This is a genomic window from Brytella acorum (genome assembly GCF_029309905.1).
Classification (GTDB): Bacteria; Pseudomonadota; Alphaproteobacteria; order Acetobacterales; family Acetobacteraceae; genus Brytella; species Brytella acorum.
Genome location: NZ_JARBJP010000001.1, coordinates 345,307 through 402,977, shown reverse-complemented (window position 1 = coordinate 402,977; position 57,671 = coordinate 345,307). Strand labels below are relative to the sequence as shown.

The 57,671-nt window shown below is 62.3% G+C and carries 46 protein-coding genes (2 of these 46 only partly in view); 15 read left to right on the top strand and 31 right to left on the bottom strand.

Annotated features, from left to right (window positions below; all coding sequences use genetic code 11):
• Window positions 1-536 carry the 5' portion of a hypothetical protein gene (locus PWM43_RS01750; protein WP_394356019.1) on the bottom strand. Its footprint begins 19 nt before the window's first position, so 536 of the gene's 555 nt are visible here — the first part of the coding sequence; its start codon is at window positions 534-536; the stop codon falls past the left edge of the window.
• A 283-nt stretch (window positions 537-819) separates the two neighbouring features.
• On the opposite strand from PWM43_RS01750, the gene PWM43_RS01745 reads away from it, so the two are divergent.
• The 4 genes from PWM43_RS01745 (at window position 820) to PWM43_RS01730 (ending at window position 5,238) form a co-directional block, all read left to right on the top strand.
• A complete protein-coding gene (locus tag PWM43_RS01745; RefSeq protein WP_289841153.1) occupies window positions 820-1,365 on the top strand; it encodes a hypothetical protein in 546 nt (181 codons plus the stop codon).
• A gap of 111 nt (window positions 1,366-1,476) precedes the next feature.
• Window positions 1,477-3,513: a DNA topoisomerase IV subunit B gene (parE, locus tag PWM43_RS01740; protein ID WP_289840839.1), complete on the top strand. Its 2,037-nt coding sequence runs from the start codon at window positions 1,477-1,479 to the stop codon at window positions 3,511-3,513.
• Complete coding sequence (locus tag PWM43_RS01735) at window positions 3,513-4,421, top strand: EamA family transporter (protein WP_289840838.1); 909 nt, start codon at window positions 3,513-3,515, stop codon at window positions 4,419-4,421. Before parE ends, PWM43_RS01735 begins: the two co-directional genes overlap by 1 nt.
• Before the next feature lie 130 nt (window positions 4,422-4,551).
• Complete coding sequence (locus PWM43_RS01730) at window positions 4,552-5,238, top strand: YfdX family protein (protein WP_289840837.1); 687 nt, start codon at window positions 4,552-4,554, stop codon at window positions 5,236-5,238.
• A gap of 82 nt (window positions 5,239-5,320) precedes the next feature.
• On the opposite strand, the gene mutL is transcribed toward PWM43_RS01730, so the two are convergent.
• From mutL to PWM43_RS01700, 6 genes are all read right to left on the bottom strand, one after another.
• Complete coding sequence (mutL, locus tag PWM43_RS01725) at window positions 5,321-7,138, bottom strand: DNA mismatch repair endonuclease MutL (protein WP_289840836.1); 1,818 nt, start codon at window positions 7,136-7,138, stop codon at window positions 5,321-5,323.
• Window positions 7,139-7,150: 12 nt separating this feature from the next.
• Window positions 7,151-7,702, bottom strand: coding sequence for a DUF3035 domain-containing protein (locus PWM43_RS01720; RefSeq protein WP_289840835.1), 552 nt, complete (start codon window positions 7,700-7,702; stop codon window positions 7,151-7,153).
• Window positions 7,703-7,752: 50 nt separating this feature from the next.
• Entirely contained in the window at window positions 7,753-8,253 is a 501-nt protein-coding gene (gene lspA / locus PWM43_RS01715; protein WP_289840834.1) for a signal peptidase II, read from the bottom strand.
• Window positions 8,253-11,168 carry an isoleucine--tRNA ligase gene (gene ileS, locus PWM43_RS01710; protein ID WP_289840833.1) on the bottom strand — a complete coding sequence of 972 codons (2,916 nt, stop codon included), beginning with the start codon at window positions 11,166-11,168 and terminating at the stop codon, window positions 8,253-8,255. The genes lspA and ileS overlap by 1 nt, the downstream gene beginning before the upstream one ends.
• A gap of 135 nt (window positions 11,169-11,303) precedes the next feature.
• Entirely contained in the window at window positions 11,304-11,474 is a 171-nt protein-coding gene (locus PWM43_RS01705; protein ID WP_289840832.1) for a hypothetical protein, read from the bottom strand.
• Window positions 11,475-11,586: 112 nt separating this feature from the next.
• Window positions 11,587-12,402, bottom strand: coding sequence for a deaminated glutathione amidase (locus PWM43_RS01700; protein WP_289840831.1), 816 nt, complete (start codon window positions 12,400-12,402; stop codon window positions 11,587-11,589).
• 168 nt (window positions 12,403-12,570) lie between these two features.
• Here PWM43_RS01700 and PWM43_RS01695 point away from each other — a divergent pair, with 168 nt between their 5' ends.
• From PWM43_RS01695 to PWM43_RS01680, 4 genes are all read left to right on the top strand, one after another.
• The gene (locus PWM43_RS01695; RefSeq protein WP_289840830.1) at window positions 12,571-12,852 is read left to right on the top strand and encodes a DUF3175 domain-containing protein; all 282 of its coding nucleotides are present in this window, start codon (window positions 12,571-12,573) and stop codon (window positions 12,850-12,852) included.
• A gap of 192 nt (window positions 12,853-13,044) precedes the next feature.
• Window positions 13,045-13,863, top strand: coding sequence for a DeoR/GlpR family DNA-binding transcription regulator (locus PWM43_RS01690; protein ID WP_289840829.1), 819 nt, complete (start codon window positions 13,045-13,047; stop codon window positions 13,861-13,863).
• A 98-nt stretch (window positions 13,864-13,961) separates the two neighbouring features.
• Window positions 13,962-16,034: a prolyl oligopeptidase family serine peptidase gene (locus tag PWM43_RS01685; protein ID WP_289840828.1), complete on the top strand. Its 2,073-nt coding sequence runs from the start codon at window positions 13,962-13,964 to the stop codon at window positions 16,032-16,034.
• Complete coding sequence (locus tag PWM43_RS01680) at window positions 16,031-17,629, top strand: serine hydrolase (RefSeq protein WP_289840827.1); 1,599 nt, start codon at window positions 16,031-16,033, stop codon at window positions 17,627-17,629. Before PWM43_RS01685 ends, PWM43_RS01680 begins: the two co-directional genes overlap by 4 nt.
• 40 nt (window positions 17,630-17,669) lie before the next feature.
• Here the strand turns inward: PWM43_RS01680 and PWM43_RS01675 are convergent, their stop codons facing one another.
• The 8 genes from PWM43_RS01675 to PWM43_RS01640 all read right to left on the bottom strand — a co-directional run bounded on the left by PWM43_RS01675 (window position 17,670) and on the right by PWM43_RS01640 (window position 25,077).
• Window positions 17,670-18,422 (bottom strand): AIM24 family protein, encoded by a 753-nt coding sequence (locus PWM43_RS01675; protein ID WP_289840826.1) that lies wholly within the window; start codon window positions 18,420-18,422, stop codon window positions 17,670-17,672.
• A 63-nt stretch (window positions 18,423-18,485) separates the two neighbouring features.
• Window positions 18,486-19,493 (bottom strand): hypothetical protein, encoded by a 1,008-nt coding sequence (locus tag PWM43_RS01670; RefSeq protein WP_289840825.1) that lies wholly within the window; start codon window positions 19,491-19,493, stop codon window positions 18,486-18,488.
• Window positions 19,494-19,501: 8 nt separating this feature from the next.
• The gene (locus PWM43_RS01665; RefSeq protein ID WP_289840824.1) at window positions 19,502-20,815 is read right to left on the bottom strand and encodes a DEAD/DEAH box helicase; all 1,314 of its coding nucleotides are present in this window, start codon (window positions 20,813-20,815) and stop codon (window positions 19,502-19,504) included.
• Between the two features lie 374 nt (window positions 20,816-21,189).
• Complete coding sequence (locus PWM43_RS01660) at window positions 21,190-21,798, bottom strand: nitroreductase family protein (RefSeq protein WP_289840823.1); 609 nt, start codon at window positions 21,796-21,798, stop codon at window positions 21,190-21,192.
• The gene (locus PWM43_RS01655; protein WP_289840822.1) at window positions 21,795-22,706 is read right to left on the bottom strand and encodes a BadF/BadG/BcrA/BcrD ATPase family protein; all 912 of its coding nucleotides are present in this window, start codon (window positions 22,704-22,706) and stop codon (window positions 21,795-21,797) included. Before PWM43_RS01655 ends, PWM43_RS01660 begins: the two co-directional genes overlap by 4 nt.
• Complete coding sequence (gene metW, locus PWM43_RS01650) at window positions 22,703-23,302, bottom strand: methionine biosynthesis protein MetW (RefSeq protein ID WP_289840821.1); 600 nt, start codon at window positions 23,300-23,302, stop codon at window positions 22,703-22,705. The genes PWM43_RS01655 and metW overlap by 4 nt, the downstream gene beginning before the upstream one ends.
• Window positions 23,302-24,492, bottom strand: a complete 1,191-nt coding sequence (gene metX, locus PWM43_RS01645) for a homoserine O-acetyltransferase MetX (protein ID WP_289841152.1) — start codon at window positions 24,490-24,492, stop codon at window positions 23,302-23,304. The genes metW and metX overlap by 1 nt, the downstream gene beginning before the upstream one ends.
• Before the next feature lie 324 nt (window positions 24,493-24,816).
• The gene (locus tag PWM43_RS01640; RefSeq protein ID WP_289840820.1) at window positions 24,817-25,077 is read right to left on the bottom strand and encodes a helix-turn-helix domain-containing protein; all 261 of its coding nucleotides are present in this window, start codon (window positions 25,075-25,077) and stop codon (window positions 24,817-24,819) included.
• A 799-nt stretch (window positions 25,078-25,876) separates the two neighbouring features.
• Between PWM43_RS01640 and PWM43_RS01635 the strand changes: the two genes are divergently transcribed.
• Window positions 25,877-29,644 (top strand): glycoside hydrolase family 99-like domain-containing protein, encoded by a 3,768-nt coding sequence (locus PWM43_RS01635; protein WP_289840819.1) that lies wholly within the window; start codon window positions 25,877-25,879, stop codon window positions 29,642-29,644.
• A gap of 134 nt (window positions 29,645-29,778) precedes the next feature.
• On the opposite strand, the gene PWM43_RS01630 is transcribed toward PWM43_RS01635, so the two are convergent.
• The 3 genes from PWM43_RS01630 to PWM43_RS01620 all read right to left on the bottom strand — a co-directional run bounded on the left by PWM43_RS01630 (window position 29,779) and on the right by PWM43_RS01620 (window position 34,073).
• Window positions 29,779-32,352: an HWE histidine kinase domain-containing protein gene (locus PWM43_RS01630; RefSeq protein ID WP_289840818.1), complete on the bottom strand. Its 2,574-nt coding sequence runs from the start codon at window positions 32,350-32,352 to the stop codon at window positions 29,779-29,781.
• Window positions 32,349-32,918, bottom strand: a complete 570-nt coding sequence (locus PWM43_RS01625; protein WP_289840817.1) for a biliverdin-producing heme oxygenase — start codon at window positions 32,916-32,918, stop codon at window positions 32,349-32,351. Before PWM43_RS01625 ends, PWM43_RS01630 begins: the two co-directional genes overlap by 4 nt.
• Window positions 32,919-33,143: 225 nt before the next feature.
• Window positions 33,144-34,073 (bottom strand): class I fructose-bisphosphate aldolase, encoded by a 930-nt coding sequence (locus tag PWM43_RS01620; protein ID WP_289840816.1) that lies wholly within the window; start codon window positions 34,071-34,073, stop codon window positions 33,144-33,146.
• 358 nt (window positions 34,074-34,431) lie between these two features.
• On the opposite strand from PWM43_RS01620, the gene PWM43_RS01615 reads away from it, so the two are divergent.
• Window positions 34,432-35,622 carry a mechanosensitive ion channel family protein gene (locus tag PWM43_RS01615; RefSeq protein WP_289840815.1) on the top strand — a complete coding sequence of 397 codons (1,191 nt, stop codon included), beginning with the start codon at window positions 34,432-34,434 and terminating at the stop codon, window positions 35,620-35,622.
• Between the two features lie 77 nt (window positions 35,623-35,699).
• Here PWM43_RS01615 and PWM43_RS01610 read toward each other — a convergent pair whose 3' ends face one another.
• From PWM43_RS01610 to PWM43_RS01595, 4 genes are all read right to left on the bottom strand, one after another.
• Window positions 35,700-36,650: an efflux RND transporter periplasmic adaptor subunit gene (locus PWM43_RS01610; protein WP_289841151.1), complete on the bottom strand. Its 951-nt coding sequence runs from the start codon at window positions 36,648-36,650 to the stop codon at window positions 35,700-35,702.
• A gap of 15 nt (window positions 36,651-36,665) precedes the next feature.
• Entirely contained in the window at window positions 36,666-36,860 is a 195-nt protein-coding gene (locus PWM43_RS01605) for a DUF1656 domain-containing protein (RefSeq protein ID WP_289840814.1), read from the bottom strand.
• Complete coding sequence (locus tag PWM43_RS01600; protein ID WP_289840813.1) at window positions 36,857-38,917, bottom strand: FUSC family protein; 2,061 nt, start codon at window positions 38,915-38,917, stop codon at window positions 36,857-36,859. The genes PWM43_RS01605 and PWM43_RS01600 overlap by 4 nt, the downstream gene beginning before the upstream one ends.
• Window positions 38,918-39,074: 157 nt before the next feature.
• Window positions 39,075-40,826: a Na+/H+ antiporter gene (locus tag PWM43_RS01595; RefSeq protein ID WP_289840812.1), complete on the bottom strand. Its 1,752-nt coding sequence runs from the start codon at window positions 40,824-40,826 to the stop codon at window positions 39,075-39,077.
• Between the two features lie 15 nt (window positions 40,827-40,841).
• Between PWM43_RS01595 and PWM43_RS01590 the strand changes: the two genes are divergently transcribed.
• The 4 genes from PWM43_RS01590 (at window position 40,842) to PWM43_RS01575 (ending at window position 47,887) form a co-directional block, all read left to right on the top strand.
• Window positions 40,842-42,152: a metallophosphoesterase family protein gene (locus PWM43_RS01590; RefSeq protein ID WP_289840811.1), complete on the top strand. Its 1,311-nt coding sequence runs from the start codon at window positions 40,842-40,844 to the stop codon at window positions 42,150-42,152.
• Window positions 42,149-45,586 (top strand): YhaN family protein, encoded by a 3,438-nt coding sequence (locus PWM43_RS01585; protein WP_289840810.1) that lies wholly within the window; start codon window positions 42,149-42,151, stop codon window positions 45,584-45,586. Before PWM43_RS01590 ends, PWM43_RS01585 begins: the two co-directional genes overlap by 4 nt.
• A gap of 187 nt (window positions 45,587-45,773) precedes the next feature.
• Window positions 45,774-46,805 (top strand): retropepsin-like aspartic protease, encoded by a 1,032-nt coding sequence (locus PWM43_RS01580; RefSeq protein ID WP_289840809.1) that lies wholly within the window; start codon window positions 45,774-45,776, stop codon window positions 46,803-46,805.
• 248 nt (window positions 46,806-47,053) lie between these two features.
• Entirely contained in the window at window positions 47,054-47,887 is an 834-nt protein-coding gene (locus PWM43_RS01575) for a helix-turn-helix domain-containing protein (protein ID WP_289840808.1), read from the top strand.
• Between the two features lie 118 nt (window positions 47,888-48,005).
• On the opposite strand, the gene htpG is transcribed toward PWM43_RS01575, so the two are convergent.
• Window positions 48,006-49,871, bottom strand: coding sequence for a molecular chaperone HtpG (htpG, locus tag PWM43_RS01570; RefSeq protein ID WP_289840807.1), 1,866 nt, complete (start codon window positions 49,869-49,871; stop codon window positions 48,006-48,008).
• Between the two features lie 69 nt (window positions 49,872-49,940).
• Here htpG and PWM43_RS01565 point away from each other — a divergent pair, with 69 nt between their 5' ends.
• Window positions 49,941-50,732, top strand: a complete 792-nt coding sequence (locus PWM43_RS01565; protein ID WP_289840806.1) for an acid phosphatase — start codon at window positions 49,941-49,943, stop codon at window positions 50,730-50,732.
• A 7-nt stretch (window positions 50,733-50,739) separates the two neighbouring features.
• On the opposite strand, the gene PWM43_RS01560 is transcribed toward PWM43_RS01565, so the two are convergent.
• The 8 genes from PWM43_RS01560 to rodA all read right to left on the bottom strand — a co-directional run.
• Complete coding sequence (locus tag PWM43_RS01560; protein ID WP_289840805.1) at window positions 50,740-51,174, bottom strand: NUDIX hydrolase; 435 nt, start codon at window positions 51,172-51,174, stop codon at window positions 50,740-50,742.
• Between the two features lie 134 nt (window positions 51,175-51,308).
• Window positions 51,309-52,337, bottom strand: coding sequence for an endolytic transglycosylase MltG (gene mltG / locus PWM43_RS01555; RefSeq protein WP_289840804.1), 1,029 nt, complete (start codon window positions 52,335-52,337; stop codon window positions 51,309-51,311).
• 73 nt (window positions 52,338-52,410) lie between these two features.
• Entirely contained in the window at window positions 52,411-53,673 is a 1,263-nt protein-coding gene (fabF, locus tag PWM43_RS01550; RefSeq protein ID WP_289840803.1) for a beta-ketoacyl-ACP synthase II, read from the bottom strand.
• A 223-nt stretch (window positions 53,674-53,896) separates the two neighbouring features.
• Window positions 53,897-54,136 (bottom strand): acyl carrier protein, encoded by a 240-nt coding sequence (locus tag PWM43_RS01545; protein ID WP_289840802.1) that lies wholly within the window; start codon window positions 54,134-54,136, stop codon window positions 53,897-53,899.
• 235 nt (window positions 54,137-54,371) lie between these two features.
• Window positions 54,372-55,112, bottom strand: a complete 741-nt coding sequence (fabG, locus tag PWM43_RS01540) for a 3-oxoacyl-[acyl-carrier-protein] reductase (protein ID WP_289840801.1) — start codon at window positions 55,110-55,112, stop codon at window positions 54,372-54,374.
• 20 nt (window positions 55,113-55,132) lie between these two features.
• Window positions 55,133-56,104: an ACP S-malonyltransferase gene (gene fabD / locus PWM43_RS01535; protein ID WP_289840800.1), complete on the bottom strand. Its 972-nt coding sequence runs from the start codon at window positions 56,102-56,104 to the stop codon at window positions 55,133-55,135.
• Between the two features lie 75 nt (window positions 56,105-56,179).
• Entirely contained in the window at window positions 56,180-56,566 is a 387-nt protein-coding gene (locus tag PWM43_RS01530; RefSeq protein WP_289840799.1) for a DUF3293 domain-containing protein, read from the bottom strand.
• Window positions 56,563-57,671, bottom strand: partial view of a rod shape-determining protein RodA gene (gene rodA, locus PWM43_RS01525; RefSeq protein WP_289840798.1) — the 3' portion only. 46 nt of this gene lie beyond the right edge of the window; the window shows 1,109 of its 1,155 coding nt (coding positions 47-1,155); its start codon lies beyond the right edge, outside the window; it ends in the stop codon at window positions 56,563-56,565. Before rodA ends, PWM43_RS01530 begins: the two co-directional genes overlap by 4 nt.

Sequence of the window (57,671 nt, the reverse complement as noted above, 5' to 3'; positions counted from 1 at the left end):
GTGGTGCGACGGCGTGTCGTCGTCTTGGTCTTGTGAGCGGTCTCGGCAGGCGTCGGAGGCACGACCGCGGGCTTGGCGACAACAACGCCGGTCGCATCAACCGTCGCGTTGACGGTCAGAGACACGCGCGGCTGGCCGTTGCCGGGAATCAGGATCGCAGTGAAGCTGTCCGATCCCGCATAGGCGGTGGACGGCGTGTAGTTCACATATGTCGCGTCGTCGTAATTGTAGAGAAACGCCTTGCCGTGTTTCGGCGCGGGCGAGACGCCGAATGACACGTAATTCGTATTGGCGGCCGTCCGGACCGGCAGGGCGCACAGGCCGTCATCGCTGCGAACCGTCATGGTCGCGCTCAGAGCACCATTGGCCGCCTTCTGGACCGGACCCACGTGACAGACGGCGGACACTTTCTGATAGCCGAAAGGGTTGGGTGGCACGATACGCTGGACAATCGGCTTTTGCGCACAGGCGGAGAGCGCCAAGGCTGCGCCGATAAGAGTCGTCCCGAAAAGTGATGCAGAACCTCGCAGTCGCACTGTCAAACCCCACTGATATCAAGAAGGCCGCTGAGAAACAGGCGGCTTTGGTTTTGGATGGCCTAGCGCAAGACACCGCCATGCGGAAGGGGCGGTAGATCGAATATGAGGCTTCGGAAAGGCGCGTTTGTGGCTTTTTGCACGAAAACGCCCTTTACGAGCGCCCAACGCCATTTTCCCGCCGCCTTTCCTGTTGCATTATAGGCGCTTGTAGAACGTCTTTCTCATGGCACTTCGGGTGCCTGCCCTCGACCTTCGTCTTTCGCAGCTCTGGAGTTTCATGATGCGTCTTTCCACCCGGCACCGTCTCATCGCGCCTTTCGCTACGGCTGCCCTCGCCCTGTCCGCCGTTGTGGCACCGATGGCCCATGCGGCGGGTTGTGGCGAATCTCCCGCGCATGAGGCGTTCGACGTGCAAGGCCTGAAGAGCGAACTCATGGTGACGGCGCTCTCATGCAGCGCCCAGGACCGCTACAACACGTTCGTGTCAAAATTCCGCGACAAGCTGCTGACCGAGGAAGACCGCCTCAACCGCTACTTCCGCACCACCTACGGTCGCTCCGCGCAGAAAGAGCATGACGATTACATCACGCAGCTCGCCAATGTTCAGTCCGAAGGCGGACTTCAGGCCGGCACGATCTTCTGCAAACAGCGCATGGCCATGTTCGACGAGATTGCCTATCTCGAAAGCAGCGAGGATCTCGCCCGCTACGCCGAGGCGAAAGACATCGTCCAGCCGGCTTCGTACGAAACATGCGATACGGGTGCGTCCCGCGTGACGCATACTGCCCCCGCGCGCCGCAAGACCACGCGCCGCAGCCGCGCCTGACAAGGTCATAAACCGGGGCCGTGAACGGGGGCGGCCGCGCCCCGGTTCTTATATGCCGTCAAACCAACACGGCGCTTGACGTTGACAAGCCGGGATCGGCAAGAACGGGTTATGAACGACCTCTTTCATCCCGACGACGCGCCGCCCCCGAAACCGCGCAGGACTTCGGCGCCCAAGACTTCGGCGCCCAGGTCCCAGGCCACCAGCGAATACGGGGCCGAGCACATCGAGGTTCTCGAAGGACTCGAACCGGTCCGTCGACGCCCCGGGATGTATATCGGCGGCACCGACGACAACGCCTATCACCATCTCGCCGCCGAGATTATCGATAACGCCATGGACGAGGCGGTGGCAGGGCATGCTTCGGTCATCGACGTCGAACTTGAAGACGCGCACACCCTGTGCGTCCGCGATAACGGTCGCGGTATCCCGGTGGACGCGCACCCGAAATTCAAGGACCGCTCGGCGCTGGAGGTGATCTTCACCACCCTGCACGCGGGCGGCAAATTCTCGGGAAAGGCCTACGATACGTCCGGCGGACTGCACGGCGTCGGCTCCTCGGTCGTCAATGCCCTGTCGCGCCGACTCGAGGTCGAGGTCGCTCGCGACCGGATCCTGTGGCGGCAGGATTACGCGCGCGGATTGCCACAGACGAAGCTTGAGCAGATCGGCAACGCCCCCAATCGGCGCGGCACGACCATTCGTTTCTCTCCCGACCCCGAAATCTTCGGTGCCCTCTCGTTCTCTCCGGCCCGTCTCTATCGTCTGTGCTGCTCCAAGGCGGCCCTGTTTCGAGGCGTGACGATCCGCTGGAAGGTTTCGCCGGATCTCGTCAAGGCGGGTGACGAAACTCCGCTCGAAACCACCATCCATTTTCCCAACGGCCTTGCGGATAGTCTGGAAGCGGAGCTGGGCAAGGACCCCGTCCTTCTCGCCCCGCTCTGGTCGGGCGATGCCGAGCTTCCCACCGCGGCGGACGGACGGACGGGCGGCAAGGTCGAGTGGGCTGTTGCGTTCCTGGAAACCGGCGCCTCCAGCATGGCGTCGTGGTGCAACACGATCCCGACGCCACAGGGAGGCACCCATGAAACCGGCCTGCGGGCGGCTTTCGTCAAGGGCTTTCGGGCCTGGGGCGAGCAGCGCAACAACAAGCGCGCTGCCAGCATTACCGCCGAAGACATCTTCGGTGTCGTCGCCGTCAAACTCTCCGTGTTCATTCGTGACCCGCATTTTCAGGGACAGACCAAGGAGAAGCTGACCTCCCAGGAAGCGACGCGCCTGGTGGAAGGGGCGCTGCGCGACAGGCTCGATCACTGGCTGGGCGGCAACCCGGCGCAGGCGGACAATGTTCTCGCTTTCCTGATCGAACGCGCCGAGGAGCGTCTTCGCCGTCGCGAGGCCAAGGACACGCCGCGCAAGAGCGCCACGCGGCGTCTCCGACTGCCGGGGAAGCTGACGGATTGCACACGCGAAAACGCCGCCGATACGGAAATTTTCCTCGTCGAGGGCGATTCAGCCGGCGGGTCCGCCAAGCAGGCCCGCAACCGCGAAACGCAGGCGATTCTGCCGCTCAAGGGCAAAATCCTCAATGTCGCCTCCGCCTCGACGGACAAGCTGCGCGCCAACCAGGAGCTGAAAGACCTCGTGGAGGCGCTCGGCTGCGGACTTGGTTCAAGCCTCGACATTTCGAAACTCCGTTATGGCCGCGTCATCATCATGACGGATGCCGACGTGGACGGCGCCCATATCGCGTCTCTGCTCATGACCTTCTTCTATCGCGAGATGCCCGAACTCATCCGCGACGGTCATCTCTATCTGGCGCAGCCGCCCCTCTACCGCCTCGTTCATGGCGCCAAGACGGTCTATGCGATGGATGATCAGGATCGGGACCGGTGCATCAAGCGCGATTTCAAGGCCAACGCGAAAGTCGAAATCTCACGATTCAAGGGGCTTGGTGAGATGCCGGTCTCGGATCTGAAAAACACGACAATGGATCCGAAGAAGCGGACTCTGCTCAAGGTCATCACCCCTCCCGAAGAACGCGCCCGGACCAGCGAACGCGTCGAAAGCCTGATGGGCCGTCGGCCTGAACTGCGTTTTCGTTTCATTCAGGAGCATGCCCGCTCGGCCGAACTGCTGGACGTATAATGTCGCCTCCTCAGACGGTGCAGAACGACCCTCGCTACGGACAGACGGGGGCGGTTCTGATGCTCATCGGCGGCATCTCGTCCTTCCAGATTGGCGCGGCGCTGGCGAAAGGCCTGTTCCCGGTCTTCGGTCCGGAAGGCATGGTCGGGTTGCGTGTGGGACTGGCCGCGACGATCCTCATGATGATCTGGCGCCCGACCCGGGCCCAGCTCACGCCGCGGGTTCTCAAGCTGCTGATCCCCTATGGCGCATCCGTCGCGATCATGAATTTCTGCTTCTACGTCGCATTGACGCGTCTGCCCCTGGGGATGACGGTTGCGCTGGAATTCATGGGGCCGCTCTCCCTCGCCCTGTCCGGCTCCCGGAGATGGCTGGATCTGTTATGGGTCGTTCTCGTTGTTGGCGGCCTGTTCTTCCTGCTCAGGCCGGAGCATGCCCTCGGCCCGCTGGACCCGATCGGCGTCGGCGCAGCGCTGTTCAGCGGCGTCGGCTGGGTCATCTACATTCTTACCGGCACACGCATCGGCAAGGTTCTCTCGCCAGTCACGGCAACCTCTCTGGGTCTTGCGACAGCCGCTTTTTTTCTCTTGCCCTGGCTCATTCCGGCCCTGCCTGTCGCGGTTTCGCATCCGGAAGAAGGGGTGCTTGCGCTTTGCGTCGCCATCCTTTCGTCGGCGGTTCCCTATATTCTTGACATGCTGGCGATGCGCCGTCTCAAACCACGTGATCTCGGCATCCTTCTGAGCATGGAACCCATGCTGGGCGCCGTATCCGGTCTGCTTCTGCTGCACGAAACCCTATCGGTTTCGCGATGGATCGGCGTTGGCTGTATCGTGCTGGCATCGGCGGGCAACGTGCTCACAAGTCGCACGACCACACCCATCGAGACCCAGCCGCCGCCAGGTTGAGTCGTGCGGTCATCGAGACCTAAGACAACGCGGATTGTGGCGGATTGCGCGTTATTCATGTGCTGGCGACGTCGAAAAGCGGTAAGTCGTTTGTGACAAACCATGTCCAACTCAAGTTGATAGGTTCTTCATGCGCAAAGTTCTAGTCGCTTCCGCGGCACTTCTTTTCACGGCCATGACGTCTGCCCACGCGGCCACGAAATCCAACGACAAGACGATCGATCGCGATTTCGCGCGCCTGTCCGTCGACGGCCAGAAGGCTTTCGCTGACATTTACCAGGCTCAGAAGTTTCTCTCCGCCAACCAGACCACTCAGGCTCTGCCGCTTCTTCAGGACGCGCAGGTCAGATTGCAAAAGGCGACCAAAGACAATCGCAAGTTCATGAAAGCGGAAAGCGAGCTGACGCCAGCCTCCAGCGCGCCGCCCAAATCGCCAAATCATGTCGTTTCGAACACCCCCGAAAGCTGGGTGCCGGTCGTTGGCCTCTATGTCGTGACCGACGAAATGGCCCCTGAAAAGAAAGCGGCCCTGAACACCGCGAACCAGCACCTTCAGCAGGGACAGCCCCAGCAGGCCTCACAGGACCTTCAGGTCGTCGGGCAGGATGTGGATTTCATCATGGGTCTGGCGCCGCTCGAGAAAACGACGGCAACGGTGTATCGCGCATCCGTTCTCCTGGATGGCGGCGATCAGAAGGACTCGATCGACGCCCTGAATCAGGTGCTCGACAATGTCGTATTCGTCGATGCGGACAGTGTCGAGAGCTTCGCACCCGCATCTTCAGCGGCACCCAAGTCGACCAAAAAAGCGTCCTGACACAAACGGGCACCGGAACGGGATCGTTTCCGGTGTCCGCGCATGTTTGAAACGGGATCGATCTCTCCTTCCGGATTTCTCCCTACCGAATCCGCCCGAACAGCCGCTCCAGTTCGGAACGGCTGAGCTTCAGCCAGGTGGGGCGACCGTGAGAACAGGTCGCGGCGCGGGGGGTCTGCTCCATCTGTCGCAACAGAGCGGACATTTCATCCAGATTCATGCGCCGTCCGGCCCGGATGCTGCCATGACACGCCATCCGCGCAATCGCGGCATCCAGGCGACGGTCGAACGCGGTCGTGTCCCTGGGACCGAGATCGGGATCTTCGCTGAGTTCCTCCGCGAGATCGCGCAGGAGCGCCTTCGGATCACCGCCCGCCAGCAGATCAGGCATGGTCCTGAGCAGGACGCTCCCCCCTCCGAAAGCCTCGATCTCCAGGCCCAGACGCGCCAGAGCCTCCGTATGATGCAGGAGCGTTTCGGCCTGATGCACCGGAAGATCCATCACTTCGGGCAATAACAGCCGTTGCACCCGAATATGGCCCTCATGCCGCTGGGACAGCAGTTTTTCATGAGTCAGGCGCTCATGCGCCGCATGCTGGTCCACCAGCACGAGATCCCCGTCTTCCGCGACGGAAATGATGTAAGTCTCCAGAACCTGCGCGACCGGGGCGCCAAGAGGATAATGCTTCCTCTCCTCTTCCGCGCTGGGCGGCGCAGCCGTCTGCGGCGTCTGGTCAAGCCGCCGGGCCGCCGGGGCGAAGGCTTCGTCCCGCTCCGAAAAGCCGGACTGGATCCTGTCGGAGGGCGGGCTCGCGGGCGTCGAAGGGGCGCTCCGCGTCTCTGGTGGCGGATAGAAAATCCGTGCGCGGGCCGGTGCGCGCAGAGCAATCCTGTGGCCACCGGCACCGGCTCCCTGTCCCAGCGCGCGCTGAAGCGACCCGATCACCAGGCCGCGCACGTCCGTTTCGTCGGCAAAGCGGAGTTCCGTCTTGGCCGGATGCACGTTCACGTCCAGCCGTTCCATCGGCACTTCCAGCTGAAGCGCAAGCACCGGCTGCCGACCGGGATCGATCACGGAGCGATAGGCCACGCGCACGGCCGTTTTCAGCATGGGGTCGCTGACCGGCCGGTCATTGACCAGCATGAACTGGGACGCGGTGGTCGCCCGCGTGCAGGCCGGGCCGCCGATATAGCCGGTCAGGCGCATCCCCTGCCGGGACTCGTCGATGGCGATCAGGGCATCCGTCTCGCCCAGAATGGCCTGCGTCCGCGCCAGTACCGACTGGACCGGCAGGTCGAGCGCCACGCGATCGTCCAGCAGGAGACGCATCGCACAATGCGGAGCGGCGAGCGCAAGCCGCCGCATGACGGCCTCCGCATGGCCGGATTCGACGCGCGCGCTCTTGAGAAATTTGCGACGGGCCGGGGTCGCGAAAAACAGATCCTCGACCACAACGCGCGTTCCCTGAGGGCCTGAGGCCGGAACGGGCGGCGTCACCACCCCGCCATCGACCCGCAGGCACCAGGCCGTTTCGGACCCGGCCATGCGCGAGGTCAGAGCCAGCCTTGCGCTGGCGCCGATGGAAGGTAGGGCTTCCCCCCGGAAGCCCAGTGTCCGGATGTGGACGAGCGTGTCGTCCGTCAGCTTGGATGTGCAGTGGCGCTCGACGGCCAGAAGAAGATCGTCCGGCGACATGCCGCAGCCGTTATCGACGACCTCGATCCGCTGCGTCCCACCCGCGGTCAGGGCCACGGTGAGACGCGTCGCTCCGGCGTCGATGGCGTTTTCGACGAGTTCCTTGAGCGCCGCGGCGGGACGTTCGATAACTTCACCAGCCGCGATCAGATCAATGACGTGATGGCTGAGCCGACGCAGGACAGGTCTTGAAATGGCCTCCATCGGCCGATCGCGTCAGAAAATGCCCAGAAAGCCCGAATCGGAGCTTTTGGTTGTCGGCGTCGCATCGGCCGCGGGCTTGCGACCCAGCGCCGAATCCCGCTGTAAACGGCGGTTTTCAGCGGCGCCATCGACGACGGTGCCCGCGGAACCGCCATGCCAGAACATGATGCTGTCGACCAGACCTGCGCCCGCACTGCCGAGCTCGGCATTGCGCGGGCCGTTGGCGGCCTTGCCGACTTCGTCGACAAGAGCGGTCTGGCCCGAACTCGGACCACCATCGACCGGATGAAGAGCCGCGTTGGGCGAAAGCGTCTCGAGCGCCTGCATGCGCGGGCTGTCATCGGCCGTCGAACCATTGCCGCTGCCGGGCAGATTCAGCTTTTCCGAAGGCGGCATCGAAAGGGGCGCGTGCGTCGTGACCGTATATTCATCCGGCGTTTCCCGCTCGAGGCTGAACGCGCGGACGATGTCCGAGCCGGAACAGCCGGACAGGAGGAGAAGCCCACCCAGCATCGGCAGGGCGCGACGGGTAAGCCGGGCAAACGAAGAGAGATGCTGAGCCATGATAAACCTAATTCTATGCAACCCGGACGCCATGGACAAGACACGTGGCGTCATCGCGCACGCGCATCGCCGGGCTCGGCCCGCAAACTGTCGACAAGCCAGACGGCGACGCCGCATACGATAGCGGAATCTGCGACGTTGAAAACATACCAGCTCCAGCCAAATGCATGCGCATGGATGAAATCGACCACGGCCCCGAAACGCAGCCGGTCGATGACGTTGCCGACGGCGCCCCCGGCGATCGCTCCCATCGCGATGGCCAGGACTGTCCGGCGCGTCCGCGTGATCTGCCATACGAGCGCGGCGACGGCCACGAGCGCAATGGTACAGAAGACGACCGGACCGGCCTTGCCAAGACCGCCGAGCATTCCGAACGTCACGGCATGGTTCCAGACCATCGTGAAATTCAGGAATGGCGTGATCGCGACCGAGCCGCGTGCGGGAAGATCGAAGCCGGTGAGAATCCACCACTTGCTCAACTGGTCAGCCACGAGCACGCCAAAGAGCGTCGCGAGACCGACCAGAATCCGGCGCATCTGATGCGTCGTCATCAGGCGGAGGCTCCATCCATGCCCGGCATGCGCGTTTCGACGACATCGACGCAGCGCAGGCACAGACCCGGATGGGCGCCATGGCTCCCCACCTCGGGCAGAACCTTCCAGCAGCGCGCACATTTCTGCCCCTGCGCTTCCGCGACGGTCGGACCGCCATGCGGCTCCGAAATGCCGGGAAGCGCCTCCGAACCGTCACCATCAAGGTAAATGGTCGGCGCATTGACCAGCAGTTCGACATCCGCCTGCGACACGATGGCGAGTTCCGCCCAGTCCACATCGCCGAAATCCGCCGCCTCGCGTTCCGTCAGCGGCAGACGCACGCGGGCTTCCAGAGACGCGCCGATCAGACCCGCGCGCCGGGCCGCTTCGAGTTCGCTCGTCACCACGCGCCGCACGCCCCGCAGGCGTGTCCAGCGATCGGCGAGCGCCTCGTCGCGCCATGCGGCGTCCGGCGTCAGGAACGCCTGGAGATGCACGCTCTCGCCCTCTTCGAAACGCGCCGTCCAGGCTTCCTCCGCCGTGAAGACGAGCACGGGGGCAAGCCAGGTGCAGAGCGCGCGATGCAGGATATCGAGCACCGTGCGCGACGCGCGGCGACGCAGGCTGTCAACGCCGTCACAATAGATCGCATCCTTGCGGACGTCGAAATAGAAAGCCGAAAGATCCGTCGTGCAGAAACCGTGCAGCGCCGGATAGACGCCCACCCATTGATGCGTCTCGACGCCACGACGCACGAGCGCGTGCAGTTCCGTCAGGCGATGCAGGATGTAACGTTCAAGTTCCGGCAACTCCGAGAACGGCACCGCTTCGGCGGGAGAAAACCCGTCCAGCGCACCGAGCAGCCAGCGCAGCGTATTGCGCAGGCGGCGGTACAGTTCGCCCTGCTGCTTGAGGATCTCGTTGCCGATGCGGAGATCCTCGTTGGTGTCGGAATTCACGACCCACAGACGCAGGATGTCCGCGCCGAGCTTGTCGGTCACGTCCGCGGGCGCGATGACGTTGCCGAGCGACTTGGACATCTTGCGGCCCTGTTCGTCGAGCACGAAGCCGTTGGTCACCAGAGCCCTGAACGGCGAGACGCCGCGCGTTCCAACGCTTTCGAGAAGAGACGCCTGGAACCAGCCGCGATGCTGGTCCGAACCCTCGAGATAGAGATCGGCGGGGAAATTCAGCCCGTCCTGCCCCAGCACGAAGGCATGCGTCGAACCGCTCTCGAACCAGACATCGACGATGTCGAAGACCTGTTCGTAATCGGCCGGATTACGGTCCGGGCCGAGGAAGCGCGCCGGATCGGCGCTATACCAGACATCCGCGCCCTGCTCGCGCATCGCATCGACAACACGCTGCATCACCTCGGGGTCCCGCAGAACCTCGCCGCTCGCCTTGTGTACGAAGATCGCGATCGGCACGCCCCAGGCGCGCTGGCGGCTGATGCACCAGTCAGGGCGTTGCTCGACCATGGAGGTTAGGCGGTTGCGCGCGATTTCCGGCACGAAGGTCACGCCTTTGAGGGCATCGAGCGCCTTGGCGCGCAGGTGCCCCTCGCCATCCATGCGGATGAACCATTGCGGCGTGGCGCGGAAGATGATCGGTTTCCGCGAGCGCCATGAATGCGGATAGGAATGCGTGATCGAACCGCGCGCCAGCAGCCCCGCGGGCGCGTCGCCGTTTGCGATCCGCCGCTGCAAGGCGTCCGTCAGCGCGGCGCAGACCGGATCGGCGGCCTTGAACACATGGACGCCCGCGAAAAGCGGAACCCACGGCGCATAGGTGCCGTCATCCTGAACGAGTTCGGGAACTTCGATTCCATAAGCACGCGTGACGACGAAATCGTCCTGTCCGTGGGACGGCGCCAAATGGACGAGACCCGTTCCCGCATCCGTCGTGACGAAATCGCCCGGCAGCATGGGCACGTCGAAATCATAGCCCTCCCCGCGCAGCGGATGCGAGCAGATCGCGCCTTCCAGCGCCGAGCCGGGAAACGTGCTCAGGACGTGATGTTCGAGAATGCCGCTCGTCTTGCAGAAGTCGGCGACGCGATCTTCCGCCAGCAGGAGACGCGCGGCCAGAGGCACAAGGCTCTCGGGCGCGACGTCATCGACCTGGATGACCGCGTAAGTGATTTCGGGGCCATAAGCGAGCGCGCGATTGGCCGGGATGGTCCAGGGCGTCGTCGTCCAGATGACCGCGGACGCGCCGCTCAGGGCCTGGTCCGGCGTCGGATCGGCGATCACGGGAAAGGCGACGTCGATCGTCGTCGAAGTGATGTCGTGATATTCGATCTCGGCTTCCGCCAGCGCGGTCTTCTCGACCGGGCTCCACATCACCGGACGCAGGCCGCGATACAGCAGGCCGTTCAGCAGGAAGCGGCCGATCTCCTCGACGATCGCCGCCTCGGAACTGAAATCCATGGTCGCGTAGCGGTTGTGCCACTCGCCCTGCACGCCAAGGCGCTGGAACTCGGCGCTCTGAATGTCCACCCATTTGCGCGCGTATTCGCGGCATTCGGCGCGGAATTGCAGAACGGGCACGGCATCCTTGTTCTTCCCCGCCTTGCGATATTCTTCCTCGACCCGCCATTCGATCGGCAGGCCGTGGCAGTCCCAGCCCGGGATGTAGCGCACGCGCTTGCCGCTCATGCGCTGGGCGCGATTGACGACATCCTTGTTGATCTTGTTCAGCGCGTGACCGATGTGAAGATGGCCGTTCGCATAGGGCGGTCCATCATGAAGCGTGAAAACCTCACGCCCCCGGCCTGCCTCGATGATGCGCTGGTCCAGATCCGAGGCCTTCCAGCGGGCCAGCGTCTCCGGCTCCCGAATGGGCAGGCCTCCCCGCATCGGGAAGCTGGTACGCGGCAGGAAAACCGTTTCACGGTAACGGTCCTGCGGGTCGGGGCTGCTTTCGGACATCTTCCACCAATCGGCACGGTCAAGGAACCGCGTGTTATGGGAAGATGCCGACCCGGGGGTCAAGAGCCAGCGCGCTTTCTCCCCCGCCAGACATCAGGCGTTTTATGCCTGATGATGAAAATACGGTCTGTCGGATCAGGGCTCGGTCGCAACCGGCCCTTCGACGAAACCCATGTCTCTCCAACGAAAGAAATGAAACTTCGCACGGGCCGGAGCTTTGCGCTGCCCTTTGTTCTGCGCGATCACGTGCTGGATATCGAGATGATGCTGCCAGACGAGATGCTGCATGAAAATGATTGCGCCCATAACTCGTAACCTCCGCTGTGACAGAGGATGTATCACTTCATAAGTTATATGTCACGCAATAATATTGTAACGTACCATTCATGCGCTCCGCACGGCGTTCCCCCCGCGTCGTTCATCCGTCGGAACGCGCGCCCGTCAGAACGGGATCGACCAGAACAGGATCAGCGAAGCGGCGGTTCGCCAGGACGGGCAGGATCTCGCGGGCATGGGCTATACGCGCGGGGTCCAGCTCGCAGATCCCGAGGCCGGGCGCCTCTCCCAGTCCCAGGACGATGACGCCCAGAGGATCGACCACCATGCTCTGCCCGATATTTCTCGCGCCGCACTCGCCGACCGCGACGATGTAGCAGGTGTTTTCCAGCGCCCGCGCGGTGTTCAGGACTTCCCAGTGACGTTCCTTGTTCGGCCCCCGAAACCACGCCGCTGGGACGACGATCACGTCCGCGCCCTGGAGCGCGAGCGCGCGGGCCAGTTCGGGAAAACGCAGATCGTAACAGGTCATCACACCGACCTTCATGCCGTCGATCTCGATGATCGGCGGCAGTTCCGTGCCCGGTGCCGTGCGGGCGGATTCCTTCACGTTGAAGGCATCGTAAAGATGCAGCTTGCGGTAGGTGGAAATCACCGCACCGTTCCGAAACGTCACAAGAGTGTTGTAAAACCGCCCCTGGCCATCCGGCACGTTGACGCAGCCCATCACGGCGATGCCGTCACTCGCTTCGATCAGTCCTTTCATGAACGGACCGTCCAGCGGCTGGGCCGTGCGCGGCAGGAGTTCGGGATTGTTGATATCCTGCGCCAGAATCCCTTCGGGAAGCACGACGAGAGCGGCCCCGCCACGCCGCGCGCGATGGATCAACTCCACACAGGTTTTCTGGTTGTCTCTCCATTCGGGGGCAACGGCGAACTGGCCAAGGGCAATTTTCATGATCGAGACTCCGCATGCGGCAAATCACGGATGGATGTGCTTTTGATCATACCATTCTCCTTGCATGGCGGACATCTTCGACCAACATGCCAGATCCAGCATGCCAGATGCCGTGTCGCATCCTCGGATGGCCCCTGAACGGCGTAAACTTACGGTGGAGTTTCTCCCATGACCGAAAAAACCCATTACTGGTCCGCTGAAGTGACCGAACACGACCATCCCTACGCCCTGCCGCAGGGACTTTTTGCCGACGGAAGCGCGCAGGATATCGCTCAGGCCCTGAAGCACTCGGCGGAGACAAATCCGAAACACAAGGAGCATCCTTTCGCCTCCGCGATGTCGATGCTCGATTTCTATATCAATCGCGCCGGGAGCGGCCTTTCGGCGGATGACCGAGCCCGCCTCGAAGAGGCCAAAACGGAATTGCGACGGGCGTTCGGCCGCGAATAATGTCCACAACATGACAAAACGTTACTCCGTCGGCGCAAAAAACAAGTGGTTCTGCGGAAAGCCGCGATCCAGCACCTGACAGGAAGGTTAAATTAAAGCCAAAAGAACGTTATAAATATCATCATCCATCGAATTATGTTATTTTCGCTCACGCTTGCCGCGACAGACGCATTTAAGGATCGAGCCGCCATCATGAGCGCAACGCAAGACCACCACGACCCTGACGACACGGATCTTCCCGCCAAGCGTCGCGACAACGCCGCCCGTCAGCAACGCATCCTCGATGTGTTGTTCGAGACGGGCAATGCAACGATCGAGAACCTCTCGGATCGCTTCGGCGTCAGCCGCATGACGATCCATCGCGACGCGCACGCGCTCGCCAAGCAGGGACTGATCGACAAGCTGCATGGCAGCGTCGCTCTCAAGAACAGAGCGGTCACGCAGAAAAGCGTGAACTATCGCCGGTCGCGCGCGACTTCGCTGAAACAGGCCATCATCACGCGAGCGGTTTCCCTCATCACGCCCGAGCAGGTTCTTGTGCTCGACGACTCGACGACGGTTGCGGAACTTCTCCCGCTCATCCCCGCGCTGGCGCCCTTGACGATCATCACCAACGCCATGGGTGTGGTGCAGGCGCTGGCACCCTATCCCGGCCTGAAGCTCATCTGCCTCGGGGGCGAGTACAATGCGCCGCGCAACGCCTTTTTCGGCCTGCTCTGCGAACAGGCGGCCAAGTCCCTGCGCGCCAATACGATGTTTTTGTCCACGTCCGTCATCAATGGCGGCGTGGCGTTCCAGAACGATGAGGATGTCGTAAAGGTCAAACGCGCCCTCATGGCGATCGCCGACCAGAGCATCCTTCTGGCGGATAGCACGAAGTTCCAGAATGGCGGCCTCGTACGCCTCGCCCAGCTCTCGGAATTCGACCGCGTGCTGACCGATGTCCAGCTCAAGCCCGCCGCCCGTAAACTCCTGACCGATGAAGGCGTCCGCCTCGAAATCTGCGAGTAGGAGCTTCGCACCCTCGCGCTCCTGCCGATAACCTCAAGCTATCGGCAGGTGATCGTTAGGATATTCCGGGCGAGGAACGATGACGCTAGCATGCCCCGATGCAGCGCCTTCCCAGAACCGTCCATCGGGTCCGCCGACTTCCTCTCCTGCTTCTCGCGGCGGCGCCATGGTTGAACGGGAAGATCGCAACGGCCGCGCCGCCAGCACGCACACTTCTCGCTCAAGCCCTCGCAACCCCGCTGGCATCCGATCTCACCGCCGCGACGCATGCGGATGTCGTCGCATGGATCGAAAACGCGGGCGGCGCATGGAGCGTGCGCATGCGCGACGCGTCTGGCCGCGAACATGTGCTCCGGCCGCCGCAGGACGATGACGGACGCACCCTGAGCGAACTCGCTCTCTCCCCGAAGGGAACGTGCGTCGCCTATGTCGCGGATGGTGACGCCGACTTCCCCGACGCTCCCGCTCCGAATGCCGCCAACCGCGCCACGCCTCCCACACAGACCCTCCACCTGATCGCGCGCGGCACGGACCGGGACATCGGACAGGGACACAACCCGTCTTTCTCCCCTGATGACCGACACCTCGCATTCAGCGCGGGCGGAAATCTCTTCGTAGCCGAAACGGAAACCGGCGGAGCGCGTCAGGTCGCGACGATACAGGGCCATATCGGCCGTATCGTATGGTCTCCCGACGGCGCGCGCATGGCGTTCAGCATCGACCGCGACGACCATGCCCTCATCGGCCTCTATTCCCTGCAAGACCGGCGCCTCGTGCTGCCGCCCGCCGGGTTCGGCTTCGACATCGAACCCATGTTCTCGCCTGACGGGCACGCCCTCGCTTTTCTGCGGCTGGTATCGCCGCCGGACGATGCGGGCTTCCAGGAACCGGGCCGCTACTGGTCCGTGCACATCCGCGACCTCGAGACGCTGGAAGATCGCACGATCTGGACTCCGCCGCCCGGCGCTGGAGCCATTTTCCAGCCGACCGAACATGGCCATCCCAGCTGGGAACCGGAGGGACTCATTCTCCCCTGGGAAGGGAGTGGATGGCTTGATCTTTACCGCCTCACGACCAGCGGCGCGATGATCCCTCTGACGCCAGGCGCATTCGAGGTGCAGGGTTTCGCATTCGATCCGTCCCGTCGCGCCGTTCTCTACAGCGCCAATACCGACGATCCAGACCGAAGGGCCCTGTGGCGCGTTTCCCTCGCGGATGGACGACGTGAGAAACTCGCATCCCCCGACGGCGCGCTCTCAAGCCCCGTGATGGCACCGCGTGACACCATCGCCGCCATCGCGACAGATGGCTGCACGGCGCCTCATATCGTCACGTTGCCCCTGCCAACTGCGACGGCCGCCTGCGCGGATGCGCCTCGCGACATCACATTCAAGGCAGCCGATGGCATGACGCTGCACGGACAGCTTTTCCTCCCGCCCGAGAAGGCGGGGCGTCACGCCGCACTCGTCTTCGTTCATGGCGGCCCCAACCGGCAGATGCTGCCCGGTTTCGGCACGATGGCCTATTACGACCACGCCTATGAGATGAATCGCCTGTTCGCCCGGCAGGGCTACGTCGTCCTGTCCGTGAACTATCGTTCGGGCACCGGCTATGGCGTGGCTTTCCGCCGCGCCGCCGCTCAGGGACGACGGGGCGCCAGCGAGTATCGCGACGTGCTCGCCGCCGCCGAAACCCTGCGCCGTCGGGCGGACGTCGATCCCAAACGCCTGGGCATCTGGGGCGGGAGCTGGGGCGGCTTTCTGGTGGGACTCGCCCTCGCCCGCAACAGCGATATTTTCGCCGCCGGAGCCGATTTTCATGGCGTGCACGACATGGTGGGATTTCCGGCGCCCGGTCTCTCGCCAGCCGATCGCCGGGCCGAGATCGCGGTGCAATGGGCGTCTTCTCCCATCGCGGACGTCAGGACATGGCGCTCCCCCGTCCTCATCGTGCAGGGCGACGACGACCTGGACGTTTCCTTCTCGCAATCGGTCCTGCTCGACCAGCTTCTGACCGCCCGCGACATTCCGCATGACGTCCTCTCGCTTCCCGGCGAACGTCATGGTTTCCTCCGACAGAAAAGCTGGGAAACCGCTTATGGGACGATGGACCAGTTTTTCGCCCGGCAGCTTCATCCCGACCACGTCCTTGCAGAAAAAGGCACACCATGAGCGCTCCAACCCTTTCCACCCTTCCGCGCCGCGCGCTCCGGACAGTTCTGGCGGCAAGCCTGCCGTTTCTCGCCATCGCGGCGCATGCGGCTGAAACGCGGGTTTTTCCGAATTACGGCACGCAGGAGATCGACAGTCTCGTGGCCCGGACCCAGGCCGCCTTCCATGTGCCCGGCATCGCCATCGCCGTCATCCGGGACGGGAAAGTGGTTTTCGCGAAAGGCTACGGCGTTCGCAAGGCAGGCGAGGCTGCCCGGATCGACACGATGACCCGTTTCGCAATCGGTTCGAACACCAAGGCGTTCACCACCGCTGCGCTGAGCATCCTGGCCCACGAAAAGAAGCTCGACTGGAGCGATCCGCTCTGGACCCACATGCCGGAATTCCAGCTTGCCAGCCCCGAGCTGACACGCCAGTTCCTTGTCTCCGATCTCCTGACCCATCACAGCGGCATGGGTGAGGGCGCGGGCGATCTCATGCTCTTCTGGCCCTCGAACTTCACACGCACCGAGATCGTCAGCCGCCTGCGCTATATGCCGTTCACGGCGCCGTTCCGCCTGCATTACGCCTATAACAACCTGCTTTATGTGACGGCTGGCAAACTCGTGGAGGATGTCTCCCACCAGTCCTGGGAAGACTTCATCCAGAGCCGCATCATGACGCCCGCGGGCATGAAAGCCTGCACGCCCGCGCCCCTGGCGCCGAAACCCGGCGAGGACCGCGCCAGCGGACATGGCGTGGAAGGAGATCGGGCCGTCGCAAGACCCTGGGGGCCCGTCGCCGCCGCCGCACCGGCTGGCAGCATCGAATGCAGCCTCGACGGCATGAGCACATGGGCCAGGCTGCTGCTCAATCACGGCAAGGCGCCCAACGGCACGCAGGTTCTGGCCGGTGACCAGATCGACGAGATGTGGTCACCTCACGCCCTGTTGCCGCTGCCGGGTTCCGCGCCGCTTTCACACACCCATTTCCGGGCCTACGGCTATGGCTGGTTCATGGAGGATTTCTATGGCCAGAAACGGGTCTGGCACACGGGAACGATCCAGAATTCGGTGAGCTACGTTTCGTTCCTGCCGGAATCCCATACGGGAATCGTCGTCCTGACCAATCAGGACGACTTCCACGCCACCTACGCGATCATGCAGGCTCTCAGCGCGGCGGCGACGGGTCATGACGAAACCGACTGGCTGGCCTATTACGTGAAGGACGCCCAGGACAGCGCCAGGGCCGTCTCGACGCGCGCGGAAACGACAGGCCCCGGCTCCAGGGCGCGGCCATATATTACGCTGAAGCCCGCCGAGGCCTCGGAATATGCCGGGACGTATCATGACGCATGGCTCGGCGGCGCGGACATCCAGTCAACGCCGGAAGGGCTGCGTCTGACCTTCACCGATGTCGGCGGCATAACCGGGATCATGAAGCCCCTGCCGCACGACCTGTTCGTCGCCCATTGGGACGGCGACGAGGCGGACGCCTCCTATGTCCAGTTTCATCGGGACATGAGCGGCAGGATCACGAACATCACGATGCACCTCGTCGAATCCGACTTCAGCTTCGACGTGCAGGACCTCGACCTGCGCCGGGTCTCTCCCTGAAGCCCGGCAACTGAAAACCGGCCCTGAGAACCGGCCGCCATCAGCCTTTCAGAGCACCCCGCAGAAGGGAACCGATGACGGTTCCCGCCGCCATGCCTTCGGTCTCGGAGGCTCCGAGATGGGGCGCGAGAACACTGGCGAGGTTGGCGATCGTCAGCGTCTGAAGCCAGATCCGACCCGGCCCGGTCAGCCGGGCCATGAAGAAACCATCGCCACCGAAAATCTTGTTGCGGATGCCCGGCACGAGGGAGATGTCGAACTGCACGCTCTCATCGAACATGCCGACATGCCCCGGATGCACGTCGATCTGCTCGCCCGGCGCGAGATCATAGGTCACGACTTCACCGCCAAGCTCGGTCCAGAAACGCCCATAGCCCGAGATACGCTGGAGGCGAAATCCATCGCCGCCAAAGAATCCGGCCCCGAGCCTGCGCTGAAAGCCCAGATCGAGCCGCACCCCCTCCGTTCCGGCGATGAAGCCATGGCGATGGACCATATAGGCACGCGTTCCGTCGATATCATGCTCGAGAATATGGCCTGGAATCTTGGCCGCGAAAGCGATCATGCCGGGCGCGCCCTCAGCGACGTATTCGGTCATGAACAGGCCGCCCCCTGCCAGGGAGCGCGAAATCGCACCGAGGAAACCGCTGTTTCCCGCGCCGGATGTTGTCGTCCGCATGGTAACATGCGGACTTTTCCATGACAGTTCGCCCGTCTCGGCCACGAGGCGTTCGCCCGTTTCCAGCGAGACGCGCAGTACGGGAAGCACGCTTCCTTCGATGGACGATTTCATGAGACGCCTCCGATTGGGAAGCGTTACAATGTCAGATCGATATGAAGCGCGCCAGCGCTCTCTTCAACGCCGGCTCAGCCATAGCGTCTCTTTGGGATAATCCACGGTGACGACGAATGTTCCATAGACGTTCGCGCCCAGCGATCCGGAGACAAGCCCGTCCATATATTGCGAGAGTCCGGATGCGTCGAAATTGGCGTCCGGTCTCTCGGTGAACCAGACATGATCGGCCACCGGCGCCTCCTGCCCGACGTGGCCGCCCGGCACCGGGGAGAGGACGACGCGCGGCACTTCGATCAGACGCTCACCCTTCCCGAAACTGTCGCCATTGCGAACGACACGCCAGTCCGGATGTCTGCGGTGCCAGGTCTCGAAAACCGATGTCACGATATAGGACGTCACGCCCAAGCCACGCACCGTCGGCGTGCGGGATGCCGCCTCGCCCGCCTCGGTGGGGAAAGCCGATGCACCCGTGTCAAAAAGAAAATCGAGGGGTTGCCCGTCCACGCTCACGGTCATGCGCGGCAGGCCGGAGCCTTTCTCGCCATCCGCGCGATGGGGAAAATGCAACGGTATGGCCATCGCGTCCGCTGGATGAACCCATCCCGCGTCCTCCACCCACAGGGCATGGCGCGGATAATCGAACGTCCAGATGAAACCGGGAAGATAGCCCGCGCCCAACGTGCCGTCTCCGGAGAAGCGCGGATTGATGATGGCCACGGCATGACACGGCGCAAACGGTCCGGCGAGCGGCAAGGCCCGGGTCGGCCTGAAGGCGATCGACCGCGCGACGTCCATCGGTTCGCCGAAAGCATGGCATGTTTCGGACCGCACCCCGAACCGTCGCGCCGCCTCCGCGCTCAGGACAAGCAGTCCGCTGCCCCCGGCCCCGCCGGTATCCACCATGAGGCGCAGCGTGGTCCCGTTGGGGCTTTCAGGCACGGCGTAGAAATGACCGGCCTCGAAGACGGTCGGCACCAGCACGCGGGCCGAAGCCGGGGCCACCGACCCTGCGATCAGAGTCAGAGCCGGAAGCATCCGGCGTGCCTGATGGCCAACCGCCGTCGCCATGTGAGCGGTCAGGCGACCCTGCGAGATGCGCCCTGACGACGCTGGCCACCGCCGTTACCGCCTCCCGCGCCGCCACGGGGCCGACCGCCACCGCCGCCCTTGCGCTGCCCGCCACCCGGCGGGCCGCCGCGACCACGACCACCGCCGCCGAGAACGGGCGGACGCATCGTCGAATTCTGCGCGGCATCCGAATGATAGGGATGATCCGTCACGACGGCGATCGGCTTGCCGATCAGCTTTTCGATATCGCGCAACCATGCACGCTGCTCGGCGTCACACAGGGAAACCGCCCAGCCTTCACGACCGGCACGCGCCGTCCGGCCGATGCGATGCACATAGGATTCCGCAACATTCGGAAGGTCGTAGTTGAAGACGTGCGACACGTCGTCCACGTCGATCCCGCGCGCCGCGATGTCGGTCGCGACCAGCACCTTCACGGCCCCGCTGCGAAAGCCGCTCATCGCGCGCTCACGGGCGCCCTGGGACTTGTTCCCGTGAATGGCCTCCGCGGTGATGCCGTTCTTGTTGAGATGCTCCGCGACCTTGTTGGCCTCGTGCTTCATCAGCGTGAAGACGACCGCGCGGACGACCTTGGGATTGTCCACCAGCATGAGCGTGGCGGCTTTCTTGTTCTCCGAATCCACGAACATCACCGCCTGGCGAATACGATCGACTGTCGAGGAGGGCGGGGTCACTTCCACTTTCGCCGGATCGCGAAGGAGGGAATGGGCCAGTTCCTCGATGGTGGCCGGCATCGTCGCCGACAGCAGGACGGTCTGACGCTTGGGCGGCAGGAGCGCCACGATTTTGCGGATGTCGCGCACGAAGCCCATGTCGAGCATGCGATCCGCCTCGTCGAGAACGAGGATTTCCAGTTGGGAAAGATCGACGTGACCCTGCCCGATCAGGTCAAGCAGACGGCCCGGCGCGGCGGTCAGAACATCCACGCCATTGCGCATCGCATCCACCTGACGTCCCTGCCCGACGCCGCCGAAAATCACCGCGTGGCGGATCTTCATGTGACGACCATACGCCTTGAAGCTCTCGTCGATCTGGGAGGCAAGCTCGCGGGTCGGGGCGAGGACGAGCGCGCGCGCGCCCTTCGCGGGAGTCCGGCGCGGATTGGCCAGGAGATGGTTCAGGATCGGCAGGGCGAACGCCGCCGTCTTTCCCGTGCCCGTCTGGGCGAGGCCAAGGAGGTCACGACCATCCAGCAGATGAGGAATCGCGCCCGCCTGGATCGGCGTCGGATTGACGTAGCCCTCTTCGGCCAAAGCGCGCTGGATCGGCTCTGCGAGCTTCAGTTCGGCGAAACTTGTCATATTGAAAAAAGCGCCTCCTTAGGGGCGGAAACATGAAGAATAAGGCGGCCGGTAGCACCCCCGGAAGGGTCCGATCCGGAAGAACCGTCATGGTTCGACCGCGAACGGTCGCTGATGCCGAAACATCGGCGAACCCGGCGTCATTCCCTGCGCAAAAGCGCTGAGCGCGCAGCCCAAAGGCGTGACGCTGGCGGAATGAGTGTGCGACTTTTTCCAACAGCCGCCGCCCTTTTTCGGGTCATTTTAGTCCGCTATAAGGCCCGCTGGCCCCGTCCGCAAGGGATTTGATACCCTCATCACGCGACGGACGTCATTTCGCACGAACTCTCTCACGAAGCGGACGTAACGTCCGCTGTGCTCGAGATCACGGACCATCAGTGGAAGCTGTTTTCCACTACGACGTCCTCAAAGGCGAGGCGAGGTCCACGCGGCGGCGGCGACGCGGCTCCCTTCCCGATCGCCACGAACATGACGACTTCATGATGCTCGGGAAGATTGATCACCTTGCCAACCTGAGCGAAATCGAAGCCGTCCATCGGACAGCTCTGCAATCCATGAGCCGCCGCCGCCAGCATGATCGCATAGGCCGCCATGCCGCAGGAACGAACGCCTTCGTCACGCTGGAGATGCTCATGACCTTCATAGAAACCGGGAATCATCGCGGCGTATTTGTCGTACATCGCCTGCGGTGTGCCCGCCCAATAGCGTGCGGCGCCCCCTTTCCAGGCCTTGAAATCGGCACAGAGCACGATGAGCGCCGAACATTCGGTGATTTGCGGCTGGTTCCAGGCCACTTCGGCGATCCGCGCCCTCTGCGCCGGATCGCGCACGACGCAGAACCGCCAATGCTGGATGTTGAACGCCGTCGGCGCATGCATGCCGGCGTCAAGAATGGCCCGGAGATCCGCATCCGCGATCCGGTGCGCGGGATCGAAGCGCTTGACGGCCCGCCGCTCCATGATCGCTTTCATGATTTCGGTCACGATAACTCTCCACCTGATTGTTCGATGGAAATCGTACGATATCGACGGGCAAGTTGCAATGCGCCATCAACGGCATCCCCGCGCGGCGCCCGCAACCGGCTTTTCCAGCGGGGGGAAAGCATGTCCGCGAGAATACTGCCCAACCCACCCAGCATGCATAGCCCAAGCGCGTCGAAACCGGGCGGACGCAGCAGGGCTGCGATATGAGCGTCGATCTGTGCGCCGGCGTCGCGCAGGATAGCCCGTGCGTGAGGACTGTCCTGCCTTGTCTCGATTACGAGTGGCGCCAGGGTCGCGAAGGCGGAAGCCCGCTGGCCAATCGCCCAGGACAGAGGCTCGGCCCCCTCGGAAACCAGCCGCGTCCACACGGATTCCGTCAGCGCGTCAGGTTCGATGCGGCCATCATGGGCCTGGAGCATGGCGGCAACCGCGCAACGTCCGATCCAGGCGCCGCTTCCTTCATCGCCCTGGGGAAACCCCCATCCGCCCACGCGCCTTGGCAACATCCCACCCTGGCCATCATCGCAAAGCGCGAACCCGACCGAGCCGGTGCCGGGCGCCATAATCGCGCCCGCCTCTCCGCCATGAGCACCGAGACAGCTTGTATGAGCGTCGCTGACCAGTTCGAGCTTCGGCATCCCGGCAGGCCGCATGGCCAGAAACGCCTCGCGCGCACCAAATGATTCGGTTCCCGCAAGACCAGCCGCGCACCAGATCCGCGCCATGGGCGGAATCTGGGAAGACGCGCAGGCGAAGGCATCGGACAGCGAGTGCCATGCCATGAGAGGATCGGTGGCGATATTGGCGCTCCCGCCCCTGCCGCTGCCGACAACCGTACCATCGGACGTGGTGATCCGCAGGCGCGTTCCCGTGCCGCCGCCATCAAACCCGGCGAAAAAAACCGTCATGCGCGCCTCAGGAGAAAAAGCGCCTGCTCGCCGAACAGATTGGCCAGACGGATAGACCGCCTCCAGGGCGCACGGTCCCCGACCTCGTCGATCGCAAGCCACTGGTCCACCACATAGCCTTCCGCCTCACACAAAGCGAGAAAGTCCCGGATCGTGCAGGGATGGATGTTCGGCGTTTCGTACCATTGCGTATGCCACACGGGGGTCATGGGCATCCGCCCGGTGGTCAGCAGTTGCAGCCGCAGACGCCAGTGACCGAAATTCGGAAACGAAACAATGGCATGGCGTCCGATACGCAGCATCTGCCTCAGCACTTCACGCGGGCGCTCAACGGCCTGGAGCGTACGCTGCAATACGACGTAATCAAAAGAATCGTCAGGATAATAGCTGAGGTCGTGATCGGCATCGCCATGCATGACCGGCAGCCCATGCGCGACCGAGCGCGTCACCTCGCCCATGTCGATCTCGATCCCCCGCGCGTCGCACTGACGATTGCGATAGAGGTGATCGATGAGGGCGCCGTCTCCGCTGCCCACGTCCAGTACACGCGAGCGCGGCCGGATCATATCGGCGATCAGACGTTGGTCGAGACGCATCAGCCCCGCCCTCCCCGTCGCAGTCCGGCGTGCTCGGCCGCACCGTTCACGAATCCCCGCATCGTGCGATCGAAATCCGGCTCGTCGAGCAGAAAGGAATCATGTCCGCGATCGCTTTCTATTTCGACGAACGACACGTTGACGCCCGCACGATTGAGCGCGCGCGCCATCGCGCGGGACTGCGAGGTCGGGAACAGCCAGTCCGAACTGAAAGAAACGACGCAGAATCGTGTTTTGACGCCCACGAAAGGCGCCGCGAGATCACCGTCATGATCGGCACTCAGATCGAAGTAATCCAGCGCGCGCGTGATGGTAAGATAGGAATTGGCATCGAAGCGATTGACGAAGCTTGATCCCTGGTGCCTGAGATAGCTTTCAACTTCGAACATTTCGCCAAAGAGCGACGCCGTGCCGATGACGCCACCGGCCGTACTGCCTGCCGCGGCTTTGGGATCACGACGGACGCGCCGCCCGAACTTGCGGGTCAACGCCTCTTCGGAAAGATAGGTAATGTGCGCCATCATGCGCGCCACCGCCAGGCCGCGCGCCGGAACCACGTCATGCGCCCAGTATCGGCCGCCATGCCAGTCGGGGTCCGCGTAGATCGCCTGTCGGCTGACTTCGTTGAAGGCGATGTTCTGGGCCGAATGATAGGGTGCGGTCGCGACAGCCATGGCGGCGAAGACCCTCTCGGGATACGTCGCCACCCATTCGAGAACCAGCATGCCGCCCATAGATCCGCCAATGGCGGCGAAAAGCCGCTCGATCCCGAAATGGTCCAGCAGCAGCGCCTGGGCACGAACCATGTCGCGAATGGTGATCGGAGGGAATTCGGTTCCCCACCGCTCCCCTTTGGGGCTGATCGAACACGGCCCGGTCGAGCCCATGCAGCCGCCCAGAACGTTACTGCAAATGACGAAGAAGCGGTCCGTATCGATGGGAAGACCGGGACCGACCATGCGGCTCCACCAGCCCGGCTTACCGGTCAGGGGATGCGGTTCGGCGAGATACTGGTCGCCCGTGAGGGCATGACAGACCAGAATGGCATTGTCTTTCGCCGGAGACAGCGTGCCATAGGTGCGACAGGCGATATCCAGCGGCGCGATATGCTGTCCGCAATCCAGCGCCAGACCCTCCGGCAACGTTACGACCCCGTCGCGCGTCGCCAGATTGTCGTAGAGGACGCTCATCATGGTGGCCTGCTCCATCGCCTTCCCGCCCGAGCCAGACGCCGACCTGCTTATGCACGTCGATTCCCACACCTCGACCCGACGTGGCCCCATGTCGCGTCATATGACATCGGCGTGGGCGATACGCAATCCGCAGCGATATCCGCAGTATCGGACTGCGTCAAAAAATATATGAATAATTCAGTGCCAACCAGACGAATTCTTGCCACCCGTAATATGTGCTGCAAGCGATGAAGATATTTCTCCATCTCGATTATTCAGGCTTGTGCGACAGAGAGCCCGCTCGCTCTCCTCCCACGGATCGTGGCAATCAAGAAAAATCACTCAATGAAAACGAGCGTCGCCCGGCACACCGAACAAATCGCTGGGCCGGACGCCAAGAGCTTTGGCGATCAAGAATATTTGCCTCGCGGCAGGCTTCGCTTGACCCGCCTCAATGTCCTGCATATCTCCTTCAGAGATGCCCGCTACGCATGCCAATTCTTCAATAGAAATATTTTTTTCTTTACGGAAAAATCCAATATTTGAACATTCGACGAAATTTGAGCACCAACCTCCTTCCAGAGGTACTAAGTATTTTTTCATGTCTTTACAAGACCTTCATAGATATGTCTGTTGACGTGTTTTTAACGAAATATTAAGTAATAGGCGGTAATAAGTCTCTATCCAACCCTGGGCGCACCTGAAGGATTATTTACATCGATGGACCTTCATCTCACTCACCTTCTTTCAGCGGCAGACCGCCTGTTTTATCTGGAACTGAGCGAGGAGTGTATTGCCGTGATTCGAGCCATTCAAGAATACTTGGATTGTCAGGAATCCCGACAGATGCCATCACGCGTCACAGAGTTACGTTTGGTCGCCCGAAATGAATCCAATGGTCACTGAAACAGACAGATCACATTTCGCCGACACACATGTCGGTTGCCACTCCTCGAACTTTAAAGGCGCCCCAACCTCGGGACGCTGTGGGAAAGTCCCAACACACCAAAACAGAATTATGGCATGGAGACGCAAAACGACGTTATATAATTGTGCGCCTCGCCCCAGATTTACACGCCAAGCTGCCTAAAACGCGCAAGACGGGAAAGAGTGATCAAACGAGCTGCGACTTTCACCTTTAAATCTGAACATTGCATTACCAAGAACAAGACTACGTCACGTCGTGCGTCCACAGATTTTCAAAAAGAAACGCCCAAATTTGAGAGATAGACACGTCGCCTTCACACCGGAGCCACGAGTTCCCTCGCTGATATCGGAACAAGCGATACGTCACCGGCCGGTACATTCGCATCGTCCGTGCGCCACAGAAAAATTATTAACGATTTAATACCGTATGGACGAAGCAAGCATATCGGCAATATATTATTCAATAATGATAAACGTGCTTTCCCGTCTCGGTCATTCAGGTCTGTTCGATGCGGCGTTCTATCTGGCGCGCAATCCCGACCTTCGCGATCTGGGCAGCCGCGTGCTGGCGCATTATCATCAACACGGATGGCGTGAAGGTCGCAAACCCAACGCGCATTTCGATCCGCGCTGGTATCTGTCTCAAAATCCGGACGTTCTCGGCGATCCGCTTCTCCACTATATCGCTCATGGTGAAAAACAGGGTCGACGGCCGATCGCATGGTTCGATCCTGTCTGGTACGCGAAAAACCACGATGTCCCAGATGGCGTTCTGGCCCTCGCGCATTATCTGGCGAACCGCCACAAACCCGATGTAAAACCCATCGCCGCATTCGACCCCGCTTTCTACCTGCGCACCTATCCGGATGTGGCGATGTCCGGTCTGGACCCTCTGGAGCATTACATGATCCAGGGTTTCCGTGAGGTCCGGCGACCGTTCGAAACGTTCGACCCGGCCTTTTACCGTTCGCGTTACATGCGCCACCGGCCCGACGACAATCCGCTCCTTCACTTCATCCAGCACCGTGAGCAACCTGGCGTCTTTCCGTCCCTTCCCGACCAGGAAGCTACGATACCCCGCGAAATACGCCGCCGCACGCAGGCTGGTCCTTTCTTCGAAGAATACCGCCCCCTACCGGACTGTGCGATCCGCCGCGCGCTCGTTCTGGCTTATTATCTTCCCCAGTTTCATTCGAACCCGGCGAATGACGGATGGTGGGGCAAGGGTTTCACCGAATGGACCAATGTCGCGCGTGGCATTCCGCGCTTCGCCGACCACTACCAGCCACGCGTTCCAAGAGACCTCGGCCATTACGTCCTGGATGACCCCGCGGTCCTACGTCGTCAGGTCGCGATGGCGCGACGGAGCGGCATCGATGGCTTCGTATTCTATTTCTACTGGTTCAACGGGCAGCGCCTTCTGGACGGCCCTCTGGAGATGCTGCTCCAACATACCGACATCGAGATGCCCTTCTGTCTCATGTGGGCCAACGAAAACTGGAGCCGCCGCTGGGACGGATCGGACGACGAGGTCCTGATCGCCCAGGATTATCGCGATGCTGACGACGACGCTCTCATCGCCTGTTTCGCGCGCCACATGGCCGACCGGCGATATATCCGCATCGATGGCCGTCCGCTGCTCAAAATCTATCGTCCAGGCGCCATCCCCGACGCTCATCGTCGCATCGCGCGCTGGCGTCGGCTGTTCCGGATGAACCATGAGGAAGATCCGATCTTCGTGATGGCGCAGGCTTTTGGCGATGACGACCCTTCCGTTTATGGCATGGATGGCGCCATCGAGTTTCCCCCTCACAAGATCGTCGGCGATTGCAAACTCATCAATGATCGCCTTCACATCCTCGACGAGGATTTCACGGCTCAGGTTTATGACTACGTGGACGTCGTCAACCGCGCGCTGGCCCTACCGCCGCCGGACTTTCCCCTGATCCGAACCGCAGCGCCCTCCTGGGACAACGACGCCCGCCGCCAGGGTCATGGCCTCGTGCTGCACGGTTCAACGCCCCCGCTTTACGAACGCTGGCTTTCCGGGCTGATCGCGCAGGCTCAACGCACCCCGTTCCTCGGCCAGGCGATCGTGTGTGTGAATGCCTGGAACGAATGGGCTGAAGGCGCTCATCTCGAACCGGACCTGCACTTCGGCGCGGCTTATCTCAACGCGACCGCACGTGCGAATACGGGCTTCGAACAGCGCAATCAGCAAAGTCGCGTGCTTCTCGTCGGCCATGACGCGTTCCCCGCCGGCGCCCAACGTCTCCTGCTGGCCGTAGGTCGCAGCCTGAGAGCCCAGCACGGCGTCGAAGTCATGTTCATCCTGCTCGATGACGGCGCCCTGCTGGAAGACTACCGTGCGATCGGTGCTGTGGAGCTTCTCAAGCCGGGGCGGCCCGAGACGGAACTGCGGCTCAAAACGCTTCGTCGGGAAGGATTTGCGACGGCGCTGGTGAACAGTGCCGCATCCTCCCCGCTGGCTCCGGACCTGACCGCGGCCGGAATTCCCTTCACGCTCCTCCAGCACGAACTCCCCAGCCTGCTGCGGCAGCGCGCCCTTCTGACGCCGCTCGCCAAGGCGCGTGCGTTGGCGCGAGAGGTTGTCGTTCCGTCCCCGTCTCTCGCCGCCCACGGCAGCGGCGACATGGCCGTCGCAATACATGTCCTGCCGCAGGGCCTTTATACGCCCGTCGAGTTCAGCGCGATTTCACGCGAGACCATTCGCGTTCAGTTGGGCCTGACCGACGCCGACCGCCTCATCGTGGGTGCCGGATACGCGGATATGCGCAAGGGCTTCGATCTCTTCCTTCAGCTCTGGCAACGCTTCGCACGGCCGGCTCAGGATGCGATCCGTCGGGATGCGTCCAATCCAGGCGGGGCTCACGGACGAGTTCATTTCATCTGGCTGGGCGACGTCGATCCCGGACTGCGTGAAAATCTTGCTCCTGATATCGCCTTCGCAACGGCCGCGGGCACATTTCATCTTCCGGGTCAGGTCGCGCAGGTCTCGCCATGGCTGAGCGCGGCTGACGCGTTCGTCCTGACCTCGCGAGAGGATCCTTATCCTTCCGTCGTCCTGGAAGCTCTGGCGTCCGGCCTGCCCTGCTGCGCCTTCGCCCATTCCGGCGGCATTCCGGAACTGCTGGAAACCCTGTTGCGCGAGCGCGAAACGGATCACGCTGTGGTCCCGATGAGCGACCTTGGCGCTCTGGCGCGCGCGCTCTCGACGTGTCTTGAAAACCACGCTCGCAGAACACCCGCGCTCCGACGCCGCATTGGCAGGAAACTGACCCGGCGTTTTTCATTCTCCGAATACGCGACAGAGCTCTTCAAGCTTCTTCATCCCGACCAGCCAACGCTCTCCGTGGTCGTGCTCTCCTACAACTACGCGCGTTATCTCGCCGCACGCCTCGTTTCGATCTTCACCCAGCGCATGGCGGTTCTAGAAATCATCGTACTCGATGACGCCTCTACGGATGACAGCGTCGCGGTCGCATCGGACATTGCGAAAGAATGGGGACGCTCGATCCGCATCGTCACATCGACGCGCAATTCCGGCTCGGTCTTCGCCCAGTGGCGCAGAGCGGTGGAACTGGCGAAGGGTGACTGGATATGGATTGCCGAAGCGGACGATCTCTCCGAACCCGACCACATGTCGCGTCTGTTTGCGGGCTTATATGGCAACCCGGATGCCGTGATGGCTTTCTGCGACAGCCGCGCGATCGATGCCGCGGGCGCGACGATCATGCCCAGCTACAAACCTTACTACGCCCAGAGCACGGATGGCATGCTGGAGCGCGACAGCCTCCATACGAGCCGGAATTTCGTGAAGGAATGCCTTAGCGAACGTAACCTGATCCTCAATGTCAGTGCCGCTGTCTTCTCGCATCGGGCACTCCGGGACGCTTTTTCGCGATGTGACAAGGATCTCGCGACCCTTCGGGTCGCCGGGGACTGGCGTGTCTATGTCGAACTGCTGATGTCAGCGCACGCGCAGATCGCTTATATTGCCGAGCCCCTCAACATCCATCGCCGCCATGAGGCATCGACCACGCAGATCCTGGCACGGGAACAGCACCTCCAGGAAATCGCGCGAGTACAGGACATCGTCAGCCGGCATTTCCCCGATGATGCCGCGATCGCCACACGACAGAGCGCCTACCGGCACGCTCTCATCCGCCAGTTCGGGCTGGGTCCGCGCGAAGTACGGGCGGCCAACCGCGAAACGGCCTGAACCTGGAGCCCCGTCCGCGCGCACGGCTTCTCGGATGAGGCTCCAGATCATCGTTTTGTCGGGCCCTCATTATCCGACGCAATGAGTCCGTCCGCCCGGAAGCTGCTCCGGCATCGCCAGGGTCGGAGGCGTTTTCAGCGCTCGCAGCACGCCTTGGACAGCATCGTCACCGCCTGCAGCATGGCATAAGGCTTTTGCAGAATGGAGACCGAGGGAAACGCTTCGATGATCGGCATCTGGGCACTGTAGCCAGTCGCGAACACGAAAGGCACTCCGCGCTCGCTCAGAGCCCGCGCGACGGGAATGGAGGTCTCGTTGCCGACATTGACGTCCAGAAGAGCGACATCGATGGCTTCACGCGCGAGAATGTCGAGGGCCTCGCTGACGGAAGCCGCCGCATGCACTCTGTTCACCCCGGCTTCCAGCAGTGCCCCCTCGACATCCATGACGACGAGAAACTCGTCTTCCACAAGAAGGATGTGTCGCCCTTCGAGGCTGCATGCGGATGCGCTTTCGCCCGGCCGGACGTCTGGCGTCACCGGCATCCGCGTCAGGTCCTGCGACTCGGCTTCAACACTCACTTCCGCGGGCAGCGAAACCTCGACGACGACGCCGTGCTCCAGGAAGTGTCGCCGGGCCGTCCCACCGAGATCATGGTGGATCGCACGTTCGATCAGCAGGCTGCCAAACCCCGAACGTTGCGGCGGAGCAACCGGCGGGCCATGACGCTCTTCCCACCGGATATGCCAGTCTCCCGTATCGTCCTCGCGCCGCCACGTCACGAAAAGCTGTCCTTCCGTGACCGAAAACGCTCCATACTTCGCTGCATTGGTGGCGAGTTCGTGAAAGAGGAGCGCCAGAAACGTCAGCGCCCGTTCGGTGAAGCGAAGATCCGGACCATCGAGCACGACCTTGCCGTCATGATCGTTGTAAGGCCCCAGCTCGGCCGCCAGAAGATCACGCAGCGCGGCGCCACTATGGGCGCGCATGACCTGATCATGGGCTTTGGCGAGCGCCCTGATACGGCCTTGCAGGGAATGAACGTGTTCGGCCGCACAGTCTCCTACGGTGGGAGCACGGGAAACGAGCGATTGCACGACGGCAAGAATATTTTTGACGCGATGGTTCAATTCGTCATTCAGAACACGCTGCATGGCTTCGGCCTGCGCGCGCTCCTGAAGCTTCTGCTGCTGAGACGCGCCCATGACTTCCATCAGAGCCGAGCGCAGCTGCGCCGCCAGTTCCAGATCGTCGTCCGTCCACGGACTCGAATGCTCATGGACCTCCTCCTTCCACAACTCGAAGCTGCGGCGAGGCGTCAGGCGGATGCCGTGCGGCCCGGTCGTATACGTCTTGTTCGGATCGCCACCCCAGACAACGGTCTGAACCATCTCCCGGCGGAACAGGACCAGATAATCCTGCGACTGCGACCAGATGGGGATGACCATCGCCCCTGCGATACCGTGCAACTCTCCTGCCAGGTCCGAACAGTCCCGCGCCAGATGATCGCTATGCCAGATCTGATTGCCGGGCAGTTCGCTCGCACGCGCCAGCAGTATCGGCAGGGCCGCCTCCGACACGCTGCGACCTTCCGCGGTCCAGCATCCTTCCGTCCAGACGCCGCCACCGTCGCACGCCACAACTTCAAGAAGCTCATGTACGCGCCCGCGAACGAAACCGGGCGATCCATGTGCACCCGCGGAGTCATGCAGGAAGCGCGAAAGAAACTGGTGGGCGTCGTTCGTGAGTTCGAGGCGCCGGGCGCGAATGAGCGCCACCATCTGGAGAGAGACGAATTCACCCAGCATTTTCGCGGTGATACGTTCGACCATCGTCAGAGCTTTAGGCGCGTAATGGTGACAGGCGATCATTCCCCACAATTCGCCGTCCACCATCAGCGACACCGACATCGATGCCTGGACACCCATGTTCGCAAGATATTCACAGTGAATGGGCGAAACCGCGCGCAGATGCATGAAAGACATGTCGAGCGGTGCGAGGCCGGGCGCCTGCACCAGAGGCACGGGACAGTAAGTCGCATCTCCGATCACACGGATCAGCGAGCGCTTGTAAAGTTCTCTTGCCTGCGCGGGAATGTCGCTGCTGGGGAAATGCTGACCGAGAAAACTCTCAAGGGACTCTGCCCGGTCTTCGACAATCACCTTTCCGGACCAGTCCGGCGCGAAACGATAGACCATGACACGGTCATATTCGTATGTCCTACGAAGTTCGCTGGCGATAAGCCGAAGGAGCGTCTCCATATCGGCCGGGCTGCGAAGCTGCTCGAGGCTCGAACGCAGCCTGGTCAACAGATGGGACTGCACAGCCGCCGCGCAGCCCCTCTCGCATTCCACGACAACATCATGACCGGTCCGATGAACCGCGACATCACGGGAAACTCCACCGGGAAATTCCATGTCGAAATGAATGGCCGGACGTCCCGCACTCCCATCCCGGGAGAGTACGACAAGCCTTTCGGCGACGTTCGCGCCGAAGCACTCGGTCATGGACATGCCGAGACGAAAACCCTCGACCCCCATGAACTCGGCGGCGTTCATGGAATAGCGCATGAGAGACAGATCGTCGGCGCCGAATGTCAGAACGCAGCCGGCAGGCTGGATGCTCGCCGGGATATGAATGGGCTCGCGATCACAACTCGCCAGGTCAGCCTGACCGAAGACGACGTCATCGATATTCAAATCGGTCATGGAGAACCTTTGAAAGGCGTTTGGAACGCCATCCGCATCGCGGTGTGGGCCACGTCGAAGGTCCGACACGCGGCACGCGACGCGACGGTTTCGTCAATGGAGGAGTGCTGGTCCAGACCTGCGACGAAAGAGCGCCAGTTCTGGACCGCCGCCGCCTGCCGAGCGAGATGTCGAGCCCCGAAAGTTTCGTCGAAACCCAGAGCCGCCACCTGCTTCGCCAATATGCGCGCGCCCAGGGTGGAGCCTTCCAGCACATAAAGCGCGCCCAGCGTGCTGTCGGCGGAAGGGAGATCGAGCGCGAGGTCCAGCGAAGGCGCGTGAAGCGCCAGATCTTCCAGATCGCGTTTCATGTCCTCGGACAGACGAACAGGCTGCCAGTCGCCCAGCCTGTCGGGCCACGGGGCGGCGGCGAGGCGCTCCTCGACAAACATCCGAAATGCGGAAATGCCTCGCAGATAGCCGCGATAAGTGTCTGGCGTATCGAGGGAGCCGATGAAGGCATCCAGAGCCGCATGGCGCTCGCGGGTCGCATTTTTCAGATGTTCCCGCAGAGTCCCACCGTTCATCGTGAACGGCTTGGGAAGAAAGCCTTCCGGAGCAGGATTTCAGCATCATGGAAACGACGAGATGGGAACATGGGCCTCGGGAGGTCGGGATCGGCGAATGCCGCCATTTTCAATGATTCCCTTTCAGGCCGCAAGCGACAGTCATCGACCTGTCATTCTCGCCGCAAGACAGGGTAGAGGATGTGGCCGTTACCGCACAGTTGGCGGCCACATCCTCCGAAGGACTCAGTGCGTTCCGGTTGGCCCGGAAAAGATGCCGATGACCCGGGCCAGCAGAGCCAGGGCCTCGGCTTTCGGTCTCTGGAACGTATTGCGCCCGATGATGGATCCAAAGCCGCCGCCGTCGTGAATGCCGCGTACGGTCGTCAGGAGTTCGCTCTCGCTTTCATGCTCGCCACCCGAGAAAATCACGATGCGTCGTCCGGCGAACGTGGCCTGCACGACGTGTCGCACGCGCGCGGCCAGCGTCGAGATATTGATGTTCTCCTGAATATATACCTCGCGTGCCGCCGGCAGCGAAAGCACGCCCGTGGGTGGCTTGACCTTGATGATGTGCGCGCCGCACAACGCAGCCATATGCGCCGCATAAGCGCAGATATCGATAGCCGTTTCCCCGGCCTTGTCGAGCATCGGACCGCGCGGGTAGCTCCAGACCACCACGGCCAGTCCGGCCGCTTTCGCTTCGGCGGCCAGTTCGCGCAACTCGTCCATCTGCTTGAAGCAGTATTCGGACCCGGGATAGATCGTAAAGCCGATCGCCGAACATCCGAGCCTCAGGGCGTCCGCTACAGAGCCCGTAACCGCCTGGTCCTTTTCGGTCGCCAGAGCGTTCGAACTGTTACATTTCAGGATGGTGGGGATCTGTCCCGCGAAGGTGGACGCGCCGGCTTCGAGCATCCCGAGCGGCGCCGCATAGGCGTTCAGCCCGGCTTCGATGGCGAGGGAATAGTGGTAATGCGGGTCATAAGCCGGAGGGTTGGCGGCAAAGGATCTGGCGGGTCCGTGTTCGAATCCCTGATCCACCGGCAAAATGACGAGCTTGCCCGTTCCCCCGAGTTTGCCGGCGTTCAGCAGACGGACGAGGTTTGATTTCGTTCCCGGATTATCGGCCTCGTAATTGTCAATGATGGCCTTGACCTGTGGTGTGATCGACATGACCCGCTCTCCTCATTCGATATTCCGGTGCCCGTTATCTGCACCCGAACCCAGGCGCCAAGCGCGCCTTTCACCCTTCAGAACCACATCGCAGGACGGAGGGATGCATCACAAATATGCCAATCACGATCCTACGGAATGATTCCCCCTCTTCGCCGCTGACGGCTGACCCGAGGACGGGCGCGTTTTCCTCCTGAGACATGATGCGCAACCATGAGATCTCAAGCGCTCATGAACAAACCGTCATGAAATCGGGATAAACCCCTGTCCTCCCAACCGGTTCATTAAGACGTCGTCTCCTGCCCATGCTTCATCAGAGGATACCCGCAACTTGATGCGAAGTGACTACGTAAACTCCATGTCCTCTGTGCGGGCCTGGTTCGACTGGCTTCCTTCGCCGCTGCCATCCGTCATCGTTATCGTCTTCTCCGCTCTGATCGCACTTCTTTTCAGTCGCATCGTGACGGACGCCATCCCCCGTCTGCCGGGGCTGCGCCGTCTGCCCGTCATCGGTGCGGTCATCGCTCAGATGCGGGTCTATATCCGCTTCCTGCTGATCATTCTGGGAGCTTCGGCAGGACTGACGGCCGCATCCAGCGGGTTTTCACCCGACGTCCTGAACATGCTGGTCAAGATGCTCGCCTGTGCGTTCATCATGACCGTCGGCTTCACGATCATCCGGGCCTTCCGTCTTGCGACGAACAGATATCTGGCACGCGTCGCGCGCACGGATGCCAATAACGACATTACCGAGCGCGCGCTGGAGACGCAGATCCGCGTTCTGCGGCGCGTGATGGAAATCGCGTTCGGCGTGCTGACCGTGGCCTCGGCCCTGACCGTTTTCGATTCCGTCCACCGTCTCGGCGTTTCGCTGTTCGCATCCGCGGGTGCGGCCTCCCTGGTGGTCGGTCTGTCCGCCAGACCCGCCATCGGCAACCTGATCGCGGGCATTCAGATCGCCATCACCCAACCCATCCGGATGGAAGACATGCTGGTCATCAACGGGGACTGGGCCTGGGTGGAGGAGATCAACGCGACGTATGTCGTCATGCGAACATGGGACAAGCGCCGCTACATCGTCCCGCTCTCGTATTTTCTCGAAAACCCGTTCCAGAACTGGACCCACAATTCCCGCGCCCTGATCGGATCGGTCTTTCTCTGGCTCGATTATCGTACGCCCATGGAACGTCTGCGGGTCTTTCTCAACGAGGAAATCGTGCATTGTCCAAACTGGGACGGAAATCGGGCGACACTCGCCTGTCAGGTCGCGGACAGCAACGCTCAGGTCATTTCCATCCGTATCATCGCCGGCGCCGCGAATGCCGACCACATGTGGAATCTCTGCTGTGATATCCGCGAACGCATGCTGCGACGCATCCGCGACGAAATCCCGGAAATCATCCCCCGGGACCGTGTCACGATCGTCGGAGACGGGAGGGACGGCTCCGCATGGCCTGACGCGATGGTTTCGCCCCCCAATGTGCCGCCGGGCCATGGGCGAGCACCGATGCCGCAGACCGGCCCATCCCCGCTTACGCCCCCGACCTGAAACCGGCAGAGTCCGAAAAACTTTGTCCGAAAAAACTTCGTCCGAAAAACTTTCCGGCTTCAAGCGGCTCCCCATCCTCACCAGTGTCCGGTCGCGCGACGCAGGTCATAGCCCATATGCTTGATCGCATCCCGCGTTGAGAGATGCCGCCGCTTGCCCTCCTCGGTTACGATGGTGACGGTCGCCGTCATGCCCGCCGAGAGCACGAGCCCGGGCGGCACTTCGTCGAGATGAACGCGCACGGGAATACGCTGCGCGAGACGCACCCATGTATAAACCGGATCCACGAGCGGCAGGCCCTGCGTCGACGTTGCGGCGTTGCGGCTGGCGATCCCACGCGTGATGCTCTCGACATGGCCCATCAGCGGCGTGTGAAAGCCCATGAGATCCACGCGGACCGGGTCCCCTTCCGTGATCCCGTGAACCTTGGTTTCCTCGAAATAACCGTCCACCCAGAACGCCTCGGAATCAATGATCTGGATATTCACATGTCCGGCCGTCGCGAAATCTCCCGGACGCATGATGAGATTGGTAACCCAGCCGTTGATCGGACTATGCACGGTGGAGCGGTCAAGATTGATGGCGGCCTGTCGCTCAGCGGCCGCAGCGCCCTCGTACATGGCTTTCGCCTGTGCGGCTTCCGCCTCGAACTGCTGCTTCTCTTCGCGGGAAACGGCGATTCCGGGGATCAGCCGGCGCCGCTCGGCCTGGGCAATGCGAAATTCCATCTCCGCCTTGCGCTGGGCGACATTCGCCCGAGCGACATCGAGTTGCACATGAAAATCGAACGGATCAATGACATAAAGCACGTCCCCCTTACGGACATACTGGTTGTCATGGACGTTGACCTCGAGAATCTGACCCGACACACGCGGCGCGATGTTGGCGACCTGCGTGCGTACCTGGCCGTTACGCGTCCAGGGAGAGGCCGTGTAGTAATCCCACAGGACGACCGTCACGATCGCGGCCACAATCAGGAGACCAGCCGTAATGGCCATGCGGATCAGGCGATAGGCGTGCGGTAACACCGGCAACAGTCCCTTTCAGAGCAGCAGCGTGTAGAGGCCCAGCATGATCAGCAGGAGCCCGAACTGCGCGAGCGGCGGATTCCACACGAACCGCCACAGATCGAGCTTGCCCAGCACCCACCGCAGAAGTGCGAGGGTGAAGATGGCAAGCATGAGGTTGAGAACGAAACCCGAGATCAACACGCCTTCGATATCGACGACCTGCCTCATGCGGTTTTTCTTCGATGGGGAACCAGGCCGTAATGAACGAACGTATCGCCGTTGAGGCGCATGTTGTCCGCGATCGCCTGAAGCCCGGCGGCGCAGGTGATCGCGCGTACGCGCTCGTCCATGTCGTCGCATCGCGAAAGACGGATGAACGCGTCTGCATGGTCTTCCAGGATTTCCAGCAATGTGCCGAAAGGCTCATGGATGACGGCGTGGCGTGCGCGACGGGCTTCCTTGCGCAGACGGGGGAAATCCCGCGCCTCGGAGAGATAAAGCCTTGTCCGTGACAACGTGCTGGTCAGATCTTCAAGCCTGACGAGGCGGTCGAAGACGAGTCGACGTCCCGTTCCGCCTCCAGGGATACGGCGGCTCCATGCCAGAACCGTGGATAATCTATCGTATTTGCGGCTGAGCAGCGCTGGGCCCCATTTCTCGCCGTGAAATTTCAGCTGGGTTTCCAGTTCACGCGCGATCGAAACAGCCATGTGCAGACGCTGGCGTTGCGGAGAGGATGGCATGAGCAACGCCAATGTCACAAACGACATGATCGCCGCAAAAATATAAAAAACATTGCGTGTCAAGAATGAAACGGGATCGTAGTCGTTCTCGTTCGCCAGGCCGAGCATGACCGGAAAGAACACCCCGTAATTGAAGCCGATCGCCGCCATGTTGGGTTTCATCAACAAAAGGCATGACACGACGACCTGCGGCAGCAGCACGAAGCACAGCATCTCGAAGGCCGTGACATGCGGCAGAACCCAGAAATTCATGAACGTCGCGCTCGCCACGGCGAGCGGAATACCGATCAGCGCGCCTCGCCCGAACTGCACGGTATCGAAGGCGGTGGAGGCCAGCGTCAATGTCAGCGCCGCCTGGGACAGGGTCGTGTGAATGGGAGGCAGATCGGAGCCGATGCAGAGCCATGCCGTGATGGAGAAGCCGATCAGGACGCGAAAGGCGCTGGCTATGGCGGCAATATAATCCGGCTGGTTGTTCAGATGAGCCAGTTTCTCGGCCTCGCCCGCGGGCACGGCATGAAGCAGCGTGTTCATGCCGGCGCTGATATGAGCGGTATTGGAAATCAGCGTCGCCGCGCGCTCGAGGTAATAGGCATCCTCCGGCGTCGGAACATAGTCGGGGTCCTCCTCGAGGATATCGCGCAGCAGGACGCTCAGAATATCTTCACGCGCGATCTGGATCGCGGGTTGCTCGTGCCAGTATTTCACATGCCGAACTGCGATCTCCGAAACCTGCGCGCGATGAATGATGGCCGAAACCGCGCGCCCTGCCGTCAGAACGTTCAACATCCCCATGATGCCGAGACGTGCGCCCGCCAGCCGGAGACGCGCCCGATCGATTTCCGACCATGCATAGGAAATCTGGGTCAGAAGGCTGAGAATTTCGGCGGCCAGCCCGGTCGTATCCCACGCATCCGGCAGAGCGTGTCCATGCAGGGCGGCATGGCCGAGATTACGAATGCGAACGGAGCAGCCGTGCATGCCGCGAGCCAGCCCCCGCCAGGCCTGGGGGGCTCCGGCGGCCATGTTGACGATCGCGACCGCGACGACGCCGATGGTGATATCGGAAGCCCGGGAAAGGGCGAGTTCGAAAATCGATTCAGGGCTGTCGATATTGTTCAGCGCCACGAGCGCGACCGTGTAACCGGCGAGCAACGCGCCATATGCGCGAAAATTGCGCTCCATGGAGCCGATGAAGGCGCAGAAAGCGAGCCATATCGCAGCGCCTCCGAGAAACATCGAACGGTCCTGCGGAAAAGCCACCGCCAGGACGATCGAAAACCCGACCCCGATCGCGGTTCCGAGCAGCCGATACACGGCCTTGGACATCGCCTGGCCGCGCAACGGCTGGGCGAGGATCATGACCGTCACGGCAGCGCCAGCCGGCGCGGCGATCTGGGACCAGTAGGCCGTGCCGAGCGCCAGGCACATGGCGACCCAGGTGCGGATGCTGAAGTTGAGCCAGCCGGGTGGAAAGATCGACGGTGGAAGATCGGCAAGTCGGGGCCACCATCGCCCGCTTGCCTGTCCTGCCCCGTCCATACCGTCCCTCCTTTTCGGTCGCACCCGTGCAAATCACGAAAAATTTGATACTCAGGTCGCCATATTGAGCGGATTCGTCAAGGTCATGACGGGTAAACGTAATGTGCGGGAAAAACTTTGACGTAAATTATGAAAGAAGAAAATGTGTCTGCTTCTTTCATATATCCTGCGGCAGTCTTTGAACGCGGCCGCGAATGACCTGTTCTTCATAATCCAGCTCACGCTGGATTTCCCATTCGGTCTGGTCATTGATGTCACGCGCTTCCGCGAGGTCGTGCAATGTCTGCCGCTGGAGGCGCAGAAGCACGAGCCGCATCGCCAGTTCGATCCGCTCCCGGCGAAGGGCTGTCGTGCGGCTCATGATCGGAGTCTGGGTAGGACCGTCCGTCTGGCTGAGACGGTTATCATAGGTCTGCGCAAGGCGACCGAGAACCTCGAGACGGATATCTTCATCGGTGTGATCGCCCGAGCCGCTGTCGACGACCGCTGTCCGCGCTTTTTCCGTTTTGTTCTGTTCGTCGCGGAGCAGGCGCAGAACGGCCTGCAAAAGCCGCTGCCGTGCGAGGTTTTCCTCCTGGGCGTGTTTGTCCGCCAGTTCGCGCGGCAGGAAATGAATACAGAACGGAATGGCGAACGCGGCCAGCACCAGCGAAACCACGATCACGCCCGCCGCGACCGTAATGACGAAACTGCGGCCCGGAAACGCTTCGGCGTTGGCGGCCGCCGCAGGCAGGGATAGGACCGCGGCCAGCGTCACGGCGCCCCGCACGCCGGAGAACGACAGGAGAACGACTTCGAGAAAACGCGGAAACACGAACGGTCGACGATGAACGCGCGCGCCGATCCACCGACGCAGTACGGAAACCCAGATGCCGCAGAAGCGGATCACGAGCATGATCGCGTATACCTCGCCGACAAGCAGCGATAGCTGCCAGATCTTGGCGCTGTGCTGATGGGCGAGTTCGACGCCGGCATCCAGGAGCCAGGGCAGTTGCAGACCGAGGAGCAGGAAGATCAGGGCGTTGAAGACGTAACTGACCGTCGTCAGAACCGTGCCCGCCTGGAGACGCGTGGCGGTTGCCGCCTCGTCGGCGACGCCCGTCAGCTTGACGACCATGCAGCCGGCGACGGCGGCCAGAATGCCGGACGCATGAACCTTTTCGGCCGCTTCATAAATGACGAAAGGCAGCAGGACGATCATCAGAACCTGCATCTGCGGATCGTCGAAGCCGCGACGCAGCAGGATACGTTCGGCCCGGACGGCCAGCCACGACAGACCGGCCCCGATGGCCAGGCCACCGAACGATACCAGAACGAAGGAGCCGAACGCGTGGCGATACGAGAACTCACCCGTCATCGCGGCAACCATCGCGAAATGAAAACAGACGAGACCCGATGCGTCGTTGAACAGGGCCTCGCCATTGAGAATATGGATCAGCCGTTCAGACACGCGACGCCCCGCGATCAGGCTTGAAACCGCGACGGTATCCGTAGGCGAAAGCGCGGCCGCCAGGGTGAAACAGACGGCGAGGCCGATGGCTGGAAGCATCCAGTGAATCGCGTAGCCACACAGGACCGTCGAGACGACCACGAGGCCGAAGGCCAGAAAGAGAATGACGCCGCGCAGCTCCGAAAACTCACGAAGCGGCATGCGGAACGCATCGGTAAACAGAAGCGGGGGCAGGAAAACCAGCATGAAAAGATCCGGCCTCAGCCCGATCTTCAGCCCGCACAGCGCGGCCGCGACACCCAGCACGATCTGCACCAGTGGCAAGGGCACGCGGTTTGATGCCGCTCGCACCAGCAGACTGCCGACCACCGTGAGAACGAGGAGGATAAGAATGTGTTCCGCTTCGGACATCGCGGCTTTCTTCTGCGGGAAATCCGCGCAATGAGCAAATAGGGTCATGTCACGGAAGGGCGCTTGACGCTCCCGAGCGGCTTACCCACTCTGCACCCTATGTCGTCCTTCCGTTTTCTGCACGCCGCCGATCTTCATCTCGACAGCCCCCTGCGGGGTCTCCAGCGCTACGATGGCCTGCCGCTCGAACGTATCCGCGGCGCCACACGCGGCGCGCTGGACAATCTCGTCAATCTCGCCATCGACAGGCGCGTCGATTTTCTCGTCATCGCGGGCGATCTCTATGACGGCACATGGAAAGACGCGGGAACGGGACTTTACATGGCCCGCGCGCTCGGACGGCTCGTCGAAGCGGGCATCCGCGTCTATATTCTCCAGGGCAATCACGACGCGGCTTCCCTGATCTCGCGCGATGTGCCCCTGCCACCCGGCGTACAGCGATTCAGCACGACGAAGCCCGAAACCTTCAGGCTCGACGACCTTCAGGTTGCGCTGCACGGGCAGGGTTTCGAGAGTCGGCAGGTCGTGTCGGACATGACGCCGGCCTATCCGCCTCCGGTGCCGGGCTGGTTCAATATCGGTGTCCTGCACACCTCGCTCGGCGGCTACAGCGCCCATGAAACCTATGCACCTTGCGCGCCTGAAACGCTTTTCGCCAAGGGCTATGATTACTGGGCGCTGGGGCACGTGCACGAGCGGATGGAGTTCGGTTCCGGGCCTTACATCGTCTTTCCGGGCGTGCTTCAGGGTCGGCACATCCACGAATCCGGCCCCAAGGGCGCGACTCTCGTCACCGTCGAAAATGGCCGCATCGCCCATCTCGATCACTGCCCATGCGATGTGCTCCGCTGGGCGGAACTGGCCATCGACTGCGCCGGCATGACCAGCGAGAGCGCGCTGCACGACGCCATTTCAACACGTCTGGCAAGCGCCTGTAACGAGGCGCTCGGCGATCGGCTTCTCGTCGCGCGCCTCACACTTGGCGGGGCCACATCGCTCGATGCCAGATTGCGTCTGCGCGCCAGTGGCGTGCGGGATTCCGTGCTGGAAATCGCCCAGATGCTGCCCGGCACGCCAGCGATCGAAAAAGTCGAAATCCGCACCACCCCGCCTCCGAAGGTGCTTTCGGAAGGAGAAACCGAAGGCATGGCGGATATCCGCGCCCTCATCGCCCAGGCGCTGGCGGACCCCCTCCTGGTCGAGGAAGCGAGATCCGAGCTTGCGCCGCTGCTCAATACGCTATCGAGCATCGACATGACCGACGCGCCGGAGGATGCCCTGGCCCTGGCACGCGCCGATGAGTGGGCGCGACTGCTCACGGAGGCGACCCATGCGCTGGATGCGCGACTGGGCATCACCGGAGATGACGCATGATGCGGATCTCCCGCCTCGACCTTCTACGCTACGGTCATTTTGAAAATACGTCGCTGGATTTTCCCAGACGCGAGCACGATATCCACATCGTATCGGGCCGCAACGAAGCCGGAAAATCCACACTGCTTGCGGCCATCGGGGATTTCCTGTTCGGCTTTCCGCATGCGGTCGGGCAGAACTGGCGCTTCGACGCGCCCATGCTGCGGGTGGGCGCGTCGCTGGAGGTGGAGGGACAGACGCTGGGCGGCATCCGTCGTCGCGGCCGCGCCGCCACGTTGCGAGACAGCCTCGATAACGCGGCGATCGACGAGACCCCGTTGCAACGCAACCTCCAGGGCCTCACCCGCAAGGACTATGAGCGTTTGTGGAGCCTCGATCACACGCGGCTCCGCGAGGGTGGTCGGGAGATGACGTCTTTCGGGGGCGACGCGGGACAGCAGCTTCTGAGCGCCGGGTTCGGCCTGACCGGCGTGCATGAGGTTCTGCGTTCACTTGATGAAGAAACGGGGGGGTTGTGGAAACGGGGCGGTCGCGTCGACGCCATCAACACGGCGCGTCGCCAGCTTCAGGACGCCCAGAAAGCGTTGCGCGATGGCGCTTCCATGCAGGAATGGAAAGCCGCCAACGCGAAACTGAACGATCTTGAAGCCCGGATCGCCGCATTCGACGCGACGATCGCCGAACAGGACAGGCAAGGCCGACACATCGAACGCCTTCGTCGCGTGGCTCCCTTTCTCGCCCGAAGGCGATCGCTCATGGAGCGACTGAGCGGACGAGAAACACCGCTTTTTTCGGAAATGGACGAGCACGCCTTCGAGGCGGCCCGCGACGCGCTGGCGCAGCTCCGCCAGAACCACCGGATCGAGCAGAACACGCTCGACGCCCTGATCCTGCAAGACGAGGCGTGCCAGCCGGACGCCGCGATCCTGGCGGATGCCGACGCGATCGAAAGGCTGCGCGACCGGACCCTGACAGCGCACGAGGCCATCGTGGCCCTTCCCGCACAGCGCCAGACACTGGCGACGCAGGAAGCCGCGCTCGGAGAACTGGCGCGCGTCATCGGGTTGCCCGGCGACGCCGCGGCGATCCGCGCCCGTCTTCCGGAAAACGCGTCCTTCAAACCCCTGCATGATCTGCTGAGGGAGCGTATCCAGCTCGATACGCGCGACGACCATGCCCGCAAGATCCTTTCCGACACGGAGCGAACCGCCGCGATCACACAGGCCGGGACGGTTCCGGCCGAAGACGCGCCGCCTCTAGAGGCCGACAGCCTGCGCGTCCTGCTGGAGCGGGCGCGGTCCCTCGGTGATCTCGATGCGGCGCTTACGCGCGGGCTCAGCATTCTGGACGACGCATGTGCCCAGCGCGACGATGCGCTCGCGCGGCTGCACCCATGGTCGGGATCGTTCGAGACGCTCCGCCGCATGGTTCTTCCGGATACGGAAACACTGGGCGCGGCCCAGAAACAGAGCCTGACGCTTGAGGGGCGGCTTGCGACCGCCGAACAGGAGACGCGCCTGGCCCGCCAGACTCTCGAAAAATTCGAGCATGAACGGCTGCAACTCGCAAAACGCGGCGCGATTTCCACGGCACAGGTGGCGGACGCCCGCAGATGCCGGGACGAAGCCTGGGAGGCCGTGCTTCAGGCACTGCAAACGGAACGGCGCCCCGGCAACGAGGCTCTGGAAGCCGTGACCCGGACCCTCCGCGAGGCGGACGTTCTGACGGATCGTCGCTTCGCGGCCGCGGCGGAAGCCGCGCAGCTTGCGCAGCGGGAACGCGACATCGAAACGGCGTCGCTCTCCCTTCGGCAGGCGCAGGAAACACAGGAGGCGAGCCTCGCCGCCCTCGATGTCTGGAACGCCGCATGGGCGCGGCAATGCGAGCGAGATGGCCTGCCGGCTCTTGCTCCGGGACCGTTGGCGGCATGGGGCGCGAGACGCTTCGACGCCATGGAAGCGGACAGGCAGGTTCGGGCTCTTGAGCAGGAACGAACGACGCGCTTCTCCGCCCTGACGCACGCGACCGCGCGGCTGCGCGAAGCGGGCGTTATGATCCAGCCAGAAGCGTCGCTCGCCGATGCCATCGCTCTCGCCGAAACGCATCATCGCGCCCTTGCGGCGACGGAGGCCGCGCGCAAAGAGAGGGAAAAAAGCCGTGAAGACGCCGCCGCCGCGCTGGCCGCGGCCCGTGCCGAGCAGGCTCTCGTCACCGCCGCGCGCACGACATGGGACACACGCTGGGCCGCCGCATGCGCGCGCGTTTCGCTCCCGGCAGAGACGACGCAGGACACGCTTTCGCGGGTCGAGGACGCCCGAAAACTCGCCCATGAGATCCTGTCCCTGCGCCAGACCATCCAGACGGTGGAAGCCGCGCGCGACAGTCATGCGAACGAACTCGCGGCTCTTGCCATGCGACATGGCGTTCCGGCGGGAGACGCACCCACCCGTCTTGCCGCGCTCATCAGTCGACGCGGCAGCGCCCTGGAGGACGCCAGACACAAGGCCGGTCTCGGCCAGAGGCTGAGCGCGGCGCGCGACACGCTCGCCGCCCTGATGGCGCGGATGCAGGCGCAGCGCACCGCCCTGGCGCCCTTCGAGACGCGGGCAGGCACCACGGATCCGGGCGCGCTTCAGGCCGCCATCGCCGCCTCGCGCGAAACGCGCGATCTTCTGGCCGAGCGCGGGACGACCGAACACGAACTGTTCACGCAGGGTGACGGACTGCCCGTATCGGAACTCGATGCGCAAAGCGCCGACCAGACGCCCGACGACCTGATCGCCGCCCAGGAGCGTCTGGAGGCCGAACGCCAGCTTCATAAGAACAAGCGCGAAGTCCTGATGCACGAACGCGTCGAAGCGCGCGCGACGCTGCGCCGGATCGAGGAGGTGGGCGGCACGACCGACGCCGCGGCGGATGTCCAGGCGGCACTGGCCGAAATCGGACAGAAAGCCGCGCTTTATATCAACGCGCGGCTCGAAGCCGTCATCCTCAAGCGGATCGTCGCCCGCCAGCGCTCTCACAGCCACAACCCCCTGCTGCAACGCGCCAGTGCGTTCTTCCATCGACTGACGCTGGGGCGCTATGCGTCGCTCAGCATCGTCGAAGACCCCACCCACGAACTTGTCGCACAGCTTTCGGACAGTGAGCGCATGGTGCGCGTCGGGCAGATGAGCGAGGGCACCGCAGACCAGCTTTTCCTTGCCCTGCGCCTTGCGGCGCTGGACCAGGACATCGCACGCGGGCGGGCCCTTCCGGTTCTGGCGGACGATCTGTTCATGACATTCGACGACGCCCGCGCGCGAGCGGGTCTGGAGCTTCTCGGCGACATTTCACGTCGCACGCAGGTCATTTTCCTCACCCATCACGCTCATCTCGCGGAGATGGCATCGGACGTTTTGAACGTTCCTCCGCTGGACATCACGGGAGCCTGACGCCCCACATCCGACGGGAACACGTCATCTGTCGTATTGCTCATTTGTCATGTCGTGTCTTTTCGAGCACGGTCTTAAAAGAATGATCCGTTCGTGAGCGTGAAGCATGTTGTGTTCCCGAAAAGCCGTGGCCCGGAGTTTTTCCAGTACCGCCGCGATACTTGTCCTTTCGGGATGCTCGCCCAGAGTGCACCAGGGGATCACCACAATTACCACACCACCCGCGACCACGACGGCAAAAGAAAAAGGGCCGCCGCCCTTCGTGCCCGAGCCCTATCCGTTCGACATCGAAGCGGAAACGCACCTCCCCGCACGGTGTCTGGAACATATTCTCGCATCCGAGATCATCAGTCGCAATGGCAGCCCCACAGTGCCCATCACCATCAATGGTGAACGAGGCGGGGCGTTTCTCAGCCTCAGTCAGGACGTCATCGGCGTTTTCGATGGAAACGACGAGCGGCTCGACCTCCCCGACATTGAAAACGCACAGGCGACCAGCCTGATGGGGCTCGGACATAGCTGGACCACGCGTCTGGACTCGTTCACCTTCGCGCAGGGTCACGCGGAAAAAGTCGACGCCCTGAAAATGGGCGAATTCAATGATCCGCCTGACGCCAGAATGGGAACGCTCGGCATCATGGGCTTCAACATTCTCGGCAATTACAATGTTCTGATCGACATGCCGGCCAGACGCTTCGTAATGTTCATCAACCGCAGGACAACGGATTGTCCTTCCCTGTCTCAGGTCATCGGCGCCAGAGCTTTCCGTGCGCCTCTCATTGTCGGACCACGATATGAAAACAATATGGTTACCGTGACGGTCGATGGTGCGCCGCTCGGTATGTATATCGAGCCCGGCTCCAATCTTTCGGTCGTGGCACAGAAAGACGCAACGGCGGATGGTCTATCGCTGGATTCTCTACACAACGAGAACCGCGTCAATACGCTCGCCGGTGAAACACGCATCGGCTACCGTCATCAGTACAAGACCGTCTCCATCGGGAACTGGCATGGCGGCCCCTTCGCGGTGAATATCGAACCGGTCGATTTCAGCCTTCTCGGACGTGATTTTTTTCGACATCGCCGCGTGCTGCTCGGATTTCAGTCCGGAATGATGTTTTTCAGCGATACGGAGCAGGACAGCGGTCCGCGCGACATTGGCGGCGGCAATCTGTCGCCCATTTCGTCGCATATCGCTCACACAAATGTCGGCCAGTAGAAAAACGTAAATCGTTAATACTTCGTTGTTATCCCTATGGGCCCTTGTGATCTCGACGGCTCGGTCCGACATAAACGAAGGGCGAAACAACCTCTTTCAGAGAAGCCAGACAAGAACCGGATATAGATGGGCCGTTTTGCCATTTCGAATCTTTTCGTTTTACAACCGGCAGCCGGCGAGCGTCCTTCCTTTTGCTGTCGATACAAACTGGCAGCGTGTTCAATGATTGCGCGAGGCCGTGGACGACGATGAAAAAAAGACCTTCTTTCCGCCACAGCGCCCATCGTGTGATCGGAGATCTTACGATCACGGAGCATGCCGACGGGCATGACGAGATGCATTTCAACCATGCGACGCGCCTGAGTATCGTGTTGCAGATCGAACATTCCAGTCATATCGCGTGGGACGATGCCGTCGAAGATATCGATGCCCTGCGCGGATTCATGCCTCTGCACGATCGCGGGCGTTGGCTGGAGCGTGAAAAATCCCACGCCATGAGGATCGAAATTTCGCGCCATGCCGTCGTCCATCGTATTCCGGCTCTGGAGAAGATGTCTCACATCTCCTTCTCCACAAGCTCCATTCCGGGAAGCCTCCTCCTCGTGACAGCCCGCCATCTCTGTCAGGAGGAGCATGACGAGAACGTTCATCCGGCCACGATCAGACGCATGTCCAGCCATCTGGTAGACCTGCTCGATACGACGTTGCGCGCCAATCTGGCATCGGAGGATGTTGCCGATCGACGCGCCCTGCAACGCATGTCCGTACGTGACTACATCGAGGCCAATATCAGCGATTGCGAACTGTCTCCCCAGACGATCGCGAAGCATTTCGACATCTCGCAGCGCAATCTCTATCAGATTTTCGGCCATGCGGATGGAACCCTGGGCAACTGGATTCTCCGGCGCCGCCTGGAGCGCGCGCGACAGGCCATTACGGATCCCGCCCAGCAGCACCTGCCTGTCGGCGAGATCGGCAAGCGTTATGGCTTCCGTTCGGCGGCTCATTTCTCCCGCAGATTTCGCGAGGCCTTCAGCATTCCACCCGGCGAACTGCGCCAGAAAATCCATCCGGTTCACTGACCGGCGGAAGGTGGTTTCAATACGCATGAAAAACCCCGGTGCGATACCATCGCACCGGGGTTTTTCATAACAGACCGACCGTCGGCGTCCCTTTCGGGGACGTCGACATCGCCGCGTATCAGGCCAGCGTACTGGCCAGGATCGCCGTCAGTTTCTGGGTGAAGGCCGCGGCGTCCGGCAGGGGCTCGCCATCCTGAATGCGGGCCACATCCAGCAGAACCTTACCGTAATCCACCACGCTCTCGCCCCTGGCGACCCGCGCCGCGAGATCGCGAATCAGCGGATGACGCGGGTTGAGTTCGAGAATGGGCGGATTGGGCGGCAAGGTCTGACCCGAACGACGCATCATCCGCTGCATCATCAGATCCGGGCCACCCTCCGATGTGATGACGACCGCGCTGCCGACAAGGCGCTCCGTGCCGCGCACATCCTTGACGTCGTCACCCAGAGCTTCCTTCAGCGCCGGAATGAGGGCCATAAGATCGGCTGCTTCGCCCGTCGGCGCGGGCGCCTCGAACTTCTCCAGATCGCCATGCGACTGGCTGACATTCTTCAGGAGCTTGTCCTGATAGGAGCTCAGACGTTCCGGCCAGAAACCGTCCACAGGATCGGAGAGCAGCAGAACCTCGACCCCGCGCGCCTTGTAGCCCTCGAGTTGCGCCGAAGCGGCCAGCGCCTCGGGATTGTCGCCCGTGAGGTAGTAGATCGCCTCCTGCCCCGGCTTCATGCGGCCGAGATAGTCGTCCAGCGTCACGGGATCATCGCCATGCGTCGAGCGGAAGCGCGCGAAACCGGCAAGTTCCTGACGATAATCGGAATCTTCCCAGATGCCCTCCTTGACGATCGGGCCGAAATTCTCCCAGAACGCCGCGAAACCGGCCGCATTCTCGGTATCCTTCGAGCGGGTGCGGATCTCGTTGACGACACGCTTGGTCACGGCCTTGCGAATGCGTGCCAGAACCGGCGTCGATTGCAGCATCTCACGCGAGACGTTCAGAGGCAGGTCCTCGGTATCGACCACGCCCTGCACGAAACGCAGCCATGCCGGAAGCAGCTCGGCTTCATCGGTGATGAACATGCGGCGCACATGGAGATGCACCTTGCTCTCGCGCGACTGCTCCATGAAATCGAACGGGCGCGCGCCGGGAATGAACAGCAGCGACGTGAATTCGGTCGTGCCTTCGGCGCTCCAGTGCAGCGTCGCATAGGGCTCGTCGAATTGATGCGCGATATGACGGTAGAATTCGGTATACTGCTCCGGCGTGATCTCGGATTTCGGCTTGCGCCAGAGTGCGGTGCCCTCATTGGCGGATTTGTCCTCGTCGCCCTCGCGGATCGTGATCGGCCATGAGATGTGATCGGCCCATTTGCGCACGATCGACCGCAGGCGCCACGCATCGAGGAAATCGTCCGCATCGGACTTGATGTGCAGCACGATATCCGTGCCCGGCTTCTCGCGGGTCGCGGGCTCGATCGTATAGGCGCCCTTGCCGTCGGACGACCATTTCCATGCCACATCCGTCCCCGGCTGGCGCGACGTCACCTCGACGCGGTCAGCCACCATGAACGCCGCATAGAAACCGACGCCGAACTGGCCGATCAGGCTCGGACGGTCTTCAGGTTTCGCATCGCTGAGCTTCTCGCCGAACGCGCGGGTGCCGGAACGCGCAATGGTGCCGAGATTTTTGGCCAGCTCGTCACGGCTCATCCCGGCGCCGTCATCGCTGATCGTCAGCAGACGCGCCTCCTTGTCGGGATGGATGCGAATGGCAGCATCCGCAGGGAGCGCCTTCGTCGCATCGGTGAGGGCTTCGAAGCGACGCTTGTCTGACGCATCCGCCGCGTTCGCGACCAGTTCACGCAGAAAAATCTCGCGTTCCGAATACAGCGCATGAACCACAAGATCGAGCAGACGCCCGACTTCGGCGCTGAATTCATGTTGCTCAACGCCCTGAGGTTGTGCATGCACAGTGTCTTCGCTCATACTTTCCTCATCATCTTCTAAAAAGACGCTTTTTCAGAAGCGCCCGGATCACGAAGGAATATGCGAAGCGTGCATGCGGTTTTCAACAGTCTGAAACAGCAACGGCCCCCGCTTCGCGCGCTTATTTTTCTGTTTCTTGCGCTGCTTCTGACCGCATCGACGTTCGCGCTCCCGCAGCTTCCCGACGGTCGCCGCATTCTGCCGCCGCCACCCGCGCGCGGATCAGCCGCCGAGGCGCTCGACATGGCCGTCTTCACCCAAACGCGCGCCCTGCAGGGCACCGAGCGCTGGGCGCTGGCGATCCGTGACGACCGGCTTTCACCCGCTCACATTCTGGAGGCCTTTTCCTGCGCCGCCGGAATGCGGATGGATGCCCGGAAGACGCCCCGGCTCGCCGCCCTGCTTGGAACGTACCGTGATGCTTTGCGCCCGGTTGTGTCAGCCGAAAAAAACGACTGGAAACGTCCGCGCCCCTATGCGCAAAGCGATGCCCCGGTCTGTCTCGACACGTTCGACAAATATCGTCTTGGCTACTCCTACCCTTCAGGCCATGCGACTTTCAGCTGGGCAGCGGCATCCCTCCTGGCAGAACTCATGCCGGACCGTGCCGCCGCCATTTTCCAGCGCGCGCGCGTCTTTGGAGAAAGCCGCATCGTTTGCGGCGCCCACTGGAAAAGTGACGTTCAGGCGGGGTGGCTGAACGGAGCCTTCATGTTTCGGGCCCTTCAGGCGGACAGGTCCATATCATCGCGGATGCGTGCCGTGAAAAGGGAAGTTGCGGAAGCGCGTCGCACGCCACAATCTCCCGACCCGCAAAGCTGTGCCGTCGAACAGGCCGCTGCGAACATGCGCATCGAGTAATCGCGGCTTATCTCCGAGGCTGCCGATGTCCTCTCACACAGAGCGGCAGCACGGCATCGCGCGTCAGCGGCGCCAGCACGAGATCGCCGGCCGCCACGGGATCGACCCAGCGGATAGCTTCAATCTCCGCGCATGCCACGGGCACGCCTGTGTACGGAACAGCAAACAACTGTGCCTCGACGGTCCATCCCGGCTCATTGACGGCGGGCGCCGAGAAACAGCCGAGGAACGCCATCTCGGCAGCGTCCGCGACAACGGCGATTTCCTCGATAAGCTCCCGGGCGAGAGCAACGTTCGCCGCCTCACCCGGCTCGATCTTGCCTCCCGGCTGCATGAACGCGCTGGTGCCACGCTTGCGCACAACCAGCATCTCCCCGCGCTCATTGCAGATCATGGCGCATGCGATGCGGATGATGTTCACCTGAGAGGCCGGAACACGCATGAACTCACCTCGATACGTTTAAAGAGACGTCGTCCGGCTTCATCGGACGCCCGATCAGATTACGGTGCAAAACAAAGCGCCCTCCGTCGGAAATATGCGCCACATCCAGACGCTGTGCTTCGGGAAAACCCGCGCTACCGACGCCGCGGGTCGGCCGGAGTGGTCATGATTTTCACGGGAGCCGCCTTGCGGGCCTTGCGATAGTCGCTGACATTGCGATTATGGTCTTCGAGGGAAGCTGCGAAATGGTGGCCTCCCGAACCTGTCGCCACGAAATACAGAAGACTCTGATCGCCAGACGGATGCGCGACCGCCTCAAGAGAGGCGCGCCCCGGCGAACAGATGGGCGCGGGCGGAAGTCCCGCGATGCGATAGGTGTTGAAGGGTCCGGATTCGGCCAGATCCGCATGCTGAAGAGAACGTCCCAGGTCACCGCGCCCGTCGCTCAGATCGTAAACGACCGTCGGGTCGGACTGAAGCTTCATGCCCAGCCTGAGCCGATTGAGAAAAACTTGCGCGATCTGGGCGCGCTCAGCAGGCGTTCCGGTCTCACGTTCGACGATGGATGCGAGAATCAGGAGCGCGCGCGGATCGGAAAGCGCCAGAGCCGGATCGCGATGTTCCCACACATCCGCCAGGACACGCGTCATGCGCTTCTGAAGGCGCGCGACGATGGCTGCACGCGTCGTATCCCGAACGAAAGAGACCGTATCCGGGAAAACGCTTCCTTCGGGAAACATCGGCACGCCGCCCGCGAGTATGGCCGTGTTTGCGAGCAGTTCGGTGATCCGGACGCCGGTCCAGCCTTCGGGGATGGTCAGATGATGCTGAACGGGCGGCGCATGGCGCAGAACGTTCAGGATATCGCGAATCGACGCGTGAGCGGGAAAATTCAGTTCAGCCGCATGCAGCGCGCCTGCACGCCGCGTCACCCAGACAGACGCCCGAAAAACCATCTCGGTTACCTGGTCGGGAGGAAGAAGATCTTTCGCAACGAGGGCGGAAAATACCCTTCCGGTATCGCCCCGCGGGACATCCATATCGGCGGATTGCGCCAGCGTCCCCGGACGGTTGTAGATCGACCATCCATACCATCCGGCGACGCCCAGACCGATCAAGGCGCCCAGGGCGCACAGGATCAGGCCATATGCCAGTCGCCGCATGACTCGTCCTTTATCTTATCTTCCGGCTTCATCTTATCTTCCGGCGCGGAGAAACGCGCCGGAAGCGCACCGGTCAGACGCCGCGAACGACGATGCTGGCGTTGGTCCCGCCAAAGCCGAAGCTGTTGGAGAGCGCGACCTTGACGTCGCGACGCTGGGCTTCATGCGCCACGCGATCAATCGGGCTCTCGGTTGCCGGGTTGTCGAGATTGAGAGTAGGCGGCACGACACCGTCACGAATGGCCAGCATGCAGAACATGGCTTCGACGGACCCGGCTGCACCCAGAAGATGACCGATCGCGGACTTGGTCGAGGACATGGCCAGCTTGGAGGCGTGATCGCCGAAAAGGCGCTGCACGGCATCGAGTTCAAGATCATCGGCCATGGTCGACGTGCCATGGGCATTGACGTAATCGATATCCGCCGGCGTCAGTCCGGCACTGGCGATGGCCTTGCTCATGGCGCGGAACGCCCCTTCATGGCCTTCCGCGGGTGCTGTGATATGATGGGCGTCGCCTGAGAGACCGTAGCCGATGATCTCGCCATAGATTTTCGCGCCACGGCGCTTCGCGTGCTCGTATTCCTCAAGGACGACGATGCCAGAACCCTCGCCCATGACGAAGCCGTCACGGTCACGGTCCCAGGGACGGGACGCTTTTTCCGGCGTGTCGTTGAAAGCGGTCGAAAGGGCGCGCGCCGCGGAAAAGCCCGCGATGCCCAAGGGACATACTGCCGCTTCGGCGCCACCCGCCACCATCACGTCGGCATCGCCGAGCATGATCAGTCGTGTCGCATCGCCGATGGCGTGGACGCCGGTCGCACACGCCGTCACGGCGGAGTGGTTCGGTCCCTTGAATCCATAGCGGATCGAAACATGGCCGGAGACCAGGTTGATCAGCGCCGATGGGATGAAAAACGGTGAGAGACGACGGGCCTTGCCGCTCGCCACGGTCAGCGAAGCGTCATAGATGGTCTGGAGGCCGCCGATGCCGGAGCCGATCATCACGCCCGTTGCACAGCGACCTTCCTCATCCTCCGGCTTCCATCCTGAATCCTCAATGGCCATGATGGCTGCCGCCATGCCGAGATGGATGAAACGGTCCATCTTTTTCTGGTCTTTGGGCGCGACCCAGTCGGAAAGGGTGAACTTGCCTTCCGCCGTCGGTCCTTCAGGCACTTCGCCAGCGACCTGGGCCGGGAGATCGGAGGGATCGAAAGAGGCAATACGGCGAATACCGCTCTCTCCGGCCAGCAGACGCTGCCAAGTCGGCTCGACGCCAACGCCAAGCGGCGTGACGAGACCCATACCGGTGACGACGACGCGTCTTTCCTTCATTGCCGATATGTCTGCCATCATGGGCGACCGCATCTCCACAAACGGGGAATCCCGCCAAAAGTCGTGCCGCCACATGCGACAGCATCCCGGGGATCCTGAAACTTTACTTTAGCCGGACTTCAGCGGGGAGGTTCCCATCCGAAACCGGAAATCGGCGTCACGCGCCCTCCACGCCGCTTTCGCGGAGACAGGAACGCGCGACGCAACAGAGAAGCAGCCCTGATCAGGCAGACTTCTGCTTCTCGATGTAGTCGATGGCGTCCTTGACGGTCGTGATTTTCTCGGCGGCATCTTCCGGGATTTCGACACTGAAGGCTTCTTCGAAGGCCATCACGAGCTCGACCGTATCGAGGCTGTCAGCGCCCAGATCGTCGATGAAGGACGCATCCGGCGTCACCTTGCTCTCGTCCACGCCGAGATGTTCGACGACGATCTTCTTAACCTTATCAGCGATTTCGCTCATTCTACTGGCTTCCTGTCTGCCCGGAGATGCGGGCGTTTGAAAAACGATATGGACCCGTCTGGTCGTTCGAACCGGCTCGTGCCCCTGTACCGGACCGACCGCTCGCGGCCGGCACTACCCGAGAACTTGCCGGGCGAGCGAAAGCCCGCGCTCCGGACGAAGCTGCGCGCGATTAGCACGCTTTGCACCCGGACGCCAAGTACGGCGCGCAAGGTCCCGTGGATCCTCTTGAAATTCAGCTCATCGCCATGCCGCCGTTGACGTGCAGCGTCGCGCCGGTCACCCATGCCGCCTCGTCGGACACCAGATAGGCGACCGCCGCGGCAACATCCGCAGGCTGCCCCATGCGACCCAGCGGAATGGCGCCCAACAGCTTCTCGCGCTGCGCCTCGGGAAGAACCTCCGTCATGGCCGTTTCGACAAAGCCGGGAGCCACCACATTGACGGTCACGCCTCGCGAACCGGCTTCCTGGGCCAGAGACTTGCTCATGCCCACCATGCCCGCCTTGGCCGCCGCATAATTGGCCTGACCGCCATTACCCGTCGTTCCCACCACGGAGGCGATATTGACGATTCGACCCGCACGGCGGCGAAGCATGCCTTTGAGGACCGAGCGGCACAGACGAAACGGCGATTCCAGATCAACCGTCAGAACCTGCGCCCAGTCGGCATCCTTCATGCGGATGGCCAGCCCGTCACGGGTCAGGCCCGCATTGTTGACGAGAATATCGGCCGGCGCACCGGCGATGCTCTCGGCTTTTCCGACAAGCGCATCAGCTTCCGCCGCATCCGAGAGGTTCGCGGCGCAGATGAACACGCGCGTCCCCAATTCATCCGCAAGTGTCTGCAAAGCCGCTTCCCGCGTGCCGGACAGCACCACGGACGCCCCCTGCGCGTGGAGTGTCCGGGCGATCGCGGCCCCGATACCACCCGAAGCACCTGTCACCAGGGCCGTCTTGCCTTCAAGGCTGAACATGTTGTCTTTCTTCCTCGCCTTCAGAATGTCTTGAGAAGGGCTTCGATCTCATCCGGCGTACCAGCGCTGGCCGTCGCGATATCACCATCGATACGGCGCACCAGTCCGGACAGCACCTTCCCCGATCCCAGCTCGACGACCGTATCGATCCCCATGGCGGCCATCGCCAGGATCGTTTCGCGCCACAGAACCGAGCCCGTCACCTGACGCACCAGCAGGCTGCGGATTTCGTCCGGCGATGTCACCTTGGCCGCCGTCACGTTCGCGACAAGCGGCACGACCGGCGCCGCGATCTCGGCACTCGCGAGCGCCTCGGCCATTTCATCGGCCGCGGGCTTCATGAGCGAACAGTGAAACGGCGCGGAAACAGGCAGCACGACCGCGCGCTTGACCTTGCGCTCGCGTGAAATCAACACGGCGCGTTCGATCGCGCTCATCACGCCCGAAATGACCACCTGACCGCCGCCATTGTCGTTGGCGACCTCGATCACTTCGTGCCGGTCGGCCTGCCCCTCGACCTGCACCATCGCCGCCGCGTCGCAGATATCCTGCGCCTGGTCGAGATCGACCCCCATGAGAGCGGCCATTCCGCCCTCACCCGCCGGGACGGCGCGCTGCATGGCCTGTCCGCGCAGACGCAGCAGCCGGGCGGCCTGCGCGACACCGAAAGAACCCGCGGCGGCCAGTGCGGAATATTCTCCGAGAGAGTGACCGGCGACCAGCGCGGCGCGATCCTGGATTTTGAAGCCGCCTTCGTGCTCCAGAACGCGAAGCGTGGCCATGGACACGGCCATCAGGGCGGGCTGGGCATTTTCCGTGCTCGTAAGGATTGCGGGCTCGCCACGAAAGATGATCTCGGAAAGCTTGAAACTCAGCGCGTCATCGACCTCCTGGAAAACTTCGCGCGCGACACCGAACGCTTCGTAAAGCGCGAGCCCCATGCCGACAGACTGGCTGCCCTGACCCGGAAACACGAAAGCACGAACCGCCATGACCCTACCCTGAATACCGATGAAGTCTTCGCGTGATGACGAGACGCGCCCCGGATGTCAAATCGGAACCCGTCCTCATGCGAGCCACACCAGCCTCGCAGCGTGGTTCGGCGCCAGGGCGACCACCGCGTTCTGCCCGAAACGTCGGGCCACAACACACGCCCTTCGCAACGGCATCGCCACCGCGAACAAAGTCTCGGACCAGCGGCCGAGCCGCCCCTCGCCACGCAGATAGGGAAAGGAGTCGAGACAGACTTCAAGCCGGGACATCCGCCATGCGTTCAGTCCGGCCGACAGGCGCCTGCCGCTCGGATTGCATGCGCTGAGCAGAACGATGGAAGCGCCGGGCAGCGGCCAGCCACGAGGCGGTCGTCCGATCCGGACATCCAGCCCCGGCGCCACGTAGTGACTCCTGCGATAAGCCCGGATCGCGGCGTCGGTGGGCGGCCGGACAAGATTCATCCGGCGTCGTCCTCACGCGGGCGGTCGCGCTCGTTGCGATGCACCCATGCCGAAAGCAGCAGCCCGAATCCGAACATCATCGTCAGCATGGCCGAGCCGCCGTAGGATATCAGCGGCAACGGCACGCCGCCGACCGGTATGACGCCCATGACCATCGACAGGTTGACCGCGCAGTACATGAACAGGTCGATGGTAATGCCGAACGCCAGCAGACGGCAGAACTGGTTGCGGCAGAGCATGGCGATCATCATTCCGCCGACGATCATCAGACCGAGCAGCCCGATGACCGCGATCGCCCCGGCATAGCCCCACTCCTCACCGATCATCGTAAAGATGAAATCCGTCTGCTTTTCGGGCAGAAAATTGAGCTGCCCCTGGGAGCCATGAAGATAGCCTTCACCCCACATCCCGCCCGAGCCCAGAGCGATCTTGGACTGAATGATATTGTAACCCGCACCCAGAGGGTCCTGCTCGGGATGCATGAACGTCTCGATCCGCGCTTTCTGGTAATCGTGCAGATGGGCGTAGACGAACTTGCCCAGGAAGGGCAGCGGGACAGCCAGCAGGGCGATCTGCCACAGGCGCATTCCGGCCGCGAAGAACATGGTCGCCCCGATGACGCCGATGATCACGGACGTCCCGAGATTGGGCTCCTTGAGCACCAGCCCCACCGGCAGCAACACCATCAAAGCGGGCGGAACAAGCCGCAGGGGGTTGCCCATCTTCTTGGGGTCGAGACGGCAGAACCATGTCGAAAGCGCCAGAACCAGGGCGATCTTGGCAAATTCCGATGGCTGGAACTGAATGCCGCCCAGATTGATCCATCGTTCCGCGCCCTTGCCCACATGCCCCATCCGCAGCACCAGGGTCAGAAGCGCAATCGCGGCAAGGTAAATCGGGACGGAGAGGATTTTCAGAACGCGCGGACTGAGAAGCGCCACGACGGTCATCATAATCAGCCCGAAGCCGAAACGCATGGCCTGCGGACCGGCAAACGGATGCGACGAGCCTCCGCCAGCCGAGTAAAGCGCGCCATAACCTACACCGGCCAGGGCGCAGATCAGCAGCACGTAAAGCCAGTTGATCCGGATCAGCTTGGCAAGCA

Excerpts from the sequence above, each read along its gene's own strand:
- PWM43_RS01745 (WP_289841153.1), top strand. The coding sequence starts at position 820 with ATGCGTCTTTCCACCCGGCACCGTCTCATCGCGCCTTTCGCTACGGCT.
- parE (WP_289840839.1), top strand. The coding sequence starts at position 1,477 with ATGAACGACCTCTTTCATCCCGACGACGCGCCGCCCCCGAAACCGCGC.
- PWM43_RS01735 (WP_289840838.1), top strand. The coding sequence starts at position 3,513 with ATGTCGCCTCCTCAGACGGTGCAGAACGACCCTCGCTACGGACAGACG.
- PWM43_RS01730 (WP_289840837.1), top strand. The coding sequence starts at position 4,552 with ATGCGCAAAGTTCTAGTCGCTTCCGCGGCACTTCTTTTCACGGCCATG.
- mutL (WP_289840836.1), bottom strand. The coding sequence starts at position 7,138 with ATGGAGGCCATTTCAAGACCTGTCCTGCGTCGGCTCAGCCATCACGTC.
- PWM43_RS01720 (WP_289840835.1), bottom strand. The coding sequence starts at position 7,702 with ATGGCTCAGCATCTCTCTTCGTTTGCCCGGCTTACCCGTCGCGCCCTG.
- lspA (WP_289840834.1), bottom strand. The coding sequence starts at position 8,253 with ATGACGACGCATCAGATGCGCCGGATTCTGGTCGGTCTCGCGACGCTC.
- ileS (WP_289840833.1), bottom strand. The coding sequence starts at position 11,168 with ATGTCCGAAAGCAGCCCCGACCCGCAGGACCGTTACCGTGAAACGGTT.
- PWM43_RS01705 (WP_289840832.1), bottom strand. The coding sequence starts at position 11,474 with ATGGGCGCAATCATTTTCATGCAGCATCTCGTCTGGCAGCATCATCTC.
- PWM43_RS01700 (WP_289840831.1), bottom strand. The coding sequence starts at position 12,402 with ATGAAAATTGCCCTTGGCCAGTTCGCCGTTGCCCCCGAATGGAGAGAC.
- PWM43_RS01695 (WP_289840830.1), top strand. The coding sequence starts at position 12,571 with ATGACCGAAAAAACCCATTACTGGTCCGCTGAAGTGACCGAACACGAC.
- PWM43_RS01690 (WP_289840829.1), top strand. The coding sequence starts at position 13,045 with ATGAGCGCAACGCAAGACCACCACGACCCTGACGACACGGATCTTCCC.
- PWM43_RS01685 (WP_289840828.1), top strand. The coding sequence starts at position 13,962 with ATGCAGCGCCTTCCCAGAACCGTCCATCGGGTCCGCCGACTTCCTCTC.
- PWM43_RS01680 (WP_289840827.1), top strand. The coding sequence starts at position 16,031 with ATGAGCGCTCCAACCCTTTCCACCCTTCCGCGCCGCGCGCTCCGGACA.
- PWM43_RS01675 (WP_289840826.1), bottom strand. The coding sequence starts at position 18,422 with ATGAAATCGTCCATCGAAGGAAGCGTGCTTCCCGTACTGCGCGTCTCG.
- PWM43_RS01670 (WP_289840825.1), bottom strand. The coding sequence starts at position 19,493 with ATGGCGACGGCGGTTGGCCATCAGGCACGCCGGATGCTTCCGGCTCTG.
- PWM43_RS01665 (WP_289840824.1), bottom strand. The coding sequence starts at position 20,815 with ATGACAAGTTTCGCCGAACTGAAGCTCGCAGAGCCGATCCAGCGCGCT.
- PWM43_RS01655 (WP_289840822.1), bottom strand. The coding sequence starts at position 22,706 with ATGACGGTTTTTTTCGCCGGGTTTGATGGCGGCGGCACGGGAACGCGC.
- metW (WP_289840821.1), bottom strand. The coding sequence starts at position 23,302 with ATGCGTCTCGACCAACGTCTGATCGCCGATATGATCCGGCCGCGCTCG.
- metX (WP_289841152.1), bottom strand. The coding sequence starts at position 24,492 with ATGAGCGTCCTCTACGACAATCTGGCGACGCGCGACGGGGTCGTAACG.
- PWM43_RS01640 (WP_289840820.1), bottom strand. The coding sequence starts at position 25,077 with ATGAAAAAATACTTAGTACCTCTGGAAGGAGGTTGGTGCTCAAATTTC.
- PWM43_RS01630 (WP_289840818.1), bottom strand. The coding sequence starts at position 32,352 with ATGACCGATTTGAATATCGATGACGTCGTCTTCGGTCAGGCTGACCTG.
- PWM43_RS01625 (WP_289840817.1), bottom strand. The coding sequence starts at position 32,918 with ATGAACGGTGGGACTCTGCGGGAACATCTGAAAAATGCGACCCGCGAG.
- PWM43_RS01620 (WP_289840816.1), bottom strand. The coding sequence starts at position 34,073 with ATGTCGATCACACCACAGGTCAAGGCCATCATTGACAATTACGAGGCC.
- PWM43_RS01615 (WP_289840815.1), top strand. The coding sequence starts at position 34,432 with ATGTCCTCTGTGCGGGCCTGGTTCGACTGGCTTCCTTCGCCGCTGCCA.
- PWM43_RS01605 (WP_289840814.1), bottom strand. The coding sequence starts at position 36,860 with ATGAGGCAGGTCGTCGATATCGAAGGCGTGTTGATCTCGGGTTTCGTT.
- PWM43_RS01600 (WP_289840813.1), bottom strand. The coding sequence starts at position 38,917 with ATGGACGGGGCAGGACAGGCAAGCGGGCGATGGTGGCCCCGACTTGCC.
- PWM43_RS01595 (WP_289840812.1), bottom strand. The coding sequence starts at position 40,826 with ATGACCCTATTTGCTCATTGCGCGGATTTCCCGCAGAAGAAAGCCGCG.
- PWM43_RS01585 (WP_289840810.1), top strand. The coding sequence starts at position 42,149 with ATGATGCGGATCTCCCGCCTCGACCTTCTACGCTACGGTCATTTTGAA.
- PWM43_RS01575 (WP_289840808.1), top strand. The coding sequence starts at position 47,054 with ATGAAAAAAAGACCTTCTTTCCGCCACAGCGCCCATCGTGTGATCGGA.
- htpG (WP_289840807.1), bottom strand. The coding sequence starts at position 49,871 with ATGAGCGAAGACACTGTGCATGCACAACCTCAGGGCGTTGAGCAACAT.
- PWM43_RS01560 (WP_289840805.1), bottom strand. The coding sequence starts at position 51,174 with ATGCGTGTTCCGGCCTCTCAGGTGAACATCATCCGCATCGCATGCGCC.
- mltG (WP_289840804.1), bottom strand. The coding sequence starts at position 52,337 with ATGCGGCGACTGGCATATGGCCTGATCCTGTGCGCCCTGGGCGCCTTG.
- fabF (WP_289840803.1), bottom strand. The coding sequence starts at position 53,673 with ATGAAGGAAAGACGCGTCGTCGTCACCGGTATGGGTCTCGTCACGCCG.
- PWM43_RS01545 (WP_289840802.1), bottom strand. The coding sequence starts at position 54,136 with ATGAGCGAAATCGCTGATAAGGTTAAGAAGATCGTCGTCGAACATCTC.
- fabG (WP_289840801.1), bottom strand. The coding sequence starts at position 55,112 with ATGTTCAGCCTTGAAGGCAAGACGGCCCTGGTGACAGGTGCTTCGGGT.
- fabD (WP_289840800.1), bottom strand. The coding sequence starts at position 56,104 with ATGGCGGTTCGTGCTTTCGTGTTTCCGGGTCAGGGCAGCCAGTCTGTC.
- PWM43_RS01530 (WP_289840799.1), bottom strand. The coding sequence starts at position 56,566 with ATGAATCTTGTCCGGCCGCCCACCGACGCCGCGATCCGGGCTTATCGC.